69 protein-coding genes and 3 tRNA genes (1 of these 72 cut by a window edge) are annotated in these 55,149 nt (G+C 33.0%); 36 read left to right on the top strand and 36 right to left on the bottom strand.

The window, feature by feature from the left end:
* The first annotated feature begins 333 nt into the window (after nucleotides 1-333).
* The gene (locus tag NMAR_RS09605; protein ID WP_012216181.1) at nucleotides 334-720 is read left to right on the top strand and encodes a hypothetical protein; all 387 of its coding nucleotides are present in this window, start codon (nucleotides 334-336) and stop codon (nucleotides 718-720) included.
* Between the two features lie 5 nt (nucleotides 721-725).
* Here NMAR_RS09605 and NMAR_RS09600 read toward each other — a convergent pair whose 3' ends face one another.
* From NMAR_RS09600 to NMAR_RS09590, 3 genes are all read right to left on the bottom strand, one after another.
* Complete coding sequence (locus NMAR_RS09600; protein ID WP_012216180.1) at nucleotides 726-887, bottom strand: AbrB/MazE/SpoVT family DNA-binding domain-containing protein; 162 nt, start codon at nucleotides 885-887, stop codon at nucleotides 726-728.
* Between the two features lie 126 nt (nucleotides 888-1,013).
* Complete coding sequence (locus tag NMAR_RS09595; RefSeq protein ID WP_012216179.1) at nucleotides 1,014-1,616, bottom strand: winged helix DNA-binding protein; 603 nt, start codon at nucleotides 1,614-1,616, stop codon at nucleotides 1,014-1,016.
* Nucleotides 1,617-1,742: 126 nt separating this feature from the next.
* On the bottom strand, nucleotides 1,743-2,105 hold the full coding sequence (locus tag NMAR_RS09590; protein ID WP_012216178.1) for a hypothetical protein: 363 nt from the start codon (nucleotides 2,103-2,105) through the stop codon (nucleotides 1,743-1,745).
* Between the two features lie 65 nt (nucleotides 2,106-2,170).
* On the opposite strand from NMAR_RS09590, the gene NMAR_RS09585 reads away from it, so the two are divergent.
* On the top strand, nucleotides 2,171-2,923 hold the full coding sequence (locus NMAR_RS09585) for a phosphoglycerol geranylgeranyltransferase (protein WP_012216177.1): 753 nt from the start codon (nucleotides 2,171-2,173) through the stop codon (nucleotides 2,921-2,923).
* A gap of 11 nt (nucleotides 2,924-2,934) precedes the next feature.
* Nucleotides 2,935-6,312 (top strand): DNA polymerase II large subunit, encoded by a 3,378-nt coding sequence (locus NMAR_RS09580; RefSeq protein WP_012216176.1) that lies wholly within the window; start codon nucleotides 2,935-2,937, stop codon nucleotides 6,310-6,312.
* A 1-nt stretch (nucleotide 6,313) separates the two neighbouring features.
* On the opposite strand, the gene NMAR_RS09575 is transcribed toward NMAR_RS09580, so the two are convergent.
* Entirely contained in the window at nucleotides 6,314-7,636 is a 1,323-nt protein-coding gene (locus tag NMAR_RS09575) for a serine hydroxymethyltransferase (RefSeq protein WP_012216175.1), read from the bottom strand.
* A 103-nt stretch (nucleotides 7,637-7,739) separates the two neighbouring features.
* Here NMAR_RS09575 and thsB point away from each other — a divergent pair, with 103 nt between their 5' ends.
* A complete protein-coding gene (thsB, locus tag NMAR_RS09570; RefSeq protein ID WP_012216174.1) occupies nucleotides 7,740-9,452 on the top strand; it encodes a thermosome subunit beta in 1,713 nt (570 codons plus the stop codon).
* A 55-nt stretch (nucleotides 9,453-9,507) separates the two neighbouring features.
* Nucleotides 9,508-9,786: a hypothetical protein gene (locus tag NMAR_RS09565; protein WP_012216173.1), complete on the top strand. Its 279-nt coding sequence runs from the start codon at nucleotides 9,508-9,510 to the stop codon at nucleotides 9,784-9,786.
* Here NMAR_RS09565 and glnA (NMAR_RS09560) read toward each other — a convergent pair.
* Complete coding sequence (gene glnA / locus NMAR_RS09560; RefSeq protein ID WP_148680263.1) at nucleotides 9,783-11,243, bottom strand: type I glutamate--ammonia ligase; 1,461 nt, start codon at nucleotides 11,241-11,243, stop codon at nucleotides 9,783-9,785. The genes NMAR_RS09565 and glnA (NMAR_RS09560) overlap by 4 nt on opposite strands.
* Before the next feature lie 53 nt (nucleotides 11,244-11,296).
* Between glnA (NMAR_RS09560) and NMAR_RS09555 the strand changes: the two genes are divergently transcribed.
* Nucleotides 11,297-11,854: a DNA replication complex subunit Gins51 gene (locus NMAR_RS09555; protein WP_012216171.1), complete on the top strand. Its 558-nt coding sequence runs from the start codon at nucleotides 11,297-11,299 to the stop codon at nucleotides 11,852-11,854.
* Nucleotides 11,855-11,886: 32 nt separating this feature from the next.
* Nucleotides 11,887-12,171, top strand: a complete 285-nt coding sequence (locus NMAR_RS09550; protein WP_012216170.1) for a hypothetical protein — start codon at nucleotides 11,887-11,889, stop codon at nucleotides 12,169-12,171.
* Here the strand turns inward: NMAR_RS09550 and NMAR_RS09545 are convergent.
* Entirely contained in the window at nucleotides 12,168-12,389 is a 222-nt protein-coding gene (locus NMAR_RS09545; RefSeq protein ID WP_012216169.1) for an AN1-type zinc finger domain-containing protein, read from the bottom strand. The two genes, NMAR_RS09550 and NMAR_RS09545, sit on opposite strands and share 4 nt — an antisense overlap.
* Nucleotides 12,390-12,492: 103 nt before the next feature.
* Here NMAR_RS09545 and NMAR_RS09540 point away from each other — a divergent pair, with 103 nt between their 5' ends.
* The gene (locus NMAR_RS09540; RefSeq protein WP_012216168.1) at nucleotides 12,493-13,233 is read left to right on the top strand and encodes an SDR family oxidoreductase; all 741 of its coding nucleotides are present in this window, start codon (nucleotides 12,493-12,495) and stop codon (nucleotides 13,231-13,233) included.
* Nucleotide 13,234: 1 nt separating this feature from the next.
* On the top strand, nucleotides 13,235-14,383 hold the full coding sequence (locus NMAR_RS09535; RefSeq protein WP_012216167.1) for an NAD(P)/FAD-dependent oxidoreductase: 1,149 nt from the start codon (nucleotides 13,235-13,237) through the stop codon (nucleotides 14,381-14,383).
* On the opposite strand, the gene NMAR_RS09530 is transcribed toward NMAR_RS09535, so the two are convergent.
* Nucleotides 14,384-14,593: a hypothetical protein gene (locus NMAR_RS09530; RefSeq protein WP_012216166.1), complete on the bottom strand. Its 210-nt coding sequence runs from the start codon at nucleotides 14,591-14,593 to the stop codon at nucleotides 14,384-14,386.
* Nucleotides 14,594-14,649: 56 nt separating this feature from the next.
* Between NMAR_RS09530 and NMAR_RS09525 the strand changes: the two genes are divergently transcribed.
* A tRNA-Pro gene (locus NMAR_RS09525) sits at nucleotides 14,650-14,723 on the top strand.
* Here the strand turns inward: NMAR_RS09525 and NMAR_RS09520 are convergent.
* Genes NMAR_RS09520 through thpR form a run of 3 tightly spaced genes read right to left on the bottom strand, consistent with a single transcriptional unit; the run spans nucleotide 14,724 to nucleotide 17,330 of the window.
* Nucleotides 14,724-15,485 (bottom strand): RIO1 family regulatory kinase/ATPase domain-containing protein, encoded by a 762-nt coding sequence (locus tag NMAR_RS09520; protein WP_012216165.1) that lies wholly within the window; start codon nucleotides 15,483-15,485, stop codon nucleotides 14,724-14,726.
* The gene (cca, locus tag NMAR_RS09515; protein ID WP_012216164.1) at nucleotides 15,460-16,791 is read right to left on the bottom strand and encodes a CCA tRNA nucleotidyltransferase; all 1,332 of its coding nucleotides are present in this window, start codon (nucleotides 16,789-16,791) and stop codon (nucleotides 15,460-15,462) included. The genes NMAR_RS09520 and cca overlap by 26 nt, the downstream gene beginning before the upstream one ends.
* Complete coding sequence (gene thpR / locus NMAR_RS09510) at nucleotides 16,788-17,330, bottom strand: RNA 2',3'-cyclic phosphodiesterase (protein ID WP_012216163.1); 543 nt, start codon at nucleotides 17,328-17,330, stop codon at nucleotides 16,788-16,790. The genes cca and thpR overlap by 4 nt, the downstream gene beginning before the upstream one ends.
* A 72-nt stretch (nucleotides 17,331-17,402) precedes the next feature.
* Between thpR and NMAR_RS09505 the strand changes: the two genes are divergently transcribed.
* From NMAR_RS09505 to NMAR_RS09495, 3 genes are all read left to right on the top strand, one after another.
* Complete coding sequence (locus tag NMAR_RS09505) at nucleotides 17,403-17,951, top strand: AAA family ATPase (RefSeq protein WP_148680262.1); 549 nt, start codon at nucleotides 17,403-17,405, stop codon at nucleotides 17,949-17,951.
* Nucleotides 17,948-18,352: an RNA-binding domain-containing protein gene (locus tag NMAR_RS09500; RefSeq protein WP_012216161.1), complete on the top strand. Its 405-nt coding sequence runs from the start codon at nucleotides 17,948-17,950 to the stop codon at nucleotides 18,350-18,352. The genes NMAR_RS09505 and NMAR_RS09500 overlap by 4 nt, the downstream gene beginning before the upstream one ends.
* Before the next feature lie 74 nt (nucleotides 18,353-18,426).
* Complete coding sequence (locus NMAR_RS09495) at nucleotides 18,427-19,167, top strand: hypothetical protein (RefSeq protein WP_012216160.1); 741 nt, start codon at nucleotides 18,427-18,429, stop codon at nucleotides 19,165-19,167.
* Here NMAR_RS09495 and NMAR_RS09490 read toward each other — a convergent pair.
* Genes NMAR_RS09490 through NMAR_RS09470 form a run of 5 tightly spaced genes read right to left on the bottom strand, consistent with a single transcriptional unit; the run spans nucleotide 19,162 to nucleotide 24,291 of the window.
* On the bottom strand, nucleotides 19,162-19,884 hold the full coding sequence (locus NMAR_RS09490; protein ID WP_148680363.1) for an NAD-dependent protein deacylase: 723 nt from the start codon (nucleotides 19,882-19,884) through the stop codon (nucleotides 19,162-19,164). The two genes, NMAR_RS09495 and NMAR_RS09490, sit on opposite strands and share 6 nt — an antisense overlap.
* A 2-nt stretch (nucleotides 19,885-19,886) precedes the next feature.
* Nucleotides 19,887-20,786 (bottom strand): ribonuclease Z, encoded by a 900-nt coding sequence (rnz, locus tag NMAR_RS09485; protein WP_012216158.1) that lies wholly within the window; start codon nucleotides 20,784-20,786, stop codon nucleotides 19,887-19,889.
* Nucleotides 20,783-21,730, bottom strand: a complete 948-nt coding sequence (locus tag NMAR_RS09480; protein WP_012216157.1) for a TRM11 family SAM-dependent methyltransferase — start codon at nucleotides 21,728-21,730, stop codon at nucleotides 20,783-20,785. The genes rnz and NMAR_RS09480 overlap by 4 nt, the downstream gene beginning before the upstream one ends.
* On the bottom strand, nucleotides 21,730-22,605 hold the full coding sequence (locus NMAR_RS09475) for a ribose-phosphate diphosphokinase (protein WP_148680362.1): 876 nt from the start codon (nucleotides 22,603-22,605) through the stop codon (nucleotides 21,730-21,732). Before NMAR_RS09475 ends, NMAR_RS09480 begins: the two co-directional genes overlap by 1 nt.
* A gap of 42 nt (nucleotides 22,606-22,647) precedes the next feature.
* On the bottom strand, nucleotides 22,648-24,291 hold the full coding sequence (locus tag NMAR_RS09470; protein ID WP_012216155.1) for a mechanosensitive ion channel family protein: 1,644 nt from the start codon (nucleotides 24,289-24,291) through the stop codon (nucleotides 22,648-22,650).
* A gap of 226 nt (nucleotides 24,292-24,517) precedes the next feature.
* Between NMAR_RS09470 and NMAR_RS09465 the strand changes: the two genes are divergently transcribed.
* The 3 genes from NMAR_RS09465 to NMAR_RS09455 all read left to right on the top strand — a co-directional run bounded on the left by NMAR_RS09465 (nucleotide 24,518) and on the right by NMAR_RS09455 (nucleotide 28,125).
* On the top strand, nucleotides 24,518-25,864 hold the full coding sequence (locus tag NMAR_RS09465; RefSeq protein ID WP_012216154.1) for a KamA family radical SAM protein: 1,347 nt from the start codon (nucleotides 24,518-24,520) through the stop codon (nucleotides 25,862-25,864).
* An 87-nt stretch (nucleotides 25,865-25,951) separates the two neighbouring features.
* Nucleotides 25,952-27,397, top strand: coding sequence for a type I glutamate--ammonia ligase (gene glnA, locus NMAR_RS09460; RefSeq protein ID WP_012216153.1), 1,446 nt, complete (start codon nucleotides 25,952-25,954; stop codon nucleotides 27,395-27,397).
* A 71-nt stretch (nucleotides 27,398-27,468) separates the two neighbouring features.
* Nucleotides 27,469-28,125 carry a hypothetical protein gene (locus NMAR_RS09455; protein WP_012216152.1) on the top strand — a complete coding sequence of 219 codons (657 nt, stop codon included), beginning with the start codon at nucleotides 27,469-27,471 and terminating at the stop codon, nucleotides 28,123-28,125.
* On the opposite strand, the gene NMAR_RS09450 is transcribed toward NMAR_RS09455, so the two are convergent.
* Nucleotides 28,122-29,417: an APC family permease gene (locus NMAR_RS09450; RefSeq protein WP_148680260.1), complete on the bottom strand. Its 1,296-nt coding sequence runs from the start codon at nucleotides 29,415-29,417 to the stop codon at nucleotides 28,122-28,124. The genes NMAR_RS09455 and NMAR_RS09450 overlap by 4 nt on opposite strands.
* Before the next feature lie 108 nt (nucleotides 29,418-29,525).
* Between NMAR_RS09450 and NMAR_RS09445 the strand changes: the two genes are divergently transcribed.
* Together NMAR_RS09445 and NMAR_RS09440 are read left to right on the top strand one after the other, a co-directional pair.
* Complete coding sequence (locus NMAR_RS09445; protein WP_012216150.1) at nucleotides 29,526-29,948, top strand: universal stress protein; 423 nt, start codon at nucleotides 29,526-29,528, stop codon at nucleotides 29,946-29,948.
* Between the two features lie 99 nt (nucleotides 29,949-30,047).
* On the top strand, nucleotides 30,048-31,202 hold the full coding sequence (locus NMAR_RS09440) for a J domain-containing protein (protein WP_012216149.1): 1,155 nt from the start codon (nucleotides 30,048-30,050) through the stop codon (nucleotides 31,200-31,202).
* Here the strand turns inward: NMAR_RS09440 and NMAR_RS09435 are convergent.
* The 3 genes from NMAR_RS09435 to NMAR_RS09425 form a co-directional block, all read right to left on the bottom strand.
* On the bottom strand, nucleotides 31,199-32,974 hold the full coding sequence (locus NMAR_RS09435) for a HAMP domain-containing protein (protein WP_012216148.1): 1,776 nt from the start codon (nucleotides 32,972-32,974) through the stop codon (nucleotides 31,199-31,201). The two genes, NMAR_RS09440 and NMAR_RS09435, sit on opposite strands and share 4 nt — an antisense overlap.
* Nucleotides 32,975-33,141: 167 nt before the next feature.
* Nucleotides 33,142-33,441 carry an ATP-binding protein gene (locus NMAR_RS09430; RefSeq protein WP_012216147.1) on the bottom strand — a complete coding sequence of 100 codons (300 nt, stop codon included), beginning with the start codon at nucleotides 33,439-33,441 and terminating at the stop codon, nucleotides 33,142-33,144.
* 119 nt (nucleotides 33,442-33,560) lie between these two features.
* Nucleotides 33,561-34,157 carry a hypothetical protein gene (locus tag NMAR_RS09425; protein WP_012216146.1) on the bottom strand — a complete coding sequence of 199 codons (597 nt, stop codon included), beginning with the start codon at nucleotides 34,155-34,157 and terminating at the stop codon, nucleotides 33,561-33,563.
* Between the two features lie 26 nt (nucleotides 34,158-34,183).
* On the opposite strand from NMAR_RS09425, the gene NMAR_RS09420 reads away from it, so the two are divergent.
* Nucleotides 34,184-35,329: an aminotransferase class V-fold PLP-dependent enzyme gene (locus NMAR_RS09420; RefSeq protein ID WP_012216145.1), complete on the top strand. Its 1,146-nt coding sequence runs from the start codon at nucleotides 34,184-34,186 to the stop codon at nucleotides 35,327-35,329.
* Here NMAR_RS09420 and NMAR_RS09415 read toward each other — a convergent pair.
* On the bottom strand, nucleotides 35,324-35,581 hold the full coding sequence (locus NMAR_RS09415; protein ID WP_012216144.1) for an Lrp/AsnC ligand binding domain-containing protein: 258 nt from the start codon (nucleotides 35,579-35,581) through the stop codon (nucleotides 35,324-35,326). The genes NMAR_RS09420 and NMAR_RS09415 overlap by 6 nt on opposite strands.
* 75 nt (nucleotides 35,582-35,656) lie before the next feature.
* Here NMAR_RS09415 and NMAR_RS09410 point away from each other — a divergent pair, with 75 nt between their 5' ends.
* Together NMAR_RS09410 and NMAR_RS09405 are read left to right on the top strand one after the other, a co-directional pair.
* Nucleotides 35,657-36,298: a cyclase family protein gene (locus NMAR_RS09410; protein WP_012216143.1), complete on the top strand. Its 642-nt coding sequence runs from the start codon at nucleotides 35,657-35,659 to the stop codon at nucleotides 36,296-36,298.
* Nucleotides 36,299-36,341: 43 nt separating this feature from the next.
* Nucleotides 36,342-36,836, top strand: coding sequence for a dual specificity protein phosphatase 23 (locus tag NMAR_RS09405; RefSeq protein WP_148680259.1), 495 nt, complete (start codon nucleotides 36,342-36,344; stop codon nucleotides 36,834-36,836).
* Here NMAR_RS09405 and NMAR_RS09895 read toward each other — a convergent pair.
* From NMAR_RS09895 to NMAR_RS09400, 3 genes are read right to left on the bottom strand one after another with little or no spacing between them, the layout of a single operon-like run.
* A complete protein-coding gene (locus NMAR_RS09895) occupies nucleotides 36,833-36,979 on the bottom strand; it encodes a hypothetical protein (RefSeq protein ID WP_012216141.1) in 147 nt (48 codons plus the stop codon). The genes NMAR_RS09405 and NMAR_RS09895 overlap by 4 nt on opposite strands.
* 10 nt (nucleotides 36,980-36,989) lie before the next feature.
* Nucleotides 36,990-37,142, bottom strand: a complete 153-nt coding sequence (locus NMAR_RS09890; RefSeq protein ID WP_187146541.1) for a hypothetical protein — start codon at nucleotides 37,140-37,142, stop codon at nucleotides 36,990-36,992.
* Nucleotides 37,143-37,172: 30 nt separating this feature from the next.
* Nucleotides 37,173-37,709: a hypothetical protein gene (locus tag NMAR_RS09400; protein WP_012216140.1), complete on the bottom strand. Its 537-nt coding sequence runs from the start codon at nucleotides 37,707-37,709 to the stop codon at nucleotides 37,173-37,175.
* Nucleotides 37,710-37,760: 51 nt separating this feature from the next.
* Here NMAR_RS09400 and NMAR_RS09395 point away from each other — a divergent pair, with 51 nt between their 5' ends.
* The 6 genes from NMAR_RS09395 to cobJ are packed head-to-tail and all read left to right on the top strand — an operon-like array spanning nucleotide 37,761 to nucleotide 42,919.
* Entirely contained in the window at nucleotides 37,761-38,039 is a 279-nt protein-coding gene (locus tag NMAR_RS09395) for an RpoL/Rpb11 RNA polymerase subunit family protein (RefSeq protein WP_012216139.1), read from the top strand.
* 1 nt (nucleotide 38,040) lies between these two features.
* Nucleotides 38,041-38,358 (top strand): transcription factor S, encoded by a 318-nt coding sequence (locus NMAR_RS09390; protein ID WP_012216138.1) that lies wholly within the window; start codon nucleotides 38,041-38,043, stop codon nucleotides 38,356-38,358.
* A gap of 34 nt (nucleotides 38,359-38,392) precedes the next feature.
* Nucleotides 38,393-39,139 carry a proliferating cell nuclear antigen (pcna) gene (gene pcn / locus NMAR_RS09385; RefSeq protein ID WP_012216137.1) on the top strand — a complete coding sequence of 249 codons (747 nt, stop codon included), beginning with the start codon at nucleotides 38,393-38,395 and terminating at the stop codon, nucleotides 39,137-39,139.
* 35 nt (nucleotides 39,140-39,174) lie between these two features.
* A complete protein-coding gene (locus NMAR_RS09380; RefSeq protein WP_012216136.1) occupies nucleotides 39,175-40,578 on the top strand; it encodes an aspartate kinase in 1,404 nt (467 codons plus the stop codon).
* A gap of 38 nt (nucleotides 40,579-40,616) precedes the next feature.
* The gene (locus NMAR_RS09375) at nucleotides 40,617-42,080 is read left to right on the top strand and encodes a DUF7482 domain-containing protein (protein ID WP_148680258.1); all 1,464 of its coding nucleotides are present in this window, start codon (nucleotides 40,617-40,619) and stop codon (nucleotides 42,078-42,080) included.
* A 44-nt stretch (nucleotides 42,081-42,124) separates the two neighbouring features.
* A complete protein-coding gene (gene cobJ, locus NMAR_RS09370; protein WP_012216134.1) occupies nucleotides 42,125-42,919 on the top strand; it encodes a precorrin-3B C(17)-methyltransferase in 795 nt (264 codons plus the stop codon).
* On the opposite strand, the gene NMAR_RS09365 is transcribed toward cobJ, so the two are convergent.
* Nucleotides 42,916-43,962, bottom strand: a complete 1,047-nt coding sequence (locus NMAR_RS09365; RefSeq protein WP_012216133.1) for a tyrosine--tRNA ligase — start codon at nucleotides 43,960-43,962, stop codon at nucleotides 42,916-42,918. The two genes, cobJ and NMAR_RS09365, sit on opposite strands and share 4 nt — an antisense overlap.
* A gap of 94 nt (nucleotides 43,963-44,056) precedes the next feature.
* Here NMAR_RS09365 and NMAR_RS09360 point away from each other — a divergent pair, with 94 nt between their 5' ends.
* Nucleotides 44,057-44,266, top strand: a complete 210-nt coding sequence (locus tag NMAR_RS09360) for a hypothetical protein (RefSeq protein WP_012216132.1) — start codon at nucleotides 44,057-44,059, stop codon at nucleotides 44,264-44,266.
* 8 nt (nucleotides 44,267-44,274) lie between these two features.
* On the opposite strand, the gene NMAR_RS09355 is transcribed toward NMAR_RS09360, so the two are convergent.
* Complete coding sequence (locus tag NMAR_RS09355; protein WP_148680257.1) at nucleotides 44,275-44,463, bottom strand: C2H2-type zinc finger protein; 189 nt, start codon at nucleotides 44,461-44,463, stop codon at nucleotides 44,275-44,277.
* 48 nt (nucleotides 44,464-44,511) lie between these two features.
* Entirely contained in the window at nucleotides 44,512-45,084 is a 573-nt protein-coding gene (locus tag NMAR_RS09350) for a hypothetical protein (RefSeq protein WP_012216131.1), read from the bottom strand.
* Nucleotides 45,085-45,119: 35 nt separating this feature from the next.
* On the opposite strand from NMAR_RS09350, the gene NMAR_RS09345 reads away from it, so the two are divergent.
* A complete protein-coding gene (locus NMAR_RS09345; RefSeq protein ID WP_012216130.1) occupies nucleotides 45,120-46,253 on the top strand; it encodes a DegT/DnrJ/EryC1/StrS family aminotransferase in 1,134 nt (377 codons plus the stop codon).
* The gene (locus NMAR_RS09340) at nucleotides 46,246-46,713 is read left to right on the top strand and encodes a tetrahydromethanopterin S-methyltransferase subunit A (RefSeq protein WP_012216129.1); all 468 of its coding nucleotides are present in this window, start codon (nucleotides 46,246-46,248) and stop codon (nucleotides 46,711-46,713) included. The genes NMAR_RS09345 and NMAR_RS09340 overlap by 8 nt, the downstream gene beginning before the upstream one ends.
* A gap of 4 nt (nucleotides 46,714-46,717) precedes the next feature.
* On the opposite strand, the gene NMAR_RS09335 is transcribed toward NMAR_RS09340, so the two are convergent.
* From NMAR_RS09335 to NMAR_RS09325, 3 genes are read right to left on the bottom strand one after another with little or no spacing between them, the layout of a single operon-like run.
* The gene (locus NMAR_RS09335; RefSeq protein WP_012216128.1) at nucleotides 46,718-47,065 is read right to left on the bottom strand and encodes a dUTPase; all 348 of its coding nucleotides are present in this window, start codon (nucleotides 47,063-47,065) and stop codon (nucleotides 46,718-46,720) included.
* A 39-nt stretch (nucleotides 47,066-47,104) separates the two neighbouring features.
* Nucleotides 47,105-47,998, bottom strand: a complete 894-nt coding sequence (locus tag NMAR_RS09330; RefSeq protein WP_012216127.1) for a PfkB family carbohydrate kinase — start codon at nucleotides 47,996-47,998, stop codon at nucleotides 47,105-47,107.
* Nucleotides 47,999-48,009: 11 nt separating this feature from the next.
* Nucleotides 48,010-48,459, bottom strand: a complete 450-nt coding sequence (locus NMAR_RS09325; RefSeq protein ID WP_012216126.1) for a hypothetical protein — start codon at nucleotides 48,457-48,459, stop codon at nucleotides 48,010-48,012.
* A gap of 131 nt (nucleotides 48,460-48,590) precedes the next feature.
* On the opposite strand from NMAR_RS09325, the gene NMAR_RS09320 reads away from it, so the two are divergent.
* The gene (locus NMAR_RS09320) at nucleotides 48,591-49,070 is read left to right on the top strand and encodes a hypothetical protein (RefSeq protein ID WP_148680360.1); all 480 of its coding nucleotides are present in this window, start codon (nucleotides 48,591-48,593) and stop codon (nucleotides 49,068-49,070) included.
* A 228-nt stretch (nucleotides 49,071-49,298) separates the two neighbouring features.
* Complete coding sequence (locus NMAR_RS09885; protein WP_185736579.1) at nucleotides 49,299-49,454, top strand: hypothetical protein; 156 nt, start codon at nucleotides 49,299-49,301, stop codon at nucleotides 49,452-49,454.
* On the opposite strand, the gene NMAR_RS09310 is transcribed toward NMAR_RS09885, so the two are convergent.
* Together NMAR_RS09310 and NMAR_RS09305 are read right to left on the bottom strand one after the other, a co-directional pair.
* On the bottom strand, nucleotides 49,441-50,337 hold the full coding sequence (locus NMAR_RS09310; RefSeq protein ID WP_012216123.1) for a hypothetical protein: 897 nt from the start codon (nucleotides 50,335-50,337) through the stop codon (nucleotides 49,441-49,443). The genes NMAR_RS09885 and NMAR_RS09310 overlap by 14 nt on opposite strands.
* Complete coding sequence (locus NMAR_RS09305) at nucleotides 50,338-50,814, bottom strand: peptidylprolyl isomerase (RefSeq protein WP_012216122.1); 477 nt, start codon at nucleotides 50,812-50,814, stop codon at nucleotides 50,338-50,340.
* A gap of 237 nt (nucleotides 50,815-51,051) precedes the next feature.
* Here NMAR_RS09305 and NMAR_RS09300 point away from each other — a divergent pair, with 237 nt between their 5' ends.
* On the top strand, nucleotides 51,052-51,282 hold the full coding sequence (locus NMAR_RS09300) for a hypothetical protein (protein WP_012216121.1): 231 nt from the start codon (nucleotides 51,052-51,054) through the stop codon (nucleotides 51,280-51,282).
* Nucleotides 51,283-51,366: 84 nt separating this feature from the next.
* On the top strand, nucleotides 51,367-51,828 hold the full coding sequence (locus tag NMAR_RS09295) for a hypothetical protein (protein WP_012216120.1): 462 nt from the start codon (nucleotides 51,367-51,369) through the stop codon (nucleotides 51,826-51,828).
* A gap of 358 nt (nucleotides 51,829-52,186) precedes the next feature.
* Here the strand turns inward: NMAR_RS09295 and NMAR_RS09290 are convergent, their stop codons facing one another.
* From NMAR_RS09290 to bluB, 3 genes are all read right to left on the bottom strand, one after another.
* Entirely contained in the window at nucleotides 52,187-52,711 is a 525-nt protein-coding gene (locus NMAR_RS09290; protein WP_012216119.1) for an NADPH-dependent FMN reductase, read from the bottom strand.
* Between the two features lie 50 nt (nucleotides 52,712-52,761).
* Nucleotides 52,762-52,854: transfer RNA gene (locus NMAR_RS09285), tRNA-Arg, on the bottom strand.
* A gap of 24 nt (nucleotides 52,855-52,878) precedes the next feature.
* Nucleotides 52,879-53,589 carry a 5,6-dimethylbenzimidazole synthase gene (gene bluB / locus NMAR_RS09280; protein ID WP_012216118.1) on the bottom strand — a complete coding sequence of 237 codons (711 nt, stop codon included), beginning with the start codon at nucleotides 53,587-53,589 and terminating at the stop codon, nucleotides 52,879-52,881.
* An 82-nt stretch (nucleotides 53,590-53,671) separates the two neighbouring features.
* On the opposite strand from bluB, the gene NMAR_RS09275 reads away from it, so the two are divergent.
* Nucleotides 53,672-53,745, top strand: a tRNA-Val gene (locus tag NMAR_RS09275).
* 8 nt (nucleotides 53,746-53,753) lie between these two features.
* On the opposite strand, the gene NMAR_RS09270 is transcribed toward NMAR_RS09275, so the two are convergent.
* Nucleotides 53,754-54,230 carry a hypothetical protein gene (locus NMAR_RS09270; protein ID WP_148680359.1) on the bottom strand — a complete coding sequence of 159 codons (477 nt, stop codon included), beginning with the start codon at nucleotides 54,228-54,230 and terminating at the stop codon, nucleotides 53,754-53,756.
* Between the two features lie 99 nt (nucleotides 54,231-54,329).
* Here NMAR_RS09270 and NMAR_RS09265 point away from each other — a divergent pair, with 99 nt between their 5' ends.
* Entirely contained in the window at nucleotides 54,330-54,827 is a 498-nt protein-coding gene (locus NMAR_RS09265; RefSeq protein WP_012216116.1) for a CopD family protein, read from the top strand.
* Here NMAR_RS09265 and rtcA read toward each other — a convergent pair.
* A protein-coding gene (rtcA, locus tag NMAR_RS09260; RefSeq protein WP_012216115.1) for an RNA 3'-terminal phosphate cyclase crosses the window boundary here: on the bottom strand, nucleotides 54,807-55,149 show its 3' end. 674 nt of this gene lie beyond the right edge of the window; 343 of the gene's 1,017 nt are visible here — the last part of the coding sequence; the start codon falls outside the window, past its right edge — the gene reads right to left on this strand; it ends in the stop codon at nucleotides 54,807-54,809. The two genes, NMAR_RS09265 and rtcA, sit on opposite strands and share 21 nt — an antisense overlap.

The following is a 55,149-nucleotide window of genomic DNA, read 5'->3' as shown; positions in this document are numbered from 1 at the left end:
GAAGAGTGGAAATATTGGTGTGTGGGTTCCACTGGAAATTAACAACCATGTTAATTTGATGTTAAGAAAACTCCCAAAAACCCTATTTTGACCCCCTAATTTCCACTCCAGGCGTTAAAATTGACGTTAACATTGTGAATATCTCAAATCTAACCCCTTTATTTCCACTCCAGGCATGAATATTTCTTAATTTAGGGGGCTTATACACGACTAATTGTTAATAACAAAAAAATAACTAGGCGTGGCTTACACAGTCAATGTTAACAAACCATTTAGTTAACAAATTTTCGCGGATCATTTGAACTGTTAACATCAGATCGAATAGATCCTAACATGGCCAAAAAACGTATTCGTATAGACATGGAAGACTCTGACGGTGCACGTTATGATATCAAACTTGAAGGTAATGTAACCAGGGACAAAGTCTTGAAAATATTTGAGATGATGGACTTGATGAATATTGAAGAAGAGGAAACCACAACTAACATAGATTCTGTAGGCTCTAAAATTTGGCATATTATTGACAAGTTCTTCCCTATGGGCAAATTCACATCAACTAACATTCTTGAAAAATATGAGGATGAATTCAACGAACCTATCAAACTTAGTGTAATTTCCACATATCTCTCAAGATTTTCCTCAAAAGGTAGGGTAGATAGGACTAGAAATGGTAGAGAATGGACATATCAAACCATAAAAATCAGCCAAAAACAACACTAAACCAATCAAGATATAGTGATTTTTCTAACAATCAAACGGTCTTTTCCAAGAATTAATTTTACATATTCACCTTTTTGGATGTCCATATACTTTCTAAACTGTTTTGGGATAGAAATTGTCCCAGCAGATGTGATTTTTACCAAAACTTCATTTTCTTGAATGGACATATTATGACTATAAATTAATAATATATATAATTTAATAAAATATGTTAATTATAATTAATAATCAAAAATAGTATTTTTTGCGTAAAATTATGTAAAATGACTTTGGAAAAACTCGAAATATATCTTTTAGGCAACAGTTGGATTTGTTTCAACTTCTCCAACCTTTGCTATTCCCTTTTCAGTAATGGAATATGTGTATGGTTTAGATTCAGTGTTTCTTTGAACAAGACCCTCTTCAAACAACTTCTTCATCAGTCTTGAAGTATGCTCTCTACTCTTCTTTAATGTGATTTGTATGTCACGTGATGTCATAGCTTTGTTTGTGATTAGATGCAACACGTAATTGGTAGGATTTGTGTGCTCAATATTGGTAATTTTAGGCGTGGAAACTGGTTTTTCAGGAACTTTTTCTGGCTCTTGTGATGTTACAACTTCCTTTTCTTGGACTTCATTCTTTGCTAATTTTTCCAAGAATTGTTTTAATTCCAAATTTGGATCCTCTGTTTTCTGCTCAATTCCCTGTATTTCTAATGCATCTAAGCGTATTTTCATATCAATTAATTGCCTTTCATAGTATTCTAAACGCTCAGATTGTGATGTATCAACCATCTCACTCTTAGATTTGATGAATGGTCGAATCTTATAGTATCCATACAAACCTCCCAAACCCACAATGAAGGCTAATATCACACTCAAAATCACTTCTGGGTCAGGAATCTCTATTAACATCACAAATTTTATGCCTGCATTGTGATTTATCGTGATAGAACAACATTATTTCACACTTTAGATTAACAAACTCACACACATTGTCACAAACAACTCAACTAATTGAACTGAACAATTATCACAACATCACATACTACATGCCTGTCTTACGAGCCTATCTATCACATTAATGACCTCTTCCTCCCTTTCTGGGAATATATCACTCTCATTTATCACACTAATCTGCTCAGATAACTTGGATATCACATCAATATCATCAGGTAAAATGATGCCTAAACCGCGTAAAAGTATGATTGAGTAGAATAATGAGACTAATTTCTCTCTAGACTGCCCAACTTGCCTATAATACGCACCTTTTGAAATTGAAAACTCTAACTCAAGAAGATTCTTCTGATTTAAAATAATTTCAATTTGTCGCTCTGTAAACAAAGATTTTTTGATAATTTTCCTAATAATATTGTTAAAATTAGATCCTTCAAACTCCGACATAGCTATACAAATCTGTATAATGGCATTCCAATTAAACTTTAAAGAGCCACATACGAACCATTTCTATGGCTGGAAATAAAGTTGAAACATTCCTAAAATCAGAATTAAAAAAGAAAAATGCATTATTGTTTGTTCTAATAGATTCAGAGGTATCAAATCTAGAGGCATCTGCTAAACTAGCAAAAGATGTCGAAAAGATTGGGGCGTCTGCAATCTTGGTTGGTGGCTCGTCTGCTACAGATCAGATAGAGATGGCTCAGGTGGTAAAAGGCATCAAAAAAGGCATCAAAATACCAATAATCCTCTTTCCTGGCAATGTTACGGGGGTTGTGCCTGACGCTGATGCCATTTTGTTTAGTTCCTTAATGAACTCAGAAAACCCATACTTTATCACACAAGCACAGGCCCTAGGTGCACCAAGTGTTCTAAAATTTGGTTTAGAGCCTCTTCCTACAGCATATCTGGTAATAGGAGATGGTACAACTGCTTGGTTTGTTGGTTCTGCAAGAGGAATCCCATTTGAAAAGCCCAAAATTGCTGCAGCCTATGCACTTGCAGCTCAATTTCTTGGAATGAGATTTGTCTATCTTGAGGCAGGTTCTGGTGCAAAATCTAGTGTTACACCAGAGATGGTCAAGACTGTTAGACAGTTGTTTAACGGATTTTTGATTGTAGGTGGTGGGATAAAGGACGTAAAAACCGCCCAAAACTTGGTTAAAGCAGGAGCTGATGCCTTAGTAATTGGCACTTTCCTTGAGAAAGGTGGAAGTCTCAAGAAACTCGAAGAAATAACAAAAGCAATTCAAAGAAGCAAGTAATAATACTCTATATGTCTGAAAACGACGCAATTTCTCGTATTAGTGGCATTAAGATGCCTGATTACTATTCTGATTACTACTCTAGTCTATCTACAGAAACATACAACATTTTTGAGACTGCTGCATCTGCAAAATCAAGCCTAGTTGACTCTTCCGGCATAATAGAGCCGAAAATCGCATTTGATCTGGCTGATCGTGTAGCAAAAATGCACGAAATTGATATCGCTGAACCACTTCGAGAACTTCTAAAAACTAACGGAAAAGAACTCTCTGCATTAATTCTATCAAAAGAGATTGCACAGGGAAAATACTCACTTCCTGATTCTACTTTGGAAGAAAAACTTGATCTGGCAGTACGTGTTGGATTGGCAATTGTTACAGAAGGAGTCACAATTGCTCCGTTGCAAGGAATTAGTGAGGTAAAGATTAAAAAAAACAAGGATGGTTCTGAATATCTTTCAGTTTCCATTGCAGGTCCTATGCGTTCTGCTGGAGGAACAGAATCTGCCGTAACTATGTTGATTGCAGATCATGTCAGAAAGACAGCAGGACTATCAAAATTCCAGGCCAATTCATTTGATGATGAAACAGGTCGATTTGTTGAGGAGTTAAGAATCTATGAAAGAGAGGCTAGTAGTTTTCAATTCCATATCCTAGATGAAGATATTGAACATGTGATTTCCAATCTTCCAGTAGAGCTAGACGGTGTTGATACTGACCCTTATGAGGTTGTAAATCACAAATCTATGGCGCGAATCAAAACTGATAGAGTAAGGGGAGGTGCCTTACGTGTCCTAAATGATGGTCTTATTGGAAGATCCAAGAAACTACTCAAAAGAATTGAAATGTACAATCTTGATGGTTGGGAGTGGCTTAATGACCTAAAGGGTGCTGTTCAGACTGGTGAAAAACAGGAGGATGCAGCTACCAAAAGAATGCATGAGGTAATTACAGGCAGATCAGTCCTTTCTATGCCTAACAGACTAGGAGGATTCCGACTAAGATATGGACGAGCATGCAATACTGGTTTTGCCGCAGTTGGACTTCATCCTGTAGTTGCAGAAATACTTGATCACACAATTGCAGTTGGAACTCAAATTAAGATTGACATTCCAGGAAAAGGCTCAACAGTAGCATTTGTTGATTCGATTGAAACTCCTGTAGTTCGTTTGAAAGATGGCAGTGTTGTAAAAATTAGAGATGTAAAACATGGAATAGAAATCAAAAATGACATTGAAAAAATACTTCACCTTGGAGATATTCTGATATCTTTTGGTGATTTCCTAGAAAATAACGCACAACTTGTTCCATCAGGATATGTAGAAGAATATTGGATTGAGGAATTAAAACAAAAAATTGCGAAATACGAGCCTGAAGACCATTATCTGACTCGATTTCTCAATAGAATTCCTACAATAGATGAGGCATTAAAAATCTCGATTGATTTTGATATGACTCTTCATCCTCATTACCTGTATTATTGGGATAAGCTATCTGCTGAAGAACTTGGACTACTTTTGAATCCCAAAACAATCAATGAAACATCAGTAGAGTACTCTCCACAAACAAAGAAAATTCTTGAAAAATTAGGAGTTCCACATATCGTCAAAAATGACAGTATTATTCTTGAAAATACTGAAGCAAAAATTTTCTTTAATTTGTTGTTTAGAGAAGAACCAACAATTGATGATTCTTCTGTTCCTCAAATTATCTCAAAATCTTCTGGAATCAAAATTAGAAACAAATTCTCTACATCTATTGGAGTACGAATTGGAAGACCTGAGAAATCTGCCCCTAGACAGATGAAACCACCAACACACGTATTATTCCCAATTAGTGACAAAGGAGGACCTACACGAGATCTTCTAAAGGCATCTAGAAATGAGCACTTTTTCACCAGTATTTACAATAGGCATTGTAATCAATGTAATATCCCGTCAATTGGGATTAAATGTTCAAAATGTGGCACAAAGACCACTGTCACCTATAGGTGCCCACATTGCAGAGATTCACTCGAAGAATCTTTTTGTGAAAAATGCAAACGAAACGCTCTAGCCTATTCTCATAAGGAATTTCCCCTAAAATCAAAACTTCTAGAAGCTCAAGAAAAAATTCGCCTACGTGCCCAAGAACCCTTCAAAGGAGTCAAAGAATTAATCAGTCAAGATAAGATTGCTGAACCTCTGGAAAAAGGATTGGTTCGTCAAAACTTTGGACTGACAGTCTTTAAGGATGGAACTGTTAGATTTGATGCAACAAATTCTCCTCTAACTCAATTCAAACCCTCTTGGATTGGAACCTCTGTTGAGAAACTCAAAGAATTGGGATACTCTCATGATGTTGATGGAATTCCACTTGAAGATCCAGAGCAGATAGTTGAACTTCGAATGCAAGATGTGATAATTCCATATGAAAGTGGCAAGTATCTTGTTTCGATTTGCAAATACATTGATACTCTTTTAGAAAAATTCTATGGAAAAACCTCATTTTACAATGTAACCAACTCTGAGGAATTGATTGGACATCTGATAATTGGTCTTGCTCCTCATACATCAGTTGGAATTGTAGGTAGAATCATTGGATATTCTGAAACCCATGTATGTTTTGCAACTCCCAATTGGCATTCTGCAAAAAGAAGAGACGCAGACGGTGATGCTGATTCTATAATGCTGTTGATGGATAGTCTTTTGAATTTCTCAAGACAGTTCCTTTCAGATGCGATTGGTGGATTGATGGATGCACCACTACTTGTTCAACCTCTTGTTTTACCACATGAATCCCAGCCACAAGCCCATAATCTTGAGGTAACAAAATCATTGCCTTTAGAATTTTTTGAATCAACACTTCAACAAGCCAAAGCACCGGACATTTCATCTGTTGAAATCATCAAATCTAGACTTGAGACAGAAAGACAGTTTTATGATTATCATTTTACACATACTACCTCATCGCTTACAACTTCAAAATCACGTAGTGCATATTCCACTCTTGGCTCAATGCTTGACAAATTCGATATGCAAGTTAGAAATGCTGAACTGATTGATGCTGTAAATACTTCAGAAATTGTTTCAGATGTTATCTCAACTCATCTAGTACCAGACATTATGGGAAATCTGAGAGCATATGCAAGACAAAACTTTAGGTGTACTGGATGTGGCAAATCCTATCGTCGTATGCCATTAATCCAAACTTGTGTTTGTGGGCATAAACTAATTCCAACAATAACTCGTGGTTCTGTAGAAAAATATCTAAAACTTGCAAAAAGACTTGTTGACAAGTATGATGTTAGTGAATATCAAAGAGGACGTATTCATGCACTTTCTGATGAAATTGAACTAGTATTTGGAAAAAGCCCAGGTGACCAGTCACTTCTTACTGATTATGCCTGAATTATCGCAATTTGACGTATTCGTAAGCACCTAATTTGTTGTCAAAACAGAATTTTACCTTCTGGTAGTTCTTTCTAAATGACTTTACTTTGGAAAGCAATTTCTTAGGATCCTTCTTCTCTATTACTACTTGTTTGATGAAGGAAGCAATTTCTTGCATTTCATTTTTCTTCATTCCAAGTCTAGTAATTTCTGAAACTCCTAATCTAATTCCACCCGGATGGAAATAATTTCTTCCAGCTTTGATGTCTCCTGGAATTAGTTGTCTGTTTACAATTATGTTGGCCTTCTCTAAATCTGCCTCAACTTTACCGCCATCTGAATAATCCAAGACGTTGACAGCAATTTGGTGTGATTGTGTAAATCCTCTGCTTTCACCTAATACTTTGAATCCAGCATCACTTAATGCTTCAGCAAATGATTTTGCATTCTTTATGACTTGAGCAGCGTAATCTTTTCCAAACTCTAATGCTTCAGCAAATGCAACTGCTTTTCCTGCCATATTGTTGATGTGATGACTACTTGTCAGTCCTGGAAATGTTGCTTTTTTGATTGGTTCTTCATGTTTTTCAGAACCTAAAACCAAACCACCTTGTGGACCAAATAATGTCTTGTGAGTACTCATAGTCATTGTATCTGCTCCCTCTTTTAGTGGATCTTGGAATTTTCCTCCTGCAATTAGTCCTGCAACATGCGCTGCATCATAATTGATATGCATATCATAACTCTTTAGAAAATCTGAAAGTTCTTTGACTGGATGTGGGAATAAGAACAACGAGCCTCCAAACATTGCAATTTTTGGTAGTCTATTGTTTTTCTTTAATTCCTTTACTTTCTGTTTTGTCTTGTCAACATCGATTGTCATTTCTTCAGCATCAAATGGATAAAATTCAATTTCCAAACCATGAACTAATCCAGCAGTTCCAGAATGTTCTTTTTTACCATGTGAGATATGGCCTCCAGCTGGAATAGATGGTGCTAGCATAACATCACCTGGATTTGAATAAGCAGAATATACAGCGAGATTTGCTACTACACCTGAAATTGGTCTTACATCAGCAAACTTTGCTTTGTAGAGTTTTTTGGCTAATTTCATGCATTCAAACTCTACATCATCAATGTAGATACAACCCGCGTAGACTCTTTCTCCAGGCCAGCCTTCAGCATACCTATTGCCAAAATCTGAGATTACTGCTTCTCTAACTGCAGGACTAGGAATATTTTCACTGGCAATTAATGGAATTGAGTTCTCAAACCATTTGTGATGTTCTTTTAATTTTGCGAAAATTTTATTGTAAGATTCTTTATTTTGTGATTTTGCCATATTTTGCAACCTGATTTTCCCAATTTAAAAACACCGATAGACTGTCAAACCCACCACTCTTGATCTGGAAGGTATAAAAGGGGAATCTGGAATTTTTGCATCAATGGCTATGCAAGCTACTTCTAAAGGAAATATGCCCGTCGTATTGCTCAAAGAAGGTGGTTCAGAAACTAAAGGTAGAGATGCACAAAAGAACAACATTGCTGCATCAAAGATAGTTGCTGAGATTGTTCATACCAGTTTAGGTCCTAGAGGCATGGATAAGATGCTAGTTGATTCCCTAGGAGATGTTACTATTACAAATGATGGAGCAACAATTCTCAAAGAAATTGATGTTCAACACCCAGCAGCAAAAATGCTCGTTGAGATTTCTAAAACAACTGACAATGAAGTTGGAGATGGAACAACTTCTGCCGTGGTTTTGGCAGGAGCCTTACTTGAGAATGCCGAGTCATTAATTGATCAAGATGTTCACCCAACAATTATTGTTGATGGTTATAGAAAGGCTGGAAGAAAAGCCAAGCAATTTCTTGAAAGTATATCTGATAAAATTTCTCCAAATGATAAGAATATTCTCAATAAAATTGCAAAAACTTCTATGCAAACAAAACTTGTTAGAAAAGATTCTGATCAACTTGCAGACATTATTGTAAAATCGGTTCTTGCTGTTGCAGAAAAAGACTCTGAAAGTTATGATGTTGATATTGATGACATTAAAGTTGAAAAGAAAGCAGGTGGTTCAATAAAGGACTCTATGATTGTTCAGGGTATAGTTTTGGACAAAGAAATTGTTCATGGAGGAATGCCTAGAAAGATCAATGAAGCAAAAATTGCTTTGATTAACACTGCCCTAGAAATCAGTAAAACTGAAACCGATGCTAAGATTAACATTTCAAATCCTCAACAATTGAAATCATTTCTAGATGAAGAAAATAGAATGCTAAAAACAATGGTTGACAAAGTTATCGGTTCTGGTGCAAATGTAGTTTTGTGTCAAAAAGGAATTGATGACATGGCACAACATTACTTGGCAAAAGCCGGAATTATAGCTGTTAGAAGAATTAAGGAAAGTGACTTGACAAAACTAGCAAAAGCAACAGGCGCAAGAATAGTCACAAACCTTGATGATCTCTTTGAAAAAGATCTTGGTAGTGCTGACCTTGTTGAGGAAAGAAAGATTGAGGAAGACAAATGGGTATTTGTTGAAGGATGTAAACATCCAAAATCTGTAACATTACTTCTACGTGGTGGCTCACAAAGAGTTGTTGATGAAGTAGAACGTTCTGTTCATGACGCTTTAATGGTTGTAAAAGATGTAATTGAAAAACCAGAAATTGTAGCAGGTGGAGGCGCCCCTGAAACATATGCCGCTACAAAACTTAGAAACTGGGCTAAATCTCTTGAAGGTAGAGAACAATTAGCTGCAGAAAAATTTGCTGATGCTTTAGAAGCAATTCCATTAACACTTTCAGAGAATGCTGGAATGGATCCAATTGATACTCTTACCCTGTTGCGTTCAAAACAACAAAAAGGTGAGAAATGGACAGGTATTGATGTTATGAAAGGAAAAATTGCTAACATGAAATCTAGTGATATTATTGAACCTCTTGCAGTAAAACTTCAGATTGTTTCAGCATCTGCTGAAGCTGCATGTATGATTCTTAGAATTGATGATGTAATCGCTACTCAGAAATCTGCTGGTGGTCCACCTGGTGGTGGAGAAGGCGGAATGCCACCTGGAATGGGCGGAATGCCACCTGGAATGCCTGGAATGGGCGGTATGGGTGGAATGCCTGACATGGGCGGTATGATGTAAATTATTTTGCAATTTTTTTCAAAAGTTTATTTGATAACTAACTTTACGAACAGCATTGAATGAAACCTCATCAAAACTTCTTTCTGGATTCAAGTATGTGTACTTGGTTGCATTCTTTGTATTACTTTCAGGATTTTTTCATCCACTAATCACTAACACAAGTTTTGATAATGTTGTTGTGGGAGTCTTGATATTGTTTGTAGGTCTTGCAGGTGGAGTGCTATTATACAAAGCTGCAACATCTGAGAAAAGAAGAGAGATATTTCTTGGAAGTGGATTTACTCTAATGGCAGTTTCATTATACTATATTTTTGAAATGAGTGGACGAATCTAAACATCAAAGTACAAATAAAATTCGTGTGGATGTGGTCTGATTGAAATCTCACGTTGATCTCTTCTTTCTAATTCAATGATTTTATCAATTACATCATTTGTGTAAATTGGATTAAGGAATTTTCTATCACTTTCCAGCTCGTCAAGTGCTTCTCCTAGACTCTTTGGAAGAACCCCAATTCCTCTCTTGTTTCTATCACTTTTTGTCATCTTGAATATGTCATCACGAACCTCATCTCCAGGATCCATCTTCTTCTTAATTCCATCCATACCTGCTGCAGTTACTGCTGCAAATACAAGATACGGATTGGATGATGGATCAGGAGCTCTGAATTCAAGTCTCTTTAGATTTGCATAATTCTTACCTTTCAAATGTTTTGGAACTCTAACTATTGCTGAACGATTTCCAGAACTCCATGCAATATATGCTGGAGCCTCATAACCTGGAACTAATCTGTGATAGGAGTTTGTGGTTGGATTACAAATTGCTGATAATGCTTTTGCGTGATTGATTATTCCGCCACAAAAATATCTTCCAAGTTGGCTCAATTCAATTTCATCATCTGGATCATAGAATGCATTTTCTGTTCCTTTCCATAAACTAACATTAACGTGCATTCCCGAACCTGAATCCATTGCAATTGGTTTTGGCATCATTGTTGCAACTTTGCCATATTTTTGAGCAACGTTTCTAATTACGTATTTGTATGATTGTGCAGCATCAGCTGCATTTGTCATGTAATCATACTTGATATCAATCTCACATTGTCCTGCTGTTGCTACTTCATGGTGATGATTGTCACATAAAATTCCAAAATTCTTATTGAGAATATTCACACATTCATTTCTGTATGGTGTAAGGGTATCTGCAGGTGTACTAGGATAGTATCCTTCTTGTAATCCCATAGGATATCCATCACCTGATTGATTCCATGGAGCTTCTTTAGATTCAATTGAATAAGATTGTCCTTTGTATGGTGTTAGAACATCCCAATGAACTTTATCAAAAACAAAAAACTCTACTTCTGGTCCCCATGTACTAAAATCAAATCCTTGTGTTTTGATGTATTCTTCTGCTTTTTGTGAAATTCCTCTTGGATCTCTTGATAACCTACCTCTGTTTTCTCCCCAATAAACATCACAAAGTAATCTAGCTGTCTTGTTTTCAGTCATCCATGGAATTATTGCAAATGTATTAGGATCAGGTTTTAGAAGCAAATCTGAATCATCAATACTTGTAAATCCAATAATTGATGAACCATCTAATTTTGGTAGACCGTCTCTCATTTGTTCAGGAGTAAATGTATTGGCAGAAATTGTGGTATGGTGGAAATGACCAGTTAGACCTGTAAATTGAAGATCAATGAATTGAATTCCTTCGTGTTGAATTCTTGAGAAAACTTCGTCAGGTGAATATGATACTTGAATTGCTTTTCCGTGACTGACTTTATAGGGCAATTTATGCTTCAATCAAACACAAATACATCCAGCATTTAAGGATTAGGTAGGAAATGTCCGAGACAAATCAAATCGATATCAACTATCTACATCATACTGTTTTACGAGAAACCGAAGATGAATCCCTACTAGAAATCGATCCTAACTTTTACAGAAATCTATCTGACTTTATAGGAAATCTAAAAAAACAAGAATTTGATGGTGTTGAAAGTAAAATCAAAGATACTATGATAGAAATGGCCACCGAATTGACCTCTCTACTCATAAATGTCAGATTGGAAAAAATTTCAAAATCAAAAGACCTTGAGATCGGTTTTCTTTTAGATGAAGAAAAATTCATTCTTGATTCACAAGAAGAAGAAAACGACCGAAAAGAAATGATTCTCTCAGCTACAATTAACGGAAAATCAAAATTCCTTGAATCCTTGTCTCAAAATCACAAAACAAAGAAAATTGCAGTAAGATTTTTGCAAGAAGTAGATGAAATTGTAGGTGCTGATCTGGAGAAGTATGGTCCGTTTAAAATTGAAGATATTGCAACCATTCCATATGAAAATGCACAGGCATTAATTGCTAAAAACGCAGCCACAAAAGTTCGTTTGGAAGATTAGATAGAAATTATACCTAATTCATTTCTAATTAGATGTCTCATACAGGTGTTGACGTAATCGATTTTCTTTTTTATACAATTTATCCTGTAATTGGAATTTTTATTGTTGAGGGAATTAGTAGAGTAGTCAAAGCTCCCAAGTGGGCAAAATTGTGGACACAGGCTGTAGTCTCAATTGGTTTTGGAGTTTATTATTGGTTCATTTTGCCAGCACCTCAAAACTTCCCATTAACTGCATTAGTGATGTTTGCACTTGCTATTGCATTAATTTATCAGGGAAGACGTGCAAAAATTTCTCCGGAAAAAAGTCCTTATTAAAAACGTCCAAAAATTCTTCTAAAAATATTTGGCCTATCTCTTCCTCCGTCTCTGATAACTTTTTTTTCACCAAATCGTTTTGCTCTAATCTGACTTAATTTTACACATCTATGTTCTTCAGGAAGTCTATGCTCTGAACAAAATGGATCCTTGCAGTAATTGCATTGGAATGGCAAATCTGTTAAATCCCCACAATATGCACACTTTTCAGACTTCACAAATTCATTTACTATTTTTCTTTTAATAAAGTTGCCAGTATTTTTTTGAGAATTATTTTTCTAGACTAAACATTTTTACGATGTCAAAATTCAGTGTGATTAATTGATTAAAGATAAAGTAGCAATAATTACTGGAGCTAGTAGTGGTATTGGATTTGCCACTGCTTTAGCATTATCAAAAGCAGGTGCAAAAGTTGCTATTGGTGCCAGAAGAGTTGATAGATTAGAGGAACTTGCAAACAAAATTACTGAAAATGGTGGAGAAATATTTTATCAAAAATTAGATGTCACACAAAAATCAGAATGTGATGATTTTGCAAAAGCTGTTTTAGAAAAATGGAATTCTATTGATATTTTAGTAAATAACGCAGGACTCATGCCTCTAAGCTTCTTCAAAAATCTCAAAGTAGATGAATGGGACAGAATGATTGATGTGAATATCAAAGGCGTATTGTATTCTACTGCAGCAGTAATTACACACATGAAAGAAAAAAAATCTGGTCATATTGTTAATTTGTCCTCTGTAGCAGGAAGAATTGTCTTTCCTGCTGGTAGTGTGTATTGTGCAACAAAACATGCAGTTGCAGCATTTAGTGAGGGATTAAGACAAGAATTCAGTATACGTTCAAACATTAGAGTAACAAGTATTGAACCTGGTGTTGTGGATACAGAACTCAATAACACAATCACTGATGAATCCTTAAAGGGATTTGTAGAAAATGCAGCAAAGATGGAAGCTTTACATGCTGAAGATATAGCAAATGCCATTTTGTATGCAGTAGACTCACCATCTTATGTTAATGTCAATGAAATCCTGATAAGACCTACAACACAAGAACGTTAACTTGACAGATATTCCACACGTTGTAATTTTAGGAGGAGGTTTTGGTGGACTTGCTACTGCAAATGAGATTAGAAACTCATTGTCATCTTCACAGGTCAAAATCACAATTATTGATAAAAAAGACTGGTTTATGGTGGGATTTGCAAAATTATGGATAATAAATGGAACACGAACATTTGAAAATTCTATTGGTCACCTAAATCAGTTAGAAAAAAAAGAAATCAACTTCATACAAGATGAGATACTGTCAATTGATCTTCAAAACAAAAATGTCAAGACTAAACAAGAAGACATCTCTTATGATTTTCTTGTAATATCATTAGGTGCAGTTTTAGCTCCACAAAAAATTCCTGGATTAACAGAAAATGGGTTCAATCTATATGATCACAATCAACTTTCAGAAATTCACAACAAACTCCAAAATATTGATTCTGGAAAAATTGCCATTTCTATAATGGGAATGCCGTACAAATGTCCTCCAGCACCATTTGAGGCCAGTTTATTGATAGATTCCATGCTCAGAAAACGTGGAGTGCGTGATTCTGTTCAAATTGACTTTTACAGCCCAGCTCCAATTACATTACCTGCAGCTGGCCCAGAAGTTAGCAAAAAAATTCTTGAGTTAGTGAACTCTGAAAAAATTACTTTTCACAATTCATCTAAAATAAAATCAGTTGAATCAAACAAATTAATTTTTGAAAATGGCGAAGCTGAATTTGATTTACTTTTAGCTGTTCCACCTCATATTGCACCAAAAGTAATCTATGATTCTGGATTGGCTAAAGAATCTGGATTTATTCAAATAGATAGAGATTGTAAAACTCCATTTGAAGATGTATTTGCAGTTGGTGATGTTACCAGTTTAGTAGTCACAGAAAATAAAGCAGTACCAAAAGCTGGAATTTTTGCAGAAGGTGAGGGTATAACTGTTGCAAAAAATATTGTATCAAAACTTCAATCAAAAGAAGAATCTGAATTATTTGATGGAAAGGGAGGATGTTTTATTGAATCAGGACGAGAAACAGCATCAATTATTGAAGTTGATATGTTTTCACAACCAGAACCTTCTACTAGTATTTCTGAACAAACTTCTGAAAATCTTTCAAGTAAATTAGAATTTGAAAAAGACAGACTTTCCAAATGGCTTTAATCAATCAGAATTTTCTTTTTCTCTTGCCAGATGTTCTAAAACAGCTTTCATTTCAACACCAAGATCTTTATCATTTTTAGAAAGATTTAGCTTTTCAGGAATATTATTTTTGAAATCTTCAGCTTCTAACTCTATGCTTCGTTTTTGAATGCAGTCTATATGATCTTCTCCTGTTGCAGAAAGCTTGTGACAAATATTACAAATTTTCATAATTTTTGGTTGTTAATACGACGATTTAATAATTTCATTTTGTGCCTCTGAGACAAGGGATCGTCGTCTAGCTTGGTATGATACTAGTCTGGGGGACTAGTGGTCGCAGGTTCAAATCCTGCCGGTCCCATTACAATTTCAAAATTTTCAAGAGATTTTCAAAATTTTCAAGAGATTTTTCTTGTTTGTATTGTTTTAGTGCACCAATAATTTTCTCCTTTGGTGGATTTTTGTAAATTTTTTGTACTTTTTTTGCAATTCCTGAACCAATAAAAATTGCTTGAGTAACTGATGTAACATTTGATGGTCTTCTTTTAACACTAGAACTCTCAAAATCTATTAGAGTAGATTTTGTTTTTCCAACAATAACATGTTTTGAGATATTACTTAACTCTCCATGATCAAAACCAATTTGATCCAAATTATAACAATCTTCAAGAACTTTTCTTATTGTTGATTTCAATTTTTTTACACTACCTACCCCTTTGAGAGAATTTACCCAATCAACAATTTTGATTCCTTCAATGTATTCCATCACCAGAAAATTTTTGCTTACATCAATCATTTTTGGCCCAACATTTACTGAATTTACTAACTTCAATAATTTGGCCTCACTCTTCATTTCTTTTCTTTGCGAATCTATTCTTCTAATTTTTAATGCAACTTCTCTACTTCCTTTTTTTGCAAGAACAACTACACCCACGTATCCTTTTCCAAGAATCTCTAGTTTTCCTAATGTTGTAGGACCCGTCAATGAAATTGATTTAATTTTTAATTTGTCTAATTCATTAATTCTAGACTTTGTTTGACGTGGAGTTGATTTTGGATATCCCAAAATTTCTGAGTATGGTTCATCCACAAATTTCTTAATTGAAATGAAGGAGTGTGCCATCAGTTGAGATCAATTCACTTGCGACCTCTTTAATTGATTTGCTTAACCCTTTTTCTCCAATAGTGATTTTGAAACCTTGTTTGAAATCAGCTTGGAGGCCCTTTGGTATACCTGTTTGAAGATTATTTTTCAAAAATTCACTCATAAATTTACTGGCATCTACGTGTTTTCTCTTTTCTAGAGAGATGATTTTTTTGTTATTTCCTATCCATACTAATTCTGCATTTGAAAGATTCTTCGAAATGAAACTCTTCGAACTGCCTTCCCTGAAAAACTCTGGTCCACTTTTTGCATAAATATCAGAAATTTTTGTTGATTCTAAAAGGAATAGGAGATAAGCTTCTTTTTGTTGATCTGTATATGCTCTACTCCTTAGTACTGTAAAACCGGCTAATTCTAATTGTGTGTTTAATGATGATGTAGCTCTTTTTATCTGTCCCCAAATTATATCGGGACTTCTCATTTTGAAATTGAATTTAATAGATAATATATTTCCCCAGTGCTTCTTTGAAACTCTTGATTTTTTATTCTTAAAAAAATCAGATTTAGGATTTTCTTTAAAGGCCCTACAAACAAGAATAAATTTTCCAATATTTTCATCTGATATTGCAGCAGCCAAGTTTCTATTACTATCTATCGGATCAATTATTACTAAAGATGTATCAAATTTCTTTGAAGTTTTTCCAATTACTTGATTTTCTTCAATTTTAGAAATTGATTTTATCATATTTTCAAAACTTCCAAAATGTAAAACTAGAACTTCTGATACATACCCACTAAATCCTTGTTTTGCAATTTCTGCACCATAGATTCCATTTGATTTTAGAAATGTCTTTAGAATTCTAACTTCATTTCTCATTTTTTGTGTTAATGATTTTGACATGAATTTTGTATGAAATGGTGATCTGTCTGCAGCACTTTTCCATTCACCTGCTTTTACATCATAAAATGGAACAACATTGATCTTTGTATCCTTCATTTTAGCCTCAACATATGGGTGTTCAGAATATCTTACATATGGAGAAAATTCCTTCAATGAATCAAAACCAATTTTTTTAGAGATTTTTTCAAATTTCTCTTCTGAAATTGATTTTTTGAATCTAACAAAAATATCTACATCTGCATCTTTTGATAGCCATGTGCCTTTAGCAAATGATCCACCAAATTCTACTCCTATAATTTCAGGAAATTTTTCAATTTCTTTTTTGACTAATTCTAATGCTGTTTTTGCAATTCCTTCTTTTGATTTTTCTATTGTTTTTGTTGGAATTACATTCTTCATTATATTAGCAATAATTTTTTTCATTTTACAGCAATTACCTCCTCTAAATTAGAATAGATTGGTCCATCAGATGTAAGTTCACTTTTTTTCAGCATAATCCTAGAAATTTTTTGCATTCCAAAATCCATAAACTTTTGTTTATTCAATTCCTCTGTCATATCTCCAATCTTCTTTTTAATTCTAAATATTGTAATGTGTGGCTTGAATGGTTTATCAGAAACTAATCCTAGAGGTTTAAGCACATTTTCCACTTTTTTTGCCAATTCAATCAGATTTTTCCCTCCTTCTTCATCTGTTCCAATCCAAATCACTCGTGGAAATTTTGGTTTGGGAAATGCTCCTATTCCTTTCAAGTTTATGGTAAATTCAGAAAACTTGATTGTTTGTAGTGATTCAATTACTTTTTGCACTTGTTCTTCAGAAATTTCTCCCAAAAATTGTAATGTAAAATGTAATTGATCTGAATTTATTGGCTTTGCATTAATTTGTAATTTATTTTGAAAATCTTTAATAGATTTTTTTATGTCATTTTCTGAAATCTCAATTGCCACAAAAGTTCGCATTACAATTTTCCTTGATGTATCTTTATAATGATTTCCGGTAGCTTCATAGACGAGTTTGGTTTTCGATATTCAATGACAAAACTAATTGTGTGTTTGACAGGCATGCCAGGTGCTGGAAAATCTACTATTGCTGAAGGACTAAAACCAAAAGGCTATGATATAGTCAATATGGGAAATGCAGTAAGGGAGGAAGCAAAAAAAAGAAATTTGGAACCATCAAGATCAAATCTTGGAAAATTAATGCTTGAACTTAGAGAGAAAAATGGACCTGGTGCAATTGCTGAACTAATAAAACCACAAATTGAATCTTCTTCTTCTAATGTGATTTTGATTGACGGTGTTCGCTCAAATGATGAAATTGAAGTCTTAAGAAAAATTGGAAATGTAAAATTATTAGCTATTCATGCATCAACTGACACTAGATTTGATTTTCTACAAAAAAGAGGTAGATCAGATGATCCTCAAACAAAAGAACATTTTGAAGAAAGAGATAATCGTGAATTAGGTGTTGGAATTAGTAATTCAATTGCGTTATCTGATTATGCAATTTCAAATATTGGATTAACTAAAGATGAATTAATAGAATCTGCAAATGAAATTATCCAAAGTTGGGTATTATGAAGATTCCAAATATTAATTGTAAAATTGAAATGTTTTGTGCAGTAAATCCATCTGAAGATCCAGAAAAAACTCAAAAATCAATTTCAAACATTTTTCCATATTCAACCATTAAAACTGAAAATTATTCAATTTCTGCTGAATCAAAAGACCTAACTTCTTTAGAAAAAATATACGAAGTAATTCACTCAAAGCAATCTCAGAAAACCTATAAACGGAATCTTCAAAAAAATCTAAAAAACGATTCAACATGGTTTTATCTAAACAAACAGGCTGCATTTGTAGAAAAAATAGCCATTTGTGAAGAATCTGAAGAATCTCCATTAGGCCCAATCAAAGTTATACTTACTTCGTCAAAAATTGATGAAATCATTGATTGGTTTGTGTATGGAGATGAAAACTAGCTAAGAAAATTCAATCATTTTTGACTATTTTTTTTAGTATGAATCTAAAATCCATTTTTTAGAATTATTAACAAATGTTCATAAAATTAGGCATAATTGCAGGAATAATTGTTCTAGGAGGAATGATTTTCTCAAATGAAATTGATTCATTTTTCCCTACCACATCTGCAACAATAACCGATTCTCTTACTAATGATATATCAAATATAGGTACTAAAGCAACAAATGCTGTAGAAAACCGAATTGATGAGTCCATTGATAAAATTGTAGATAAAACTAGTGATGCTATAACAAATGAAATTCATGAAACAGGAGATAAAATTTCTAATGAAGTTTCTGATGTAAAAGAAACTTCCCAGAACATAATTCATGAAAAAGTTTCAAACTTTAATCCTGTCGAATCTATACAAAATTTGTTTACTGGAAGTTCTTCGAACAAACAAAAATCATCAAATGAAATTTCTACATTAAATCCACCTTCATCATCAAGCCAAGTCATAACTAATTCTTCTCCTTTAGTATATGAAACACTTTCATTATCTACAAAACAAATGTCTGATGAAAATATCATACTTCAGTATTCTGATTCTAGTGGAAAAACAAATAGTGTTAATGTTATACTTCGATCAGAACAAGAAGAAATTTTTTCTGGAACATTTTTCTCTTCAAACTTTGAAACTACTGTAAATGATGCAGCAGGAATTCCTTATTTCATAGACATGATTGTGGAACATGAAGAATATGGAACTGTAACTTCATCAGTTTTTAATCCTGGAGATTCATCGGATTCAAACATTAGTGGTATATTTTCATAAATTTTTGAATAACGAAACAAATTCTGGTAATGCATTAGCACTAGTGTTTCTTATTACAAGATCCATTTCTGATGACATTTCAGTATTTTCTGGATTAATTTCTATTAGCATTGCATTGTTTTGTTTTGCATATATTGGTAAAGTGTTTGCAGGGGATACTACGAGTGATGTTCCTACAATAATCATTAGATCGCATTGATTTGCATGAATTATTGCTTCTTGCCAAACATCTTGTGGTAGAGACTCTCCAAACCAAACAACATCTGGCCTCAAAATACTTCCACATTTACATAAAGGTGGATTTTCTGTAAAATCTGTCATTATTTCATCACTAAAATCACAAACAGTACATTTTATTTTTACAATACTTCCATGTAATTCCAAAACTTTGGTACTGCCTGCTTTTTGATGCAATCCATCAATATTTTGTGTCAAACTGACAACATCTGCAAATTTTTCAAGTTCGGCAATTGCTTTGTGCCCTTGGTTTGGATTTGCTGAAAAAATATTGTGTCTTCGTTCATTATACCATTCCCAAACCAATTTTGGATCATCATAAAATGCGTCAATTGTAGCCAATTTCATGGCATCATAGTTTCTCCAAAGACCATCTTTGCCTCTAAATGTGGGAATTCCACTTTCTTGTGAGATTCCTGCTCCAGTAACAAAAACAATCTTTTTTGCATTCTTAACTTGATCTTTAATTGATTCAAACATTTTCATTTGATCTCTATTTCTAAAAGATCCTTTGCAGTAATTACTGAATCATGAATTTCTTTTGCTTCTCTTAGATGTTCTACTTCGTCTCTGTATCTTGCTGAAAAATGTGTTAAGACCAGATTCTTTACTTTTGCATTTTTTGCTACTGTTGCAGCTTGTTTTGCAGTTGAGTGACACGTATCTTGCGCTTTTTGTTTTTCTGCCTCAAGAAATGTTGAATCAAATACAAGATAATCACACTCTTCAAAAAATTCTTCTAATTCTTTTGTAGGCATTGTATCTCCAGAAATCCCTATTTTTTTACCTGGACGTCTTTCTCCTAAAACTTGTTCTGGTTTTATTATTTTTTCATTAACTGTAATCTCATTTCCATTTTGTAACTTATTCCATAATTCACCTTCAGGTATTCCTAATTCCTTAGCTTTTTCAACATTGAATCTTCCTGGTTTGTCTTTTTCTTCAAATAAATAAGAAAATGCAATAATAGAATGATTTGCTTTACATGTACGGATTAAAAATTTTTCATCTTCAAAAATTTTTTCATCTTTTATTGTATTGATCAAAATAGGAAATGACAACCCAAAATTCAAAACTTTGATGTTTGCTGCAATAAATTCTTCAATTCCACTTGGACCAAAAATTTCTAATGATTCTGTTCTATTTTGCATAGACATTGTTTGTAATAATCCTAAAATTCCTACGCAATGATCGCCATGAAGATGTGTAACAAATATTTTCATTTTTTTATTCCAACCCAATCCTGATTTCATATATGAAATCTGTGCGGCTTCACCTGCATCAAACATGAGAACTTCACCTTCTCTCTCTAAACATATGCATGATAATCCTCTGTTCTCAGTTGGTTGTGCAGCTGAAGTTCCAAGAAATACAAGTTTCATTTTATCAGAATTGTCCTTGTCAAGCTTTTATGCCTATAGATTTGATATTTTTTTAATCCTTTTAATTTCAATTTGTCTCCCAATTCCTTTTTGTACATTATAGCCATCTTCTTTCTTTTTGGTACAATAGTCACAAATTTCTTAATGATCTCTTCAGGTTTTTCTGATGTTTTTGTATTTTTTCCATATGGGAAATCTGTTACAATACCGTCAAATTCATCAGCCATGTTCTTAATTTCTTGGAAATCTGAATGAATTACTCTTGATTTGTATCCATTTTCTTTGAGATTCTTTTTTGTGATTTCAACCATTTTTTCATCAAAATCTAGACCAATTCCGTGAATTCCCATTGACTCAGCTTCTAGAAGCGTTGTACCAGTTCCACAGAATGGATCACATACTGTTTCTCCTTTTTTTAATCCAACTAGATTGATCATTGCCCTTGTTAATTTCCAATCTAATTCATGTGGCTGTGATATTGCCTTTTTTGGTCTCTTTTTCTCCTTTGTAATCTTGGAAAACCCAAAAAAATTTTCTTTATTTGTAAAAATCAAATAAACTGTAATGTCTGGATTTTCAAGTTTTACTTTTGCATTAGAGAATTTTGAAATCATATCACCCATGGAATTTTCCAATTCTGGTATATCGAACTGATTTGAAGATAAATTGATAATTCTACAAACGAATGTTTTTGCATTTTTTAATATTTCAAAATTTCCTTCATCTAAAAACAATCCAGACATTTTTCGTAATATTTGTCCTGATGTTTTTACAAATGTTGCTTTCTTTGAAATTTCATACCAATTAGTTTTTGATTGAATAATTACTAAGTTTGAAATAATTTTAATTTTAGAAAATCTATCAAAAGTTTTTGCTATTGTAATAACCTCATCAATTGCAATCTCTAAATATTCTTTAGATAATACAAAAAAACTTTCTGGCATTATATTATTGCCTTTGCAATTGTATTTGATACATCAACTATTGATGTATTACCTGGAATGGTATTTGCACTAATAATTTTTGTAACTCCTGATTTTTTTATTTTCTTTTCAGCATCATTCATCAATAGTGCATGTGTACATGCAACAAAAACTCTCTTGCATTTTTCTTTTTTAAGAAATTTTGTTGCATTAACTATGCTTCCACCAGTACTGATCATATCATCAACCAAAATCAGATCACGCCCTATTACATTAGCCTGTTTTGTTTTTATCTGTACTTTACCAGTTTTTCTATCCCTTTTCTTTTGTAATGCAATGAATTCTATTCCCATTTCTTTGGCAAATTCTTTTGCTCTTTCTTTTCCACCTTGATCAGGCGAAACAACTAACGGATTTTTTAGGCTCAATTTCTTGAAATATGCTGCCAAATCTGGGACAGCTGATACATTTTTGGATTTTATGGTGAAATATTTGAGTCCAATTAAACTGTGAATATCTACTGCAATTAGTTTTGATGCACCAGCACCCTTGAACAATTTTGCTAAAACTTTCATGGTAACAATTTCTCCTGGCAAAAATTCTCTATCTTGTCTTGCATATCCCATGTAAGGAATTACAACAATTACTTCAGATGAAGTTTCTTTAGCTTTTGAGATTAATGATAATGCTTGGATAAGATTTGTATCAACAGGTGGATAAATTGATTGGACAACAATTGATTTTCTTTTAGATATGTTTCCCTTGAGTGTTATCTTACTTTCTCCATCAGGAAAAATTCTTACCTCTGATTTTACCAAATTTGCTTTAATTTTTCTAGCTAATTTCTTTCCTAAATCTTCAGAGGATTTTCCACAAATTACTGATAGTTTACCCAACAAGAAAATGTGAATTAATGGGACTCTTAAGTTTTGAGAAAACTATTCGTCTTCTCCACTTCCACGACCAATGTCGCCTGTACCATATTCATCAATAACCTTCTTTCTTTGTTCCTTGAGTCTGTCAATCTCTTCTTGTTCGCGTTTTTCATCTCCTTGGTAAACTGTTCTAATTGGCCATGGAATTCTAATGTCGTATCTCTTAAATTCTTCATACATGATAATTCTCATGTCTGTTTTTGTTTTGAATTGAGCTCCATAATCTCGAACATATACCCATAATGAGAAATCTAATGATGAATCATTAAACTGATTAAATCTAATCACTGGTTGATTAATGTCTATATGGATATCCTTGTCACAACCACAACTTGGTTTATTGATGTCTAGATAAGGGCATCTTCGTTGTCTTATTAGGTGTCTTCCTTTAGCATCAACAACTTCTTTCATTGCACGTTTTCCTACTTTAACAAGAATTGCTGAAACTTGTTTTGGGTCATTTAGATATGAAACACCTACATCAACAATTGCAGGTACCATCTTTACTCCTTGTGTATAATTTACAATCTGTGCATTGACTAACTGTCTTGTAGGAATTATGGCGATTGATTCGTTTAATGCATCTCTAACATATGTAACTCTAGGTGTGATTTTGTGTACATACCCATTATACCCTGTATCTAGTTGTACTCGTTCACCCTCAACGAAAATCTTGTCTTTTCTAATCAAAATATAAGCAAAATAGTTCTGCATTGTCTCTTGCAATGCTAAACCTAAACCAATTGCTAATCCACCTGTTGCAGTAGCTAATACAATTAAATCAACACCCCACCAAGCAACAACTCCTAAAATTGTTGCAATAAAAATTCCAATTGGCAGAATTTGTTTTGCTGATCTTGGAATTCCTTCTCTTTTCTTCTTTGCATATCCTGGAGGACGATTACTTGGAATAATTGGTTCATATCCGTGTGTTCTTTTTTCTTCTCTCCAAATATCAATAGGAAATATCTCATCCGGTTTTGCTCCCGGTCTTAATTTTCTTCCAGATTGATTATTTCCAGTGACACAATTTTGGTAATATTTCTGATATTTACCTCTCTCTGATTTTTTCCATTCTTCAAATGGATTGTCAACTAACTTTTCATATCCACCAATAGGATTTCCTTTCGCAGTCCTAAACTCTTCTAGTTTTTTCATTCCTTCTTTTGATTTTAGCATTTCATTGAATTCTTCATCTGTCAAGTCTTCGGGAGTCATTTTTGGTGGAAGCCATTTGTAGAGTTTATGAAACAAGCCATCTTTATCATCGATAAATCCTCTCATCTCAAACCATGCATCAAAATCTTCTTTCTCTAAACCAGATTTGTCATATTTTGTAAGAGCTATAGGAACAAGATGTGAAATTGTATAGCCTATTACCAAAATATTGAATGTATTGAGAATTTTTGCAAAAATTTCTTGTGGAGAAACTCCTTCATCAACCCCAAGTGAAAAATCTTCTCCTAACAGTACACCAGTTTGTACATGAATATTAATAGCTGTAATTAACGCAATTGCAAAAACTGGCAGAACAGCTCTTCTTAAAAATCTAGAAAAATGTGGTCTTTGATAATAGATCTTTTTAGAACCTATCCAAGATGAAAATTTTCTATATCCTATAACAATCCCAATAATTCCTAAAATCATTATTGTAAATGCAATTTGAAGTGACTCCGAAGATGCTAATAACTGAGAAACTGTTTCAAATTCACCAACAGAGATTTGTGTTAAGTCTTCTTCAGCCAGATTTAGTCACCATTTTACTCCAATTCATATTCTTGAATAAAACGTTAAGGCATATTATCATTATTTATAGAAAATTAATAGTATTGAGCCTGTAACCTTTAACAAGGGTGAACATACTATTTACTAAATGACCTATCAAGAATCAGTTTGGGATGATTCCCCTTCGCTAAAATCATATACATTATCAAATTTTCGCGATCTTCCACAAATTCAGAATATTTCTGAAGAAAAACAATTTGAAATGGAAGTTGTGGGAAATGTTTTACCATTCAAGGCAAATAACTATGTTGTTGAACAATTAATTAATTGGAATGATATTCCAAACGATCCAATGTATGTATTGACATTTCCTCAGAGAGGAATGTTAAAACCAGAACATTATGCAAAAATGGAAAATACTCTAAAAAATACTTCAGATAAAAAAGAAATAGCAAATGTTGCAAATGAAATTCGCTTACAACTTAATCCTCATCCAGCTGGACAGATGGAACTAAATGTTCCAACTCTAAAAGATGGCACAAAATTGTATGGAATGCAACACAAATACAAAGAGACTTGTTTATTCTTTCCAAGTCAAAGTCAAACTTGCCATGCATACTGTAGTTTTTGTTTCCGATGGCCACAGTTTGTGGGAATGGATGAAATGAAATTTGCAATGCAAGAGGGAGAACAACTTGTTCAATATGTTTCAGAACACCCTGAAATTTCTGATGTTCTTTTCACTGGTGGTGATCCAATGATAATGAAAGCAAAAATGTTTTCAAAATATGTTGATGCATTAATTGAAGCAAAATTACCAAATCTCAAAACTATTAGAATTGGAACAAAAGCTCTCTCCTATTGGCCATACAAATTTTTGACTGATTCAGATTCCCAAGAAATGTTACAAGTTTTCCAAAAGATCACTGACAGTGGTCTGCATCTTGCATTCATGGCACATTTTAATCATCTAAACGAATTATCTACCAATGCTGTAAAATCAGCAATCAAAGAAGTAAGGAAAACTGGTGCCCAGATTAGAACTCAATCTCCACTTTTAGCTCATATCAATGATGATGCAGAAATGTGGGCAAATATGTGGACAAAACAAGTTCAACTTGGTTGTATCCCCTACTACATGTTTGTTGTAAGAGATACTGGAGCTCAACATTACTTTGGTGTGCCTTTAGTCAAAGCATATGAAATCTTTAGTCAGGCTTACTCAACTGTTAGTGGATTAGGTAGAACTGTTCGTGGACCAAGTATGTCTGCAACACCAGGAAAAGTCCAAGTTGTAGGAACCACACAAATTAATGGTGAAAAATTACTAATTTTGAGATTTTTGCAAGGTAGAAATCCAAATTGGATTAAAGAACCATTTTTTGCAAAATATGATGAAAATGCAATTTGGTTAGATGATCTAAAACCTGCATTTGGTGATAAATTCTTCTTTGAAGATGAATTAGATGCCATAAAAGCATCAAAAACCAGTTAATTCTGAAATTTTTTTAATTTACCTGACCATCTTGACAAATCTATCTTACATGATAACATTAGTAAATTGATTTTCTAAAAATATCAATTGAACGCAGATCAAGTATTACAGACTATACAAGATGAAAAAATTGCATTTATTGATTTTTGGTTTGTAGACATCTTTGGTGAATTACATAATGTTGGAATGCCAAGCTATGCAATTGATAAAAATAGTTTTGTTAATGGTCTTGAAAAACTAGATGCAAGTTCAATCGTTGGATTCAAGTCAGTAAATAATTCTGATATGATTTTAATGCCTGATCCAAATTCATTTAAAATTCTTCCATCTGATTATGATCCTGGACATAGAACAAATGCCAGAATATTTTGTGATTTGTATGATGGTAGCACAGATGAAAGCTCAAGATACAATAGAGATTCAAGAGGTATTGCACATAAAGCATCAAAGAAACTAGGCGAATTTGGATTTACTCATACCAATTGGGGACCTGAAATAGAGTTTTTTGTATTTGATACTATCAATGTTTATCCATCTCCATATGCAGCAACACATTCGTACGGTGGTTCAGGCTATTCAATTGAATCTAAGGAATCACCTTGGGCTAAAGGAAATGTAAGTACTGCAATAGACATCAAAGAAGGATATTATCCATCTCAACCTAAAGATACACTTGAAGGATTTAGAAAAGATGTTTGTGATGATCTATACAACCACTTTGGCATCAAAATTGAAGCTGAACATCATGAAGTAGCAACTTCTGGTCAATGTGAAATTAATCTTGTATATGATGAAATGATACAAATGGCTGATAATGTTATTGGAGTAAAAAATTTAGTTAAAGTTAAAGCTAAACGAAAAAATAAAGTTGCAACATTTATGCCAAAACCAATTTTTGGTGATAATGCATCAGCAATGCATACTCATCAAAGCTTGTGGAATGGAGATTCAAATGCAATGTATGATGAAAATGATGAACTTGCACAAATGAGTCAAACCGGACGATACTATATTGGTGGAATCTTAAGTCACGCATCAGCATTATGTGCAATTTCCAATCCGACCACCAATTCCTATAAGCGTCTTGTTCCTGGCTTTGAGGCACCTGTCAATGTTTGTTGGGGATTGGCAAACAGATCTGCTGCAATAAGAGTTCCAATGTATAATAGAAATCAAGAAAAAAGTAAGAGACTAGAATACAGAGTTCCTGATCCTACTGCAAACATCTATCTCTTAGAAGCTGCATTATTACTTGCAGGCTTAGATGGAATTAAAAACAAAATTGATCCTGGTGATCCAATTGAAGAAAATGTCTACAAACTTTCTGCAGAAAAGAAACGAGAATACAAAATTGGTTCATTACCTGTATCTTTGAAAGGTGCTCTTGATTCTTTGGGATCTGATTCAAAATTCCTTGAAGAAGTTTTTACCAAAGATTTCCTTAATGTGTATTCTGAATTAAAATACAAGGAATATGTTGCATTTGCTCAAACTCCAACAGCTTGGGAAGTTTCAATGTATGCTGATGCATAATTGGTACAAAGCTCAAATTCTTTCCAATTAACATAGAACATTTTTAAAATCAATCATAGATTTTTTTTATTATGAAACTAAGCATATTGCTTCTCTTGCTAATTATTCCAGGCTCAATTGGTATTGCATATGGACATACTGTTGATGCTGTTGGGGAATATAGGGTAGAGATTGGTTGGATGAATGAACCAGTTGTCTCAGGAGAAACAAATGCTATTGAATTCTATGTTAGTCCTATGGATCCATGTCCTGAAATTACAGATCCAATCAAATGTGCTGAATCACAAGAATTTCAAAATGGAGTTGAAGGTTTGAAAAAAACAGTAAAAATGCAATTAATTTACAAAGATGAAAGTATAACACTCCCACTATCTCCTGATCACAACATTCCTGGAAAATACTATGCATTTGTAAATCCAACCGTATCTGGATTTTATCAAGCAAATATGTTGGGAACAATTGAAGATACTCCAATTAGTTTATCAATGCATCCCCCAAAAGTTGCAGAACGAGCATACATTGAGTTCCCTGAACCATCTGATATTACTGTACAACAAATGATTGATGGACACACTGCATTAATCGAAGACATTAGTGATCTGAAAGATTCTGTCAATAACCTAGAAGAAACTCCACAACAAATGGATATGGGTTATGCAGGAATAGGTTTTGGACTAATAGGTATAGCAATTGCAATTGTCGCACTTGCAAAATCTAAAAAGAATTAATCAGAATTCATAAAATCTTTTCTTCTCTTTAAAATCACATACAAAACAGAACCAATTGCAATTATTACTAATCCAACAAGAATTACTTCAACTTCAAACTGTAATGCCATGTAAATCGTTGTACCAAATCCAAACAATGGTAGAACTGGAAATTTTCCAACATTTACTGGAACTCTAAATGGTCTTTCTAAAACTGGTTCTGTATATCGCAGAACAATCACTGCCAAGTTAATTGCTGCAAAAGTAATTACTACTGCAAAAACGACGATATTTGCAATAACTACTATATCTCCAACAAAGGCAAAACCTACTGACGCCACTAAAGTTCCAATAACAGCTAGCCATGGAGTTTTAGTTTTTGGATGAACTTTGCACAAAAATTTAGGAAGAGAATTGCTCTTTGCCATACCGTAAAGAATTCTAGCATTTGCAACTAGTGTAATTAGAACAGTACTTGCCGTAGCAAAAAGCGCAATTAATGAAAGTGTGATACTCCCGTTCACGCCTATTGCGGAATGTGCAACATCTGCTAAAGGTGCTGAAGATAAAGCTAAATTCTCCCAATTCAGAATTCGAATTGATGCTAACGAAACTAGGATGTAAATTATCCCAGTTATCACTATGGACAAAATTATTGCTCTTGGAATTGTTTTCTTTGGTTTTCTAACTTCTTCAGCAACATTTGCCATATCTTCAAATCCAATAAAGGCAAAGAAAATTAACACAAATGCTAGAATTATGCCAGTCATTCCGGTTGGTGCTTCAAAATAATCAATCGGTTCAATTGGTTCCATTGAAAAACCAAGAAAAATAATGAGAACAAGTCCTGCTGCAGTAATTAATGCAAAAATGGTATTTGCCCAAGCAGATTCTCTTATTCCGATAAAATTAACAATAGATAAAATAATAATGAGAAAAACAGCACTAATTGTAATTGGTAAATCAATAAACTGAGTAAGGTACCCTCCGAATCCTAGTGAAACTGTTGCTGCAACTATGACCCCTGTAATGGCTGTTAGCCATCCTATAATAAAACCAAAAAAATTATTCTTAAATGCATTCTTTACAAAAGTGTATTCTGCTGCTGCTTTTGGGTATAATGCAGATAATTCAGCATAACTTAATCCTGCAAACATAGCAACTATTGCAGCCATCAAAAAAGAAATCCACATTGAATTTCCTGCAAATTCAGCAGCTTCTCCAATTAATACATAAATTCCTGCACCCAAAATTAATCCGACACCATACATGGTAAGATGAAAAAGTCCCATGTGACGATCTAATTCTGACATTTGTTGTTTTCTTACTAAATTCAAAAATTTAACCTATATCCTATAACATAATTTTCAATACTGAAAATCGCCTCTGTTTCTTATATTGAATAATTTTATTTTTTGATTATGGGAAAATTCTCAAAAATTCTTGTTCCACTTGATGGCTCAGCAAATGCTACACGTGGTCTAGATAGAGCAATTGAAATTGCAAAAGGTAGCGGTGCTGAAATTACCGGCTTTTACGTATTTCATTTACCTATTGCAGCAGGAATAAAATATACACAAAAGATGAAAGATGACGCCCAGAAAAAGGCTGTAAAAGCAATTGGTCCTGCAATGCAAAAAGCCCAAAAAGCTGGCGCCAAATTCAAGTATCAAACAGGTGGTGGTCACACCGGCTCTGAAATTGTCAAATATGCTAAAAAAGGTAAATTTGACATGATCGTAATTGGTGCAAGAGGCATGGGTGGCGCCAAAGAAGCATTTCTTGGAAGCACATCAAACTATGTCATGCACAAAACCAAGATACCTGTACTAGTTGTCAAATAGTACATCTTTCTAATTTTTCTTTTCAAACCCTTGATATTCTCTAAATGTGATAACCTACAAGTATAGGAATTATGAAAAATTATTCGGGGACTATCAGACATGGTTGAAAGTAATTATGATATCCTAGGAATTGTTGAAGGGACTACTGAAAAAGAGATCCGTGATGCATTTAGAAGATTAGCTCTTCAATATCACTCTGATCGTGGTGGAGAAAATGAACAATTCATAAAAATTAAACAAGCATATGAAGATCTAAAAATTGGAAAAAAATATCCCGAAACAGATATTGAAAAAATAAAAAACTCTAGAGTTTATTCTGATGAATCTGAAGCTGATGTAAGAAGAAAAAATCAGATTTTGGGTCAACAACTATCTAAAGAAATGAAAACAGCCGAAGAATGGGCTGCTGCACACAACAGAGCAAATTCTACTGGAACTAGATTATTTGGTTCAAAAACTCTTGGTGAAATTGAATTAGAAAGAAAAGCTAATGGTGCTTTGTCTATTAAAGGAAATTTCATGGCAGGAAGTTTAACTTATGACGGTCCAATTACTATGCAAGGAAGTATCACTAGTCCGTCATGGACTAGAGAATTTCAAACAAACATTCATCTAACAAAAGGAGACTTCAAATTTTTTGATCCTGTGGAAAATAAATACAAAATTGAAAATGGGGCACAAATTACTGTAGATAACGGAAATGTTGTTGTGGGAAATATTTTTGGCAGAAAATTCAGAGTTGAAGATCCTGATGGTAAAGTTGGCGTCTATAAAATTCTAGAGCATAGAACTAGTATTTCTGCTCCAAATGGAAAAATTATTGCTGAAAATGTAGTCAATACTGTATCATTAGATGCTGATACTGTTATTGTGCTAAATGTGGAAGATGATGTGAGAATTTCTGCACGCGAGGTCTTATTTTATGGAGGAAAACTTACCTATGATTCTGTAATCAAACTAAAAGAAGGAGGCTCAATTCGATTCTTTGAAAATTTCTCAATACAAGGATTGAGTGGTGATGCTAAAATTGAATTAGAGAATGGTAAGAAAATAAGATTATTTGATCTAAAAACAAAGAAAATCAAAGATTTGGCAGACGAATTTGTTCCTAACAAGGAGAATTATACAAATGATGCAACCATGGTTGGCCATGGATTTACAATCACATATGACATGCTTAACAATCTATCAAAAAAACCAACAAAGAAACAAAAATCAGGATGGGCATCTAGATTTGGTTTTTCTAAAAATTAATCAGATTTTGACCCGAAACCATCGAGTCCTTTTCTTCTAACTTCAAAAATATTGTAACCATATTTTTGTTTTAATTCAATTATACATAATTCTGTAAATTCGTATTCTGAAAAATCTCTGAAAATATTATGAACATTTTCACCGACAACTATACTATTTTTAGGACAAAGTGAATTGATTTTAAAACATCTATTTACGGTAGGACCAAAAACATCACTAATTTTTGAAGTAGTACTTTCAGCTACTTTTACAGGACCGTATGTTAAACTTATTTTATAATCTAAACTAGGCAAATTTGCTTTCTTGAGCTCCTCATCTAATTTACCGTGAGATTCAGTCATATCTAAACAACATTCTAAAATATTTTTTAATTCTTCATCATTACTGGTATCCACATTTGCAAATCTGAACATCAATGCATCTCCAATATTTTTTATGACTTCTCCTTTATGTCTAAGAACAATCTTTGCCATAAAATTCAAAAATATTTCATATAGTTTTGAAATATCTTGATCAGATAATTTTGATGATATTCTAGTAGAGTCTGCCATGTCAATTACTCCTACACAATCATTCTCTTCATGTTGTGAGAACTTTAACAACATGTCTCCTTCAAGCTGTTTGATGACTTCGTCCTTTTGTTTAATTTCAATTAATGATTCTTGTAATTTTTGTGCCATCAAATCAAATGCATTAGATAAATCTGCGATCTCATCTCTTGTTTTGATATTGGTCCTAACCTCAAAATTCCCATCTGCAATTTTATTTGCAGCTTTTTTGAGTGCCCGTAATGGGTGTGATAATGATTCTGCAGCAAAAAATGCAACTAATCCCATTGCCAATATTATGAGTAAACTAGTAAGGATGATTCTAGTTTGTAGAATTTCTATTGGCTCAATCAGTTCTTCTTCATCCATCTCAGCAAGTAAAACAATTCCGTATTCTGGCATACAGTAAGATGAACCGTATATTGAAATTCCTCTATAGTCAGGATAAACTCCAACATGTTCCATGTTATTAGAAAAACATTCTTGAACGCCGACTGTATCTACTCGTTGTTCAAATACTGCATTTTCAAAAAATCTAGATTCAGATAACATTACAAAATCCTTGTTGACAATGTATACTTCACCTGTTTCACCTAATCCACTTCTGTTAAGCAAAATATTGTCAAGTGCTGCAGTTCTCATTCTAGAAATGATGACCCCAATTGGCTCATCTCCAATTTTACTATCAGCAGCATAAACTGGAGAGACTACGATCATTTTTTTACCCATTCCTGATTGTTCAAAATCAACAAAAGATCCTTCTAGTCCTCTTTGAAAGAATTCATTTTGAGAAAAATCCTCATCAGAAATTCCTACAAGTGAAAAGAACACATTTCCATTATTACCAATTATTTTAGTATCTTCAAACCCAATTGAAAATCCAGCAAGCTCTTGAAATGCTTGTACTTGAATCAGAAAATCTCTACGTTTTTCTTCTTTCATAGATTTTAGTTCTTGTCCTGAAAGTCCATCCATCTCCGAAACTAACAATCGAATCATAGGATCATTTGCAAGAATTTTGTTTTGTTCAATTCTTGTTTCAAAAAGTAATCTTAAAGATTCTCCTCTAATATCAGATTCACCATGTAACAACTCTCCGCCTCTTTGTTTCAAGGTTTCAGCGGAATAATCTATACTCATGTAAGATGTAATTCCTAACGCAGTCATTGTTACGAGCATGACAAGCAAAACAAGTTTTTTACCAAGATTTATTGAAATTGCCAATTTTGCTCCTTGTTGTTTTTATGTAAATATCAAGGCTTCTAGGATATTCAAGTATATTACACCTGCATTGATTCTATTCTCTGATAATTGCTTTGGTAGAAAGAAAGAACTAAGCCTAAGGCTGTTAAAATCAAAAATAAGAAAAAGAAATTAAAAGTTGAACTAATCTAATCGATTAATTCGGTCCAACCTTTTACGAAGACTGAATCTTTGTGGAGTGGAACTGGTTGTCCAACAGTAAAGTCCATTGGTCTCATCCAAAAGATTGCTTTTGTTGGGCATACACCGATGCATGCACCATCAGAAATACATCTCTCTGGGTAAAAGACAAATGCTTTACCTCTCTTCCAGCCTTCAACTGGTTTTACTCTAAGGACATCTGGACCAAGTGTTGTACAGATTTCTACACATAGTGCACATCCGATACACATTTGTTCGCTTATGTCTGGAATAATTCCTACTGGCATAACAAAAGAAAATCTTGATTTGTCATTAATATAATTTGCCTAAAAATCCCGTGCTATAACGGCGTTTGAGATTTTATAACGGCGTTTGAATTTTTGATCGCATTTCCGTTACTTTTCAATCAGATCTTGAAAATTTTTGAATTCTCTTTTATTTCACGAATAATCAAATTATTCTCAGTTTTCTTTAGAAGATAAACTCCAGTTTTTGCAGATTTTATGATTTGTTTGCCTCCTGGTGTAAGAATCCACCCCTCATCTTCCTTTTTTCTGGCCATTGCAGTTATGATGATAGAAGAATCCACGTCTTTTCCTAATGATGCTAGCAACATTATACATGAGTTAATGAATATGGCAGACTCTAAATCTTCAAACATATTGTGTACTCCATTAAATGAATCAATAATCACAAGAAATTTTTCTTTGGACACTTTTGTGATTATCTCAGAGAATTTTTCTTGCCAGTTCTCTTTTGTAGGATGAAATATTGTTAGATTGTTTTTCTTTTGAATTATTCCTGATTCCACATATCCTGTATAGAGTAAATCCATATCTACAAAAATTACTGGTTTTTCAACAGAGTTGATTAATTTATTGAGAAATTCTACTTTGTGAAATGGTTCTGAACAAAGTACAATGTTGGGGACTTTCTCTTTGAATTCATTTTGAATATGGACTAGTTCACTATCAAAAATTTGCTCAGGACTTTTATCCAACACCCATTTAGCATTCTACAGATATAATAATGAATTTAGTATCAAAGGATATTTCAGATGACTTTCCAAATTCAGATAAAATCTATCTAAACAATGCATCAGTATCCCTAATGCCTATTCAAAGTATTGAGGCAATGAAAGATTTTCTAATTTCTTACAACTCTCTTGGACCTGATTCAAAAGAATCAGAGTCATTCGTAACTGAAAAACTAAGAGATGTAAGAAAAACTATAGCCAAAATTATCTCATGTCAACCTGATGAAGTAGTTCTAACTCAAAGTACTACTGATGGAATCAATATTGTAGCAAATGGACTTTCATTTGATGAAAAATCAAATGTAATTATTCGTGGAATGACCCATGAACATCATTCAAATTTTTATCCCTGGTTAAAACTAAAAGAAAAAATCTCTCTAAAGAATCTCTCAATTGATAAAGATGGATTTTTCAAATCTGAAGATTTAGAATCATTACTTGATGATAATACAAAATTAGTTGCTCTTAGTCATGCTTTGTACAATACTGGTTCTATTTTGCCTTTAGAAGAAATCACAAAACTACTCAGTGATGTGCCTCTATTTGTTGATAGTGCACAAACTGTAGGATGTATTGACGTTGATGTTTCAAAAATAAATTGTAATTTTATGTCTTTTAATGGATCAAAATGGCTTTGTGGTCCAATGGGAACTGGATTGTTTTATTGTAATAGAAAATCAAGTGAATTGTTAGAACCAAAAACTATTGGGGGCGAATCTGCAATTATCTATGATGATACCAGTTTAGCATTCAAAGAACTTCCTGATAAATTTCAAACTGGTTTTAGAAATTACGTTGGAATTGTTGGATTGGAATCTTCTGCAAACTATTTGCTTAATTTTGGTCTCAAAAATATACGTGAAAAAAATCAATACTTGTCAAATCTTCTAAGAGAAGAACTATCAAAAATTCCAAAAATTATTTTGTATGGTCCTGAAGATCCTAATTCTAGAACAAGTATTGTGTCTTTTAACATAGATGGAATGGATTCACAAGAGGTTGTTGATAGACTTGAAAAGCAAAACATCGTCTTAGCTCTAAGAGAAATTATGGAAACAAAGATTGTGCGAGCTTCACCTCATTTCTTTAACTCAGAATCTGAAATTATGTCTGTAGTTGATGCAATAAAGAGACTATAGATTCTCTTGTTCTTCTATTACCATCATTGTTAAAGTAGATTGTACTTTGGTAATCTTTCTGACCTTGTTTGTAATGATTGAACGTAGTTTTTCAGCATCATCTGAAGACAATTTCAACACGATATCATATACCCCATAAACCCCTTGGACTTCGTAGGTTACATCTTCATCTGTAAGAATTTGTTTTACTTCGTTGATAATTGATTCATCTGATCCTAAATCAGAATTTAGTAGAACATATGCAGTAGGCACACGAAAATTCTGCTCAAAGAGTATTTAACTTTTCATAATTCAAAAATTGATTAATTAGCATTTTGTCGTATTGATGTGAAACCAATCGATCTCACACTTACAATATCAAAATCTATCCCAAGTTTTCCTGGTTCTCCAACACCACAATTCATTTCATGGTCCCATCTCAAAGAAGATGGATATAATCTTGAATTATTGTTCCTAAGTTCGCATACTGGAACTCATCTTGATGCTCCTTTTCATTTTGTTAAAAATGGGATCAAAATTGACCAGATCCCACTTGGTAGATTAATGGGGAAAGCAATTCTAATTAAAATAAAGAAATCAAAAAACTCTCCAATCACAAAATCAGACATTGTTCACTTTGAGAAAGAAAATGGTAACATTCCTGATAAATCATCTATCTTCTTTTTTACAGGTTGGCAAAAAAATGTCAAAAAAGATAATTATTTTACAGAAAATCCTGGACTAGCATTATCGGCAGCTACATATCTTGCACAAAAAAATACTAATCTTGTTGGAATAGATTCACCTAGTATAGATCTTGGAAAAGATGAATCATTTAGTGTTCATCACATTTTATCAAAAAAAAATATTTTGATAGTAGAAAATTTGGCAAATTTGAATAAGATCAAATCAAGAGAATTTGATTTTACAATTCTACCCCTAAAACTAAAAGATGCAACAGGTTCACCAGTAAGAGCCGTAGCACACTAAACATTTCGTAATGCTAAAAATATAGTGAATGTTAACATCTCACATGAGCAAGCCTGGTAATCTCTGGAGAAAAGTTCATGGAAAGATTACAAAAAAACCAACAAACTTTTCCTGGCTGATTGAAGAAAAATTAGCAGGCTCTGGTATGCCTACAAGTTTTGATGAATTTGATTGGATTGTAAACCAAGGCGTAAAATCAATTGTTACCATGACTGAAAATTCTTTACCCGATAATTGGGTACAAAATATTGGATATCTTCATGTACCAACACCTGATTTTACAGCACCTGATATGGAAAATATAGACTCTGCAGTTGATTTTATACATGAGCAAATCACAAATGATCATGCAGTGATGGTTCATTGTGCAGCTGGTATGGGAAGAGCTGGAACAATACTTGCATGTTATTTTGTAAAATACAAAAAATTCACTGCAGAAGATGCTATCAAAAAAATTCGTGAAGAAAGACCAGGTTCGATTCAATCTGAAGTACAAGAACTAGCTATCGGTTTTTATGAAAAACATGTAAAAAATTAATTAGATTCTGAAACTAGTTTACCATCAACTATTTTGATCTTCATAATTTTATTATCTGAAAAAGTTACTGTTAATTCATCATTTGAATCAGAGTCTTCAATTTTTAGAATTTCTTTCATTTTGAATTCTTCAACATCTATCATTCATTTTCACCTATTCTGGAATTGACACCGTCTCAATTTTACCATCAACCATTTTAATGAACAAAAATCTATTATCTTTCATAATGAAAGTTATGCCCCCCTCTTTATCAGGATCTTCTATTTCAAGAAGTGGTTGTCCCAACAAACCGTCATATTTTGCCATACTAATTTACCAAAAAAGTTCCTTATATCCCTAATTGATTTTTATCTCAATTTCTCTAGAGTTGTTCTTGACATTTCCTGGCTCTGTAAACTCATGTTTTTGCCATGATGCAAATGCCTCAGCACTAATTTTGTGTGTGCCTTTTCCCAAGTCTTCTGCTTTGAAAACAAATTTCTCATTAAAATCAAATAACTCTTGTCTAACTTCTTCTTCTGTAAGTCTGATAAATGGCTCAAAATTTTTGGCTACCTGAACCCAAATTCTTCTATCTTTCATAGGATTAACAAGTTTAGGATTTCTAGTCCAAAATATGGATGCCTTTCTGTAAGTGTCAATTGTCCTGCCTAGTTCTTTTTTCCTAAATCCTCCTGAAGTTAGTTTTATCCCGCATTTCATTTTGAATGAGACATCGTTTTTGTTGTATGCCTCTGTCCAGTTTGCCTCGTTGAATGCATCTCTTAGGCCACCTTCAACTGAAAATTGGACATTTATCTCAATATTTTCATCTGATGCGTATTCATCCTTGGATTTTACCAATTCTATGTCTGAAATCCTACTTTCGCTCATTTCTACTGCTCATAATGATTTATATCCGCAATAAGTGCTTTTTCTGAATACATGAACGCACAAGTGATCAGTTCAGAAGCCAAAGAAATCAACCTCTCAATCACTGAAACCGATATTGGTATTTTGTACCTAATTCAACATGAGCTTCTAAAGGAATCAAATATTGATTTTGCAGGTGTTATTGTAAAACATCCACTTACTAACGAGTGTTGGATGAGAATTAATTCTAGTTCAAAACCATTAGGCGAAATAAAGAAAGCTACAGATTCAGCAATAAAGATGGCAGATGAGTTCAAACAATTATTTAATTCAAAACTTAAGGTAAATTAGATTGAAGTTTTGCCCCAAATGTGAGGTCAAATTAAAAAAAGGTACTTCTGGCCTTGAATGCTCAAAATGTGGTTATACAGAAGGTGCAGAAGAAAAACAGACCAAAAAAACTGTTGAAACTGAAGAACAAGAAGAATCCATTTTAGCTTTTGAAGGAAATGAGGGAGAAGAATCTCATCCAACTATCAAAATAGAATGTGAGAAATGTGGACACGATGAAGCAATTTGGTGGATGCTTCAAACAAGAAGTGCAGATGAACCAACAACACAGTTCTATCGATGTACAAAATGTCAATATACTTGGCGTAATTACGCATAACGTTTAACTGGAACGTAAAGTCAACAAAGTTGATTTGACTTTTGGAGCAAAAACAAGTGGTTCTGATGATCTAAAGGCAATCATCTCTGCAATTTCAACACTTGTTGAAGAGGCAACATTTGTTGCAACAGCAGAAGGCATTTCATTTAGAGGAATGGATCCGTCTCATGTTGCACTCATAGACATTTCATGGCCTAACTCTGCATTTGAAAAATACGAATGTGACAGTGACATAAAATTTGGTGTAAGAATTGATGAATTCTCAAAACTCATCAAAAGAGCCGATAAAAAAGATAGCATTGAAATTAGTATATCTGAACAAAACATGTTGCTTGTTACAGTTGGAAAAAATAAAAAATACAAAATGCGTTTGATTGAAAGTTCTGCAACAGATACTCCATTACCAAAGATACCATATGATTCTAAAATTATATTATCTTCATCAAAGTTTGACAAAATTTTAGGTGATGTACAAGTAGTTTCTGATTATTTGACAATACATACATCTGATTCTAAAGGTGATTTTTCAGGAAAAGGTGATTCTGGGGAAGTTGTCATTGATTTAGATAAAGATGATGAAGGCATTGAAGAAATTTCTTCAAAAGAAGACAGCGTTGGAACATACAGTTTGGAATATCTAAATCCTGTAGTAAAAGCAGTAGGAACCACTGCAGGCTTTATTACATGTGAATTTTCAAGCGCAAAACCACTTAGAATTGAATTCAAAGTAGCCAATATTGGCAGAATTCACTTTTACCTAGCTCCACGCGTGGAAAGTTAAAGCATTTAAAGATTAACTAATTCAGGTATTTTGAAATGAGACTTGTAATAAAATACGGCGGAACATCAATTTCGTCTGCAAAAGACATTCGAGCAGTAGCTAACCATCTAAATTCATTATCAAAGAAAAACCAAATTGTAGTTGTATGTTCTGCAACTAGTGGAACAACAGATGATCTAATTGAAATATCTCAATCAATAAAAAAAGAAAATAAATCAAAAGCTGAGCAACTTGCATCAAAGATAACTAATAGACATAAACAATTAGCAAAACAAACGATCAAAAAAGCTGATTTACGAAAAAAATTATTAAAAAACTTTGATGATGATTTTGCAGAACTTGTTGCATTAATTGATGGAATGGTCCTATTGGGTGAAGTTACTCCAAGAACTATGGATTATCTCTTTTCATTTGGTGAACGATTATCAATAAAATTGGTTTCAATGGCAGTAAATGATTCAGGAAAAAAATCAGTACCTCTAACTGGAAAAGAAGTAGGAATCGTAACTGATTCTAACTTTGGTGAATCTAAACCACTAATTGATACGACCAGATTACGAGTATCAAAAAATGTAGAAAATCTTTTTTCAAAGAAAACAGTACCTGTTGTAGGTGGTTTTGTTGGTGCAGATCAACATGGCCATGTTACTACTTTTGGAAGAGGTGGTTCAGATTATTCAGCAACAATTATTGGAACTTGCATTAAAGCAGATGAAATTTGGTTGATGAGTGATGTTGATGGTCTAATGACTGCAGATCCAAAAATAGTCAAGAACGCAAAATTGCTCAAAGAAGTTTCATACATAGAGGCAATAGAAATGGCATTATTTGGTGCAAAACAGATACACCCACGCACATTTGAGCCTCTGTTATCAAAGAAAATTCCAATGAAGATTCGAAGTTCATTTAATCTAAAAAATGAAGGAACTTTGGTTACAGCTTCTCCATCACCATCTGTAAAAAACACTGTAAAATGCGTTAGTAATGTCAGAAACAATGGCCTAATAGATATTCAAGGTGGAAGCATGGTTGGAACTCCAGGTACCGCTGCAAAAATTTTTGCAACATTAGCAAAAGCTGGAATCAATGTAATGATGATATCTCAAAATCCTTCAGAATCTAGTATAACAATAGTTGTTAAGAATGCTGATCTTGATAAAGCTGTAAGTTCACTTGAAATGGAACTTTTAGGAAAGATTATCAAGAAATTAGAAGTTACAACAAATGTCGCAATTATTGCACTTATTGGTTCAGGAATGCGTGGAACTGTAGGTGTCGCCTCTAAAGTTTTTGGTGCAGCTGAGAAAAACAAAGTAAATGTTTCAATGATTACTCAAGGCTCATCTGAACTAAATCTAGCATTTGTTGTCAAAAACTCTGATACAAATGCAGCAGTTCGTGCATTACACAATGCATTTGCATTAGATAAAATCAATTAAGATAAAATCATTTAAGGGAATAATCTCCATGAAATTTGTTGAGAAAATTAATTGCCATATTGATTATTGGGATTTTTGCAACAAGCATCATTACAGCTTCCTCATTATCAGATCAATTTGCTGATGCAGGTTCTAGAAAAAAGATCCACTTTACACAAACTTTTACATCATCTCAAGATCCTGGTCAGGGACATGAGAATCATCAATTATCTCTAATTTTGTCGCCTAATCAAGGCACAATCTATGATGGTTCTATGACATTTACCTCAAGTGAACCTGTTCAAATTGTTGTTTTACATGAAATTAACTCAGATGATGCAAAAGGCCAACCCACTTGGAGCATTGATGGAAATACTGTTTATGGATTATCACTAATTGATTTACAAGAAAAGTCTGGTTCCTTTGAATTTACAGGAGCTGCACTTGGATTGCATTCTCCTAACTCCAAACAATTCACTTCAACTGTAAGTGTTGATGGGTGGATTAGAGGACAACCAACTGAAGTTATTATGCAAAAAATTGAATTAGAAAAAGAAGAACCAATGTCGTTACTTTCAAGAGCAAATGTTCCAGCTACAATTCCAATACATGAAGGAATCTATGGTGGTGAAAAAGTCTTGTACATTATTACTGATGGAAGCGATGAAGAATATGCAAGAGAACTATCAGAAAAACAGGAATGGAATGTAGAACTTGCACCTGTTTTGGCTGACGTTCCAGAAGATGCTCTACAAAAAATATTTGTTTTCAAAAATGGAGTTAAAGGAGAAGGACTCTATGGATTCCAAAATGAAATATTTTCCAGTACTCCACAACAAGAATCAGAATACAGTGCATTATCTTCTGTAATAGAAGTAACATGGAAGACAGGTCAAAAAGAGATTGTATTTGAATCTGCTAATGATGTAATTGCAGCAGAAGAAAATGGTAGAATTGAATTTGATGAAACAGGAGTTGTCCTAAACACTCCCCATATTGTATGGCCTGGTGGACAGATGCAAGTACGTGCTGATCAAGAAATTGCTGATGATATGCCCTATGGAGGAGGCCAAATTACTGAAATTAATGAAGAAGAAATGACTGTTACATTTGTTGCTCATAGAGGATGGGGACCTGATGGAAGAACAATTTACTATATTGTAACTGATGCCACCCCATTTGGACCGGCTGAGATGATGGGAGTAACTTCATCTCCAACATCAGCAAATCTAATTGCACATTCAGGAGCAGTTGATCTTTTCCAATTCAAAAATGGAATTAAAGGCACAGGTCCATTAGGATTTCAAGCAGGAATTGCTGCAGCGTCATTAGGCGATGAAAATTACAGTCCAATGTGGAGAATCTATCTAATTGAATGGAATGATTCTGAAAATGCGAAAATTCTTGAAACAAAATCTGATATTGATTCATTCCGTGCAGATGATCTGATAACGGTTAGCATAACACGACCAACTAACAGTGATCATATAGTAAACTGTCCATTCATAGATCCCTTTCAATAATTCTCTAAAGGGATAAATTACTTGCAAGATGATTTGTTGTAAATTTGACTGGAAAATTGAATATTGTTGGTGTTGGTCCTGGACATAATGATCATATGACATTTAGAGCTAAAGAAATAATTCGTGAAAGTGATATCATTATTGGTTATGAAACATATGTAAATCTAGTTTCAGATCTAATTGAAGGAAAAACAGTTTATCGTTATGCAATGACTCAAGAAGTTGAAAGAGCTCATCAATGTATTGACCTTGCAAAGTCAGGAAAAATTGTCTCTCTTGTATCAAGTGGAGACCCTGGAATTTATGGGATGGCTGGACTAATCTATGAAACTTTAGCCGAAGGTGGTTGGGATCCAAAAGATGGACTACAAGTAGAAGTGGTTCCAGGTGTGTCTGCACTAAATTCCTGTGCATCTATTGTTGGCTCACCACTAATGTCTGATTTTGCAGTAGTAAGTATGAGTGATTTGTTAGTTCCATGGAAAGTTATTGAAAATAGGGTAGAGTCTGCAGCAAAAGGTGATTTTGTTCTTGTAATTTACAATCCTGCTAGTAAGAAAAGAGTCCATCAATTACAAGATACTAGAAAAATTCTATTAAAATATAGAAAACCTACAACACCTGTTGCAATTATTGTTGGTGCATATAGAGAATCTGAATCAATTGTAATAACTGATTTAGAAAATCTACCAAATCATTCAGACAAGTTAGGAATGACTAGTACTGTAATAGTGGGTAATTCATCAACATATTCTTACAAAGATTTGATGATAAATCCAAGAGGATACAAATCAAAATACAATTTAGAAGAACAGACTAATCCAGATCTTAAAGTTTAGTAACTTTTCTTAATTGCTTCATGTAATTCTTCAGTCAGATCAAGCTTATCTCTAATTGGAGATATTATTTTTACCAAATAATTTCCAACTGTTTGCTTTAGATCTCCTGGATGTAATTTTTTTTCAGCAAAATCAATTTCAAGTTGATTATAATCTTGATATGATACGTTTCCTCCAAATTTTTCAGATCTTTCTACATTCATCTCGTTAAATTCATGAAAAATCACTGTCTTTGCAATTTCTAATAGTGGATTATTTTGTATATTTGCCTCTTCACACCAAGCTTTGTTCATTTTTTTCTTTATTTCCTCATCTGTATTATGAATAAAGACTCCAGAATTTGGATCAGATTTACTCATTTTACCTAAAACTTGTGAATCACTTGTGTCTGCAGGCTTGGATAATCCAGGCAATAATTTATGATGGACAGCTACTGGCACTTTCCATTTCATTTTAGGAAATATTTCTCTGACTAGCATGTGGATTTTTCTTTGATCCATCCCCGCATGTGCAATATCTACTTCTAAAGAATGAATATCAACTGCTTGCATTGCTGGATAAAGTAATTTGGCAACATCAATTTTTTCTTCATTTTCCGAACGACCCATAATTGTTAGAGTTCTCATTGTTCTAGCTAATGACATGTGTTTTGTAAATTTCACAAGCTCTGACCAATATTCTGTTTTTTCTTCATAAAGTTTTGAGCCTAAAATAATTTCAGCATCAGGACAAACCAATTTGAAAGCATCTTGATAATATTTTGAAACTTTTGAAATTGTTTCCCAATTTCCTCCTAATTTATCATTGATTAGTGTGTGCCAATCTGCAAGAAATATTGTACACTTTACACCAGCTTTTGCAAAATCATTAATTTTGAATCCTGTACTAATTAAACTACCAAGATGTAAAAAACCAGAAATCTCTAAACCAATGTAATGCTTTGGAGATGAATTTGTTTTAAACAACTCAGTTAATTCATCACGTGTAACAACTTCTTCTGTAGGTGGTCTTTCAATCAAATCTACTTTTTCAGTTATGTCCAAACCAAATCAACTTTTGAGTAGTAAACGTATAAAGTTATTCAAAGAATTTTTGAAAAATTAGAACCTTTGAATAGAAGATATCTCAATTATTGTTATGACTCTTGAAGAAGGATTGGAATTAATTGAAAATTACAAAAAAGGTCTTGAGAAATTCTTAGAGACATTACCTGAACAATCCGTACAATTAGGCACAGAAATGATCAAAACTCTGACTATGAACTCAAAAAATGAGATAAAAAATCTAGAAGCAATCGAAAAGGCTCTCAAACGACAGCCAAAGTATGAATCAGGACTTTCTGAATAATCAAAAATCTATTTACAATTTTTTTTATGTTTTCTCAAATCTTCTTGAGTGTTAAATTCTGTTCCACAAACTCTGCATTTTTCTTTTTTCTTGTTATGGGCTATTTCTTGATGTTTTTTTAATCTCTCTGAATCTGAAAGTACTGTCCCACATTTTTTACATTTTAATTCATTTTTATTTCTACCAAATAATCCCATGATTATATTACAGCATACTCAAAGAAAAGTCTTAAAATTTTCAAAAAACTAAACTTCTGGTTCATCTAACAGCTTTCTAGGTTTTGTACTCAGATAGAATGCATGAGTACTAATGATGAACGCTGCTAGAAACATTTTGATTGCAAAAATTGTATTCCAAGGCCGATCTGGGTCTGGATATGCAATTGATAATTTGTCAATATCTGGTAGTATTCCATCAACTATTCCTGCAGAAATCTGAGCAGTTAATACTGAAAAGTTGTACATTACTTCAAACAATGTAATAATTGAAAATCCTAGTAACATTAATTGTAATAACGCCATTCGTGTTCCAACAATTTTATTTCCTGCAGTTCTTCTCCAACCTATTCTAGATACACAATACCAACCAATTATTGTAGAAAAAAATATCCAAGTTGATACTCTTGCAAAATTTTCAAACGGTATTGTTGTATTATGAATGGCTTCTCCCATTACATATGTTCCATTTTCCATCCATTCAATCATTGTCACATATACCCCAAAGATTAGTGATGATCCCATGATGAATCCACAAACATAGAAAATATACAGAAAAACTTTGTACCCTTTGTCTGTCTTTTCTAGATGACGTGATTTCATTATGCCGATTGCCAAATTTTGAAATATAAAAATTCATGCGTAGTAATTGTCTTTATACACTAGTACTAAGGACAAAATTTGTGAAAATTCCAATTAACACACCTATTTTAGGCAAAGAAGAACTTTCAGCCGTAGTCTCAGTAGTAAAATCAGGCGGACTCACTTCTGCCTCAAAAGATGGAGGAAAAAATGTACAGGAATTTGAAAAATCAATCAGATCTTTTGTTAAAACTAAATACGCTGTTTCAGTAAATACTGGTACTGCTGCATTACAAGCAGCACTATATGCACTTGATATCAAAAAAGGAGATGAAGTAATTGTTCCTTCTTTTACATTTGTTGCTAGTGCAAATGCTATTGCTTCTACTGGTGCAAAACCTGTTTTTGCAGACATTTTAAAAGAGAATTTTACAATTGATCCCGAATCCATTACAAAAAAAATCACTAGAAAAACCAAAGCAATAATGCCAGTACACTTGTATGGTCATATATCGTCACTTGATAGAATTAAAGAAATTGCAAAAAAACATAATCTTTCAATAATTGAGGATGCTGCACAGTCACTTGGTTCTACGTTAAAAGGAAAACAAACTGGAACATTTTTTGAACTTGGGTGTTATAGTTTGTATCCTGGAAAAGTTATTACTTCTGGCGAAGGTGGTGTTATAGTTACTAATAGTAAAAAACTCTATGAGAAATTACAGATGATTAGAAATCATGGAATGGTTAAAGGATACGATTCTAAAATATTTGGATTAAATCTGAGACTGCCTGAAATTAATGCAGCAATAGCTAAAATCCAAATTAAAAAATTACCAAAGTTTATTCAATCAAGAAGATGTAATGCAAAATTACTATCTGATTTATTATCTGATACAAAAATAAAAATTCCTATTGAGGGAAAAAATGAAAAATTCAACTGGGGATTGTACACCATCACTACACAAAATAGAGATTCGATTTTGAAGAAATTAAACTCAAAAGGAATTGGGGCTGCAGTCTATTATCCAATACCAGTTCATAAAATTCCTATCTACAAAATAAAATCAAAATTAACAAATACTGATTGGGCATCAAAACATGTTCTGTCATTACCTGTTCATCCAAACGTGTCTGCCAAAAATGTTGAATATATCGCAAAAACTGTGCGTGATTTAGTAAATGAATAGCCTTGGAAACATTATTGGAGAAATTTGTAAGGTTGTTCTGCCTATAAAACAGGAATTTTATCTTGGAAATCCCAATTCACAAATTGCAATATGCACACTTGCAAGCATCTCTCTACTTGATGATTTGAAGGATTCAGAATTATTGTCTAAGGTGGCAATTATTGGAAGACTATTTTCAGAGAATAAGGGAATTGATAGTATGATACAGTATGTTTATGAAAACAAGAATATAACAAAAATAATTCTTTGTGGGAAAGAAGTTTGGGGTCATAAATCTGGTCATTCATTATTACAATTACACAAAAATGGAATTGATAAAAATTCTAGAATAATTAATTCAGTTAGTCCAGATCCTTATCTTACAGTTTCTAAAGATATGATAGAATATTTTCAAAAAAATATTTCAATTGTTGATTTGATTGATGAAACTAATCTTGAAGTAATTTCTAAAAAACTATAATTTCTTAATATCCATTTCTTTGTCTTTCTCTATTGATCTCATTTTTCTTTTTGTATTCAGCTACAATATCATCTGGTGTGAGATCTAACTCCAGTGATGCTTGAACTACAAAATGCCAAATATCGATTAACTCTTCTCTTGCTTCAGCCTCATTGAATTTTGTTGGCGTTTTCCACCATTTCCAGTTGGTAGTTCTTTGCAATTCTACTGCTTCATGCATTATTGCAGTAGATAATGCAGATACTCGTCCTTCTGCATCTTTTGGATATCTGTCCAGCTTCATCATTTCTGATAATCCTTTTTGAAGTTGAAAAATTGTATCTAGTCTGTCTTCAGTTACTTCTTGTGACAATGATAAATTAATTTGAGAAATTATTGAACTTAAGTCTTTTTAGAATCTGATCATTTTTTCATACATCTTGACTCTTTTTGTAATGTCTCCATTTTTGATCTTCAGCAAACCTTCCAATCCATATTTTTCAACTGCAAATGAACCTAAAACATTACCATATATCACTGCTTTTTTGATCTCAGATAGACTAGTTGATTTTTTACTTGCTAGATAACCTATCATGGCACCTGCAAAAGAGTCTCCTGCACCTGTAGGATCTACTACATCCTCTAATGAAAAACCCGCAGTTGGAAAGATAACGTCATCGTAAAACATGAGCGAACCATGTTCTCCTTTTTTAATAATAACATACTTTGCGCCCCATTGCATCATTTTTTTTGCACATTTTATCAAGTTGAATTCTTTTGTGAGAAGTTTAGCTTCTTCATCATTAATCACAACTGCATCTACAGATTTTATCATCTTGATTACCGCATTTCTCTTAGTTGAAATCCAAAAATCAATTGTATCGCACATAGAAAATTTTACTTTATCGAATTCTTTGATTAATGCCGTATTTTGTTCAGGATCATTATTTGCTAAATACACGAATTGAGATTTTCTATATGCCTCAGGTACTGTAGGTTTGAAATCTGCTAGCACATTTAGTTCTGTTTTTAGTGTTGATCTAGTACTTAATGTATCATCATACTTTCCATCATAACGAAATGTTTTTCCATTTTTAATGGATAATCCTTCTAAATCAAGATATTTTGATAGAGTTTTGTGGTGTTGTTTTGGAAAATCTTTTCCTACAACTGCAATTAGTCCTGTATCTACAAAATTACTTGCAGAGATTGCAGCAAAAGTTGCAGCTCCTCCTAAAACATTCTTTAGTGTTTTTTTTGGAGTTCTAATTGTGTCTAGTGCTGTTGAACCAAAAACAGTAAGCATTTGTCAAGAAATTAATCTTGATGTATAAATTCTCTTGCTTGTTCTTCTGTTGGATAATATACAAATGGAATATCAATTGATGTGAAGAATGCATCGTATTTTGTCACACCTGTAATTTTTACTGATTGAACATCTTTACCATCTGAATCTGTGTGAAAAATTCCCTTAACATGAGTGCTATCTAGAGGTTGTACTGTGAATGGTTCTAACTGACCTTTGCCCACCATTTGTTCATCTGCAATAACAAAGAATTCAGTTGTGCCTGAAGTTAAAATTAACAATGAAGGATTTTCAAATTGTAATTCAATATTGTATTCTGCTCCTTTTTCATTCTCACTCAATAATTCACTCTGAGTTACGCTTATTCCTATTTGGGATGCTGAAGCGTATTGTGAATATCCAAAAATACTCATTCCTAGAATGAAGAGAACAATCAATCCACCCTTCTTTGATGAATTCATGATTAATTTTGAAAAAATTGCATTTTAACCCAAAGGGAAAAAAATCCCAATAAATTGTGTAAAAGATTTGATTTACTCTTAAAGCTCCTTAGAGCTAGTAAAATAAATCAAAATTACATGATTATTTTATGATGGCTAGAATAAAACTCAAGCTAGGAGAGAATGAAATTGAGGTTGATTCTAGAGATTTTTACGTTGATAATCAAACTTTAGGAGAAATTATCCAAAATATATCAAATCATTTGCCTGAAAGTCATGCAAAAATTGTTTATGAAACTGAACCTGTTACAACTCCTATTGAAATTCCCACTCAATCTGGTTTAGAATCTCTTGATGATGCAGAAATATTTGAACCAGAATTTAATGAACCTACACGTATTGCAGCAAATGAAGTGAAATCAAAATTACGTATTTTGGAAACTAGTAGATTCTTTGATTCACCTCGAACAGTTTCAGAAGTTGTTGAACAATTATCTGAATATGGTTGGGCAGCCAGTCCTTTAGATGTGTCAAAAGCATTAGCAAAAATGGCATCAAATAAAGAAATTTTAAAAAACTCTAATGAGAATAGAACTCATTACTTTGTTGAAGAATCTTTAATCACTAACTAGAAAAATTACATTTTTCACAACTAGAAAAAATTTCTCCATCTAAGTGATCAAAATGTGTATTGCATTCATTGCATGTGTGATGCATATCAAAATATCCGTCTTTCTCTATCTCTCCGACTCTATTGGATTCTAAATTTGTGCTTCCACATTTGATACAATGACATCCACATTCGATTTTCATTATTTTCTCCGATAATGTATGTATAGTTGCAACACCTATACAAATTATTGGAAAAGAAACGAGAAATTCCAATTGAAATTGATGATCATTTTAGATTATTTGGAAAAGAACCATGGGAAGTAGATTATGGTGAAAAATGCCCTGTTTGTGATGTTAGAATTGACGAGTATGGATTTTGTTCATGTGGTTCTAGCGGAGATTAAATTTTTTCATAAAAGGCATAGCAAGAATTACAAAAAATCCTATGATTAATGGTAACATTATTGAAAATTCAGGCACTACAGTTGTTCCAATTATTGTTACTTCTCCTGATGTTTCCGGAACAATTGTCACCCAAACATGTGTTCCATTATTGAAGTATTCTTGATAAAACATTTTTTCGTCATCTAAAAATACAGAATAAGGGCCCCATAGTAATTCCAATGGGATCACAGTATTAACAAATCTATTTTTTTCAGAAACATCAAAAGCAATACTCTTTGATGGTTGATCAAAAACAAAATTATCAACATTGGAATTACTAACAATCTCTACTAGAAATTGTTTATCTTCCCATTCTACGTTTTGTTTGATTTGTAATTTGTTTATAGAATATTCTAATAACATCTGACATCCATGACAATTAATTCCTTTCATGTCCCCAAGATAAACAGGTCTTTCATTTACAAATACCAAATCAACTTCTTCAGGTAAAATAAAAGAAGTACTTTCAAGATACAAAAAATCCCATGTCCATATATCATTTATTTCTGAAATAACATCATCAAGCTCATATTGTAAAATAGAATCTTCGTTAGATGGTAAAATTAACACTGCATTATTATCTCCAACAACTGAGAATTGTTTTTCTCCTCCCTGTTTATCTATGACTGAAATATTTGAAACTGTTCCAGATATCAAATCAACCTGTTTAGGCGATTTTGTATCATCAATTACATGTGTCACATGAACATTTCCTTCCAAGTCAATCCTAACTTCAACTAATTTCTGATCAGCTTTTTCTGCAATTGAAACTTGTGCATAAGCTGTAGGAATTACAGCTACAAGAGAAACAATAACTAAAACTGCAAAAATTTTTGAATTCATTTATTCCACAGTTACACGAGTCATCTGTGCTTTTTCCAAAGGACAATCGTTGCCGTCTCTCTCGAGATTTACAATTTTGTCTGCTACATCCATGCCTTCAGTGACCTCTCCAAATACAGTATACTGTCTATCTAGGAATGTACTGTCAGCTGTAACTATGAAGAATTGTGAGCCTGCACTATCTGGATCTTGTGCTCTAGCCATTGAAACAATTCCACGTAAATGAGATCTCGAATTGAATTCTGCTTTTACATTGTATCCAGGACCGCCTGTACCCCATGAACTTTTGTTATCTGTTTTTGTATTTGGGTCTCCACCTTGAATCATAAATCCTGGTATTACTCTGTGAAATAATGTTCCATCATAGAATCCATCTTTGGCTAATTTTTCAAAGTTTCTTACTGTCTCAGGAGCCAAATCTGGTAGAAGCTTAAACGAAATTTTTCCAAAATTTGTTTCAATATTTGCTGTAGTCATATGAAGTACTCTGAACTATTATCATAAGAGTCTTTTGCGAAAATACTTTTGATAATTCTTATAGATTGCATATCTATTTTGAAAAATCTACAACTCTCAGTACGTTTTTCGTTGATAGATAACTATTTTGAAGACTTTGAATTTTTTTGTAATGAAAAGTATGAATTTCTTATAAATTAAAATTTTGAAATTTCAAAAGTTATAGTCTTATATAGAACAGTTAGAATTTAGAATTCGTTGAATCGCACAAACCAGAGTACGATCATTAAAGAAGCAATTAATTCATATCTTGACAAAGGGGTAACTGACAAACAAGACATCTATACCAAAGTTGTTGATGAGCTTGGTGTTCCAAGACCTACTGTAAGAAGAGTTGCAAGGGATCTAAGAACTGAATTATTACAAAAAATCCAAATCCTACAATCTGATATGCCTAAAGCAACAACTGCTTCTGAAGAAGACGAGTAAATTCGGCTCTTTTTTCTTTTTAATTATTATTATTCTCTGAATTTCACCATTACTATTATAAACAATGAATTTTTCAAATCATTTATGGGATATTTAGGAAACCATTTGGCTACAGTTGTAACTGCTGTGTTTGCAGCAATATTGACTGCACTTTGGCCATACTTTGTAGACTTTGCCCCAATACTGAACTTTGTATTCATTATGGCAGTCCCAATTATGTGGTTCCTGGTATTTACTTGCTGGATATCTCAAAAAAGTACAGACTACATGCATAAACATGCCCATCACAGCGAAAAAAAAAGCTTGAGTAACGCACAAACAGTTCAAACCACAACAACTGGTACACAAGTAAGTCTTTCAGAAATTAAACAAGTTCAAACTGAATTATCTTCTGAATTAAACAATCTAAAAGAAACTGTAAAACTAAAAGACAGTGAAATTGAAAGATTAAATCAAGAAATTTCTAATCTACAAACTCTTGTACAGATTGAATCATTAAAAACTGAATTAGCTAATTTGAAAATGTTAGCATCAAAAAAGAAATAATCTATTCTTTACAATGGGAACAAACAATTCCATGATTATTCTTACAATCTGGACAACTTTCTGCTCCCCCATAATGACATTTACATGAACATAGTTCTGTGGGATCTTTTTTGTTACTCAATTGTATATTTTCTAGTTATTGTTAGTATTTGACTTTTACAGTTTTTCAATGTAATATTTGGAAAACTCAGAGATATCTTAAATCCAAAATTAATTTTTAATAAGTATGTTCATGTTGGATTTGATAATTTTTAGAATTTTATCAAATAAATTTTCAATATTTTAAAATCTATATAATTCAAAAAACATTTGAAATTTTTTCCATGTTAGAATTTATATATTTTAAAAATCATATTGATTAATCTTCTAGTTTTTCTGCCATTTTCAAAGTCTCATCAACCATTTCTTTTAGTCTAGTTTGTCCATCTTCTGAAATATTATTTTCATTTATTGATTCTGTAGTTAAGAAAACGGCTTTTGGATTTGTGATTACTCTGAAGTATGACAATAACTGAGTGATTAATGTTTGAACATCAATGAACCCTATATTTCCTGCAGCCAAAATTGCCATTCCTGCAACCTTTCCTGCAGTTTCCTTGTAATTGATATATTCAAACAAGTTTTTGAGCGCAGAACTGAAAAATGAATTGTAAATTGGGGAACCAATTAGCCATACATCTGCCTCCATAATGTCTTTAGCAGCATCTTTTGTTGCTTGATTATATTCTTCTTCAGGACCTCTATAGCATTCAATTTGTCCGTCAGATAAATTGATGAGTTTAACATCTTGATTCTTTGATTTTGTGTATTCGTAAACATATTTCATTATAATCTGTGTATTTGCATTTTTTCTTGGACTACCAGAAATTACTACAACTTTCATAACTAGAGCCAATCTTTTTTCTATTTAAATTTCTAGAACAAAAAACAAAACGGGCTTGGAGGGCTTCGATCCCTCGACCTGTAACTTAGGAGGCTACCACGCTATCCATGTTTCGCGTCAAATTGACTCTGCGCCACAAGCCCAGCAAAAAAAACATTCTTAATTATTTAAGCGTAGTCAAGATTTTCTTTGATCATTTTTTGAATACTGTTCCAACTTTCGTTTTGTTGGTCATTCCATTTTTCAAAGTATACTACGTCTTTTAGATCAAGTCTTGGTAACCAACCAGCAGTTTCAAGATCTGGTTTTTCTGCAAAGTCATCTACATATCCTAAACACAAATACGCTACAGGAACAACATGTTCTGGTAATTCTAAATTTTCTTTTAGTGTTTCATTTGATAAAATGCTTACCCATCCAAGACCAATTCCTTCTGTTCTGGCTGATAACCATAAATTTTGAATTGCGCAACATACACTATACAATCCTGCTTCTGGTATGCTGGATCTGCCTATCACAAATGGGCCAAATTTTGATGGATCATATGTTACACACAAATTTACCGGGGATTCTAAAATTCCTTCTAGTTTGAATGAAAGATACTTTGATCTCTTTGGCTCCTCTACTAATTGTGATGAACGATTCTTTTCTTCTTCAAATGATGCTTTAATCTTCTTTTTTGTTTCAATATCTTTTATCAGAATGAAATTCCATGGCTGTGAGAATCCTACAGATGGTGCATGATGTGCTGCATGAAGAATTTTTGAGAGAACCTCATCTTCAATAGGCCTTGATGTAAAATGAGACCTTACATCCCTTCTTGAATAAATTGCCTTGTAGAATCCTTTTTTCTCTTCTTCAGTAAAATTATCTTCCAACTAATTCACGCCTTTCTTCTTTTTATTCATCCTTTCTTTTGTTAAACGTTAATAATGCCACAATTTAGTTTTGTATTTCAATGGGCCGGTAGTCTAGCTGGTTAGGATACCGCCTCGACACGGCGGTGATCGTGAGTTCGAATCTCTCTCGGCCCACTTTTTAATTAAAAACCAGTACTGAATTCTTTGTCAATAGTACTCCACGAAGTCTGAGTAGTGAGCATACCCTCAGCAGAAAAACTATTGATTCTTTCATTTATCATATCTTCGTAAATTTCTGGACTAGTTTCTGATTTTGTTAATACAAATATGCTCTTCAATGGTATTTGATCCCCTGAAGAAAATACTGCTCTTCCTGGTAATGCAACATCCATTGCAGAATATTGACCCGAACCCAATTCAACTCCATCAGTAAAAAGTTGATAATCAATTACTCCGACAGTAAATGCTTTATCACTTGGATTTTTTACAAGAAATGTAACATCAAACTTTGCTTGATTTTTTACATTATCTACATCTATCAATTCAACACTAAACAATTCAATCTCTGCTTGTTCTAACTGAGCATTATCTAAACTAGCATAGAATACAATTCCTCCCATCAAGGCAAGAACTCCTGCTATTGCAACATAGACTGTCATTCTGCTCTGAAGTGCCATTTCAATCTATCAAATTACGTACAACTAAAAAAGGTTGTCAAGATCCAAATACATAATATTTCATTCAAAATATGATAAACTATGGCAGCAATAGAGCAAGCAATTCTTACTTGGATTCATCTTGTTGCAGCTGCAATTTGGGTAGGTGGATCATTATTCATTGGAATAGTTTTTTCTCCTCTTCTCAAAACTATGACAAACTCAATTGAAGAAAGAATGCAAATTATGATTCGTGTTGGAAGACGATTTAACAAAGTAGCTGTCCCTTCATTAATTATTTTGATGGCAACAGGATTGTATAGTTCTCATGTGTTACTAAGTAAACCAGAACTTCTTGTTGCAACAAGTTATGGAACTTTTCTTATAATCAAGATACTTCTTGTAATTGCACTAATTATTACATACATTGTTCATGTTCGAGTAATTCGAAAAGATGTTGAAGATAAAATAATGTCAAACCAAATGCCTGAACCTCAAATTCAAAAATTAAGAAAAAAAATCATTATTCTTGGAGAAATTACTGTAGTTCTATCTGTAGCAATACTATTCTTTGCAGCATTACTTGATGCTGGAGTATGATGTTCCTTCAATAATTACTTCAAAACCATTAGGTAATTTGCCTATTCCATATTTGCAACCAGAAATTTTTGATGTTACAAACAAGTTGGTTTCCAAGTGTTTTGTAATTTTTTTGACTTGAAAGATTGTCTTGCCTTTGGCCACACTTGCTGGAACTACAATCATGTCTGCCAGATTCTCATCCACTGCTATATCTTCTAAAAATCCATCAAGATCTACGTCAAAACTCTCTATTTTTTTATCAAATAATGAATCAATTCCTATAATTGAATTCTCATCAATACTGTAAACTAATAAAGACGCACCAGAGTCTAATGCTTCT

Origin of the sequence: Nitrosopumilus maritimus SCM1 (assembly GCF_000018465.1) — an archaeon.
Classification (GTDB): domain Archaea; phylum Thermoproteota; class Nitrososphaeria; order Nitrososphaerales; family Nitrosopumilaceae; genus Nitrosopumilus; species Nitrosopumilus maritimus.
Note: the sequence above shows the minus strand (reverse complement) of the source record. Positions and strands in the feature narration are given on the sequence as shown.

Bases quoted from the DNA above. Each gene is read 5' to 3' on its own strand.
- NMAR_RS09320 (WP_148680360.1), top strand. From the start codon at position 48,591: ATGGCTAGAATAAAACTCAAGCTAGGAGAGAATGAAATTGAGGTTGAT.
- NMAR_RS09575 (WP_012216175.1), bottom strand. From the start codon at position 7,636: ATGGCAAAATCACAAAATAAAGAATCTTACAATAAAATTTTCGCAAAA.
- NMAR_RS09480 (WP_012216157.1), bottom strand. From the start codon at position 21,730: ATGCCAGAAAGTTTTTTTGTATTATCTAAAGAATATTTAGAGATTGCA.
- NMAR_RS09380 (WP_012216136.1), top strand. From the start codon at position 39,175: ATGAGACTTGTAATAAAATACGGCGGAACATCAATTTCGTCTGCAAAA.
- NMAR_RS09420 (WP_012216145.1), top strand. From the start codon at position 34,184: ATGAATTTAGTATCAAAGGATATTTCAGATGACTTTCCAAATTCAGAT.
- NMAR_RS09325 (WP_012216126.1), bottom strand. From the start codon at position 48,459: ATGAATTCATCAAAGAAGGGTGGATTGATTGTTCTCTTCATTCTAGGA.
- NMAR_RS09590 (WP_012216178.1), bottom strand. From the start codon at position 2,105: ATGTCGGAGTTTGAAGGATCTAATTTTAACAATATTATTAGGAAAATT.
- NMAR_RS09505 (WP_148680262.1), top strand. From the start codon at position 17,403: ATGACAAAACTAATTGTGTGTTTGACAGGCATGCCAGGTGCTGGAAAA.
- NMAR_RS09430 (WP_012216147.1), bottom strand. From the start codon at position 33,441: ATGCCAGTAGGAATTATTCCAGACATAAGCGAACAAATGTGTATCGGA.
- NMAR_RS09400 (WP_012216140.1), bottom strand. From the start codon at position 37,709: ATGAGCGAAAGTAGGATTTCAGACATAGAATTGGTAAAATCCAAGGAT.
- NMAR_RS09580 (WP_012216176.1), top strand. From the start codon at position 2,935: ATGTCTGAAAACGACGCAATTTCTCGTATTAGTGGCATTAAGATGCCT.
- NMAR_RS09585 (WP_012216177.1), top strand. From the start codon at position 2,171: ATGGCTGGAAATAAAGTTGAAACATTCCTAAAATCAGAATTAAAAAAG.
- NMAR_RS09270 (WP_148680359.1), bottom strand. From the start codon at position 54,230: ATGACAGTCTATGTTGCAATAGCAGGAGTTCTTGCCTTGATGGGAGGA.
- NMAR_RS09455 (WP_012216152.1), top strand. From the start codon at position 27,469: ATGAAACTAAGCATATTGCTTCTCTTGCTAATTATTCCAGGCTCAATT.
- NMAR_RS09340 (WP_012216129.1), top strand. From the start codon at position 46,246: ATGAATAGCCTTGGAAACATTATTGGAGAAATTTGTAAGGTTGTTCTG.
- NMAR_RS09360 (WP_012216132.1), top strand. From the start codon at position 44,057: ATGACTCTTGAAGAAGGATTGGAATTAATTGAAAATTACAAAAAAGGT.
- NMAR_RS09555 (WP_012216171.1), top strand. From the start codon at position 11,297: ATGTCCGAGACAAATCAAATCGATATCAACTATCTACATCATACTGTT.
- NMAR_RS09470 (WP_012216155.1), bottom strand. From the start codon at position 24,291: ATGATTTTAGGAATTATTGGGATTGTTATAGGATATAGAAAATTTTCA.
- NMAR_RS09500 (WP_012216161.1), top strand. From the start codon at position 17,948: ATGAAGATTCCAAATATTAATTGTAAAATTGAAATGTTTTGTGCAGTA.
- NMAR_RS09305 (WP_012216122.1), bottom strand. From the start codon at position 50,814: ATGACTACAGCAAATATTGAAACAAATTTTGGAAAAATTTCGTTTAAG.
- thpR (WP_012216163.1), bottom strand. From the start codon at position 17,330: ATGCGAACTTTTGTGGCAATTGAGATTTCAGAAAATGACATAAAAAAA.
- NMAR_RS09600 (WP_012216180.1), bottom strand. From the start codon at position 887: ATGTCCATTCAAGAAAATGAAGTTTTGGTAAAAATCACATCTGCTGGG.
- cca (WP_012216164.1), bottom strand. From the start codon at position 16,791: ATGAAAAAAATTATTGCTAATATAATGAAGAATGTAATTCCAACAAAA.
- NMAR_RS09345 (WP_012216130.1), top strand. From the start codon at position 45,120: ATGCGTAGTAATTGTCTTTATACACTAGTACTAAGGACAAAATTTGTG.
- NMAR_RS09520 (WP_012216165.1), bottom strand. From the start codon at position 15,485: ATGGCACACTCCTTCATTTCAATTAAGAAATTTGTGGATGAACCATAC.
- NMAR_RS09295 (WP_012216120.1), top strand. From the start codon at position 51,367: ATGGGATATTTAGGAAACCATTTGGCTACAGTTGTAACTGCTGTGTTT.
- NMAR_RS09445 (WP_012216150.1), top strand. From the start codon at position 29,526: ATGGGAAAATTCTCAAAAATTCTTGTTCCACTTGATGGCTCAGCAAAT.
- NMAR_RS09350 (WP_012216131.1), bottom strand. From the start codon at position 45,084: ATGAAATCACGTCATCTAGAAAAGACAGACAAAGGGTACAAAGTTTTT.
- rnz (WP_012216158.1), bottom strand. From the start codon at position 20,786: ATGAAACTTGTATTTCTTGGAACTTCAGCTGCACAACCAACTGAGAAC.
- NMAR_RS09605 (WP_012216181.1), top strand. From the start codon at position 334: ATGGCCAAAAAACGTATTCGTATAGACATGGAAGACTCTGACGGTGCA.
- NMAR_RS09595 (WP_012216179.1), bottom strand. From the start codon at position 1,616: ATGTTAATAGAGATTCCTGACCCAGAAGTGATTTTGAGTGTGATATTA.
- NMAR_RS09265 (WP_012216116.1), top strand. From the start codon at position 54,330: ATGGCAGCAATAGAGCAAGCAATTCTTACTTGGATTCATCTTGTTGCA.
- thsB (WP_012216174.1), top strand. From the start codon at position 7,740: ATGGCTATGCAAGCTACTTCTAAAGGAAATATGCCCGTCGTATTGCTC.
- NMAR_RS09310 (WP_012216123.1), bottom strand. From the start codon at position 50,337: ATGAATTCAAAAATTTTTGCAGTTTTAGTTATTGTTTCTCTTGTAGCT.
- NMAR_RS09495 (WP_012216160.1), top strand. From the start codon at position 18,427: ATGTTCATAAAATTAGGCATAATTGCAGGAATAATTGTTCTAGGAGGA.
- NMAR_RS09465 (WP_012216154.1), top strand. From the start codon at position 24,518: ATGACCTATCAAGAATCAGTTTGGGATGATTCCCCTTCGCTAAAATCA.
- NMAR_RS09395 (WP_012216139.1), top strand. From the start codon at position 37,761: ATGAACGCACAAGTGATCAGTTCAGAAGCCAAAGAAATCAACCTCTCA.
- NMAR_RS09530 (WP_012216166.1), bottom strand. From the start codon at position 14,593: ATGAAAATTTGTAATATTTGTCACAAGCTTTCTGCAACAGGAGAAGAT.
- NMAR_RS09550 (WP_012216170.1), top strand. From the start codon at position 11,887: ATGTCTCATACAGGTGTTGACGTAATCGATTTTCTTTTTTATACAATT.
- NMAR_RS09440 (WP_012216149.1), top strand. From the start codon at position 30,048: ATGGTTGAAAGTAATTATGATATCCTAGGAATTGTTGAAGGGACTACT.
- NMAR_RS09890 (WP_187146541.1), bottom strand. From the start codon at position 37,142: ATGGCAAAATATGACGGTTTGTTGGGACAACCACTTCTTGAAATAGAA.
- NMAR_RS09405 (WP_148680259.1), top strand. From the start codon at position 36,342: ATGAGCAAGCCTGGTAATCTCTGGAGAAAAGTTCATGGAAAGATTACA.
- NMAR_RS09895 (WP_012216141.1), bottom strand. From the start codon at position 36,979: ATGATAGATGTTGAAGAATTCAAAATGAAAGAAATTCTAAAAATTGAA.
- NMAR_RS09490 (WP_148680363.1), bottom strand. From the start codon at position 19,884: ATGTTTGAATCAATTAAAGATCAAGTTAAGAATGCAAAAAAGATTGTT.
- NMAR_RS09290 (WP_012216119.1), bottom strand. From the start codon at position 52,711: ATGAAAGTTGTAGTAATTTCTGGTAGTCCAAGAAAAAATGCAAATACA.
- NMAR_RS09355 (WP_148680257.1), bottom strand. From the start codon at position 44,463: ATGGGATTATTTGGTAGAAATAAAAATGAATTAAAATGTAAAAAATGT.
- NMAR_RS09330 (WP_012216127.1), bottom strand. From the start codon at position 47,998: ATGCTTACTGTTTTTGGTTCAACAGCACTAGACACAATTAGAACTCCA.
- NMAR_RS09450 (WP_148680260.1), bottom strand. From the start codon at position 29,417: ATGTCAGAATTAGATCGTCACATGGGACTTTTTCATCTTACCATGTAT.